Below are 56,897 nucleotides of genomic sequence, written 5' to 3' on the forward strand. Positions count from 1 at the left end.
GCCCAGTGCGAAGGTCGCGGTGCCCGCCGCCACGGCGACGGCCGACCCGCCACTGGAACCTCCGGCGATCCGCCCGCCGGCCCGCGCGTTCCCGGTCTGCGGGGTGACCAGGCCGTAGGCGAACTCGTGGGTGTGGGTCTTGCCGACCAGCACCGCCCCCGCGGCGGCCAGCCGGGCCGCGACCACGCTGTCGGCGTCCGCGCGGTGGTCCGCCCGGACGCGTGAGCTTGCCGTGGTCGGCAGGCCGGCGACGTCGATCACGTCCTTGAGGCCCACCGGGATTCCGTGCAGCGGCCCGCGAAGCTCGCCCGCGGCGATCTCGCGCTCGGCCCGTCGAGCTGCCGCGTGCGCCCGGTCCGCGGCCACGGTGACGTAGGCGTTGAGCCGGGGTTCGACCTCCGCCAGGCGCGTCAGCACGGAGTCGAGGAGTTCGACCGGGGACAGCTCGCGGGCGTGCAGTGCGCGCGAGGCGGCGGCGAGGCTCAGTTCATGCGGTCGCATCGGGATCCCTCCACGCGAACGGCGTCGTGTCCCCGAACTCGAGCTCCCGCAGGACGGAGACGACGGAGTGGATGTGGTCGGCGGTGGCGGCCACGACGTCGTGGCGCTCGGGGGGAAGGGTCAACCCGGCACGGGCGGCCCAGCGAGCCGCTTCCGCCGGGGTGAGGTCGGACATGATTACCTCCAAAAGCTAAGAGTTCGCGTTAGGCGAGATTAAGCGCTACAGTGGACTAACGCAAACAAGTTGCTTTTAGTGGGAGGAAGGCATGGCCGTTCCGACGTGGACGATCGGCGAGTTCACCGTGCGACGGGTGGACGAGGTGCTGTTGCCGCCCGCCACGGGCCCCTGGCTGCTGCCCGGCGCGACCCCGGACGTCGTCGACGGCCACGACTGGCTCCGGCCCGACTTCGCCGGGGACGACGGCGTGCTGCGCTTGGCCAGCCACAGCTTCGCCGTCTCGGCCGGCGGGAAGCGGATCCTCGTGGACACCGGAATCGGCAACGGCAAGCAGCGCGCGAACCCGGCCTGGCACGACCTGCGCACCGGCTACCTGGAGCGGCTCGCCGAAGCGGGGTTCGCCCCGGAGTCGGTCGACCTGGTCGTGCTCACCCACCTGCACACCGACCACGTCGGCTGGAACACCCGCACGGTCGGCGGCGGCTGGGTGCCCACCTTCCCGAACGCCCGCTACCTGGTTTCCCGGGCGGAGCGGGAGTTCTGGGCCGGCGTCGAGATGGACGAGCCCCGGCGCGGGATGTTCCGCGACTCCGTGCTGCCGATCGAGGAGGCGGGTTTGCTGGACCTCGTCGACGTCCCCGCGGACGGCGCCGAGGTGGCGCCCGGAGTGCGCCTGCTGCCCACTCCCGGCCACACCCCCGGACACGTTGCGGTGCAGCTGGACAGCGCCGGCCGGACGGCGCTCATCACCGGCGACTGCGTGCACCACCCGGTCCAGGTGCCCCGCCCGGACATCACCAGCTGCGCCGACATCGACCCCGTCCTCGCCGAGAGCACCCGCCGCCGCCTGCTCGCCTCGCTCGCCGGGACCGGGACCCTCGTGCTGGGCACCCACTTCCCGCCGCCGACCGCCGGGCAGATCGCCGGCGACGGGAAGGGCCGGCGCTGGGTACCGGTCGCGCCGCAGCGAACCGGTCGCGAAGAAGGCGGTTCCACCGCCAAGGGGTGACCGTCTCGCCGCATTCGATCAAGTCGTCGGCGCAGGGCCGGCCGGGCACTCCGAGCCGAGGCGCGTGCCGCGGCTAGCGAGCCGCAAGCAGTTCGAAGCCGGCGCGGCCGAAGCGGACGCCGTTGATCTGCAGCTCCAGCGCGTGCGCGCCGGGGTGGTAGCGGCGGGTGGTGATCACCCGGAAGGAGTGCTCGCGGTTCAGGTCGCAGCTCTCCCCTGGCCCGAGGACCCGGGTGGCGAGCTTGAACGTCTTGCCGGCGGTGGTGCCGTTCGCCTTGCGGTGGTGGACGATGTAGTCGATCGCCAGGCAGACGGGCTCGGCGGCCAGGTTGCGCACGGTGGCCGCGAAGGTCAGCGCTGCCCCGATCTCCACCTCGTCCGCCGAGAGCAGCGGCCCGGTCACGTCGACGCGTGCGGGTGCGAACCCCAGCAGGCCGAGGGCGCCGGGGTGGCCCTGCTTGACGAGCGTGCGCAGCGCGTGCCGCACGGTTTTCCCGATGGCCGCGGAGTCTTCGCCCGGTTCGGCCAGCCAGTCCGCCGCGGTCGCCACCGCCAGCTCCGGCTCGCGGCGGCTGATGTCGTTGAGGTGGTTGGCGACCGACCGCCGGACGTACTCGCTGCCGTCGCGGTACAACGCGTTCAGGATCGGCAGCGTCGCCTTCGGCTCGGCCAGGATCCCCGGCACGCGCGCGGCCCACGGCAGCATCGGCCGGGTTCCTTCGGACGCGAGCCGCCGGACGTCGGGGCTGTCCGAGCCGGTCCAGCCGGTGATGGTGGCGAGCGCGCGGCCGAGGTCGTGGTCGAGGAGCGTCCGCAGCGCGAACTCCGACGTCAGCCGGTGAGTGAGGTCGGCCAGCAGCGAGAGCGCGTCGTCGAACGCTTCGGTGCCGCCCTGTTCGATCGCCTTGACCGCGACGGCGCTGGTGACCGGCCAGATCAGCCAGCCGGTGAACGTCGGCGCCCGCTCGGCCGCGGACCGGATGACCGCGGCGAACGAAGCGTAGTCGCCCGGCAGGTCCTCGAGCAGCGCGTCACGCAGCAGATCACTGCGCTCCCGAAGCGACAGCGGTGCGATGGCCGTTTCCGCCGCGACGACAGCGGCCGGTTTCGACCGCGGCGCCACGACGCGCAAGGCCGCAGCGAGGTCGCGCACGGTGGCGACACCGATCAGTTCTTCAGCGAACGGCACGAAGACCTCCGGGACGGGCAGCGGATCGATCGCCGCGATCATGCCACGGAGGTCCGACAGTTTTCGCCAGGCCGCAACCGGCGCCCGCCCCCGGTTGTCGTTCGGGAAGAGAGCGATGATCAAAGGTGCAGATTGGAGCCCAACCCGCTCGACTGCTCGTGTCGTGGAACAGATCGTTCGGCGCCGGGGACTACCTCTGGCTGAAAATCGGCCAGCCGAACGCGTCCGCGCCCTGGACCCCGCGGTGCTTCGCCGAGGCGGGCACGAAGTGGGACATGGCCCAGACCAACGTGCGAGGACTGCACACCGGCAACAACGCCGGCATCATCGGCAGCGACGAAATCCTGTGGGCCTTTCCGAAGGAAGCTCTCCCCGCCGGATGCCGATCGCCATCGACCGCCGATGAACAAGCCCTTCTCCACCCGGTGAACGACATCGGGTCGAGACAGAGAGGCAACCACGGTTTCCACGCCCCTTCCTCGCTACTTGAGCGCGCCGATCATGGCCTCGGCCATGGGGGCGCTGGAGGCCGGGTTCTGGCCGGTGAAGAGGTTCCGGTCCCGCACGTTGTACGCCTGGTACGCCGGTCCCCCGGAGTGCTTCGCACCCTTCTGGCGCAGCGTGCCGGCCAGCAGCCACGGAGCACCTTCCGCAGTACCGAAGCTTTCCTCCTCCTCGTCGGTGAAGGCGGCCATCTCGCGGCCCGCGAACAGCCACTTGCCGTTCTCGTCCACAGCGGACAGCAGGCCGGCCGGGCCGTGGCACACGGCCCCGATGATCTTGCCCGCCGCGTCCGCCTCGGTGAGCAGGCGGCCGAGGTCACGGTCCTGGTGGAGGTCGACCACCGGACCGTGCCCGCCGGGGATGACCACGGCGACGTAGTCGTCGATGTTGATCTCGGCCAGCTTGAGCAGCGGGCCGAACTCACTCAGGGCCCGCGCGGCGTGCTCCACGTAGTGCGTACAGTCCGGGCCGGCGATCTCCGGGTCGGCACTGTGGGCATCGAGCGGCTGCAAAACACCGCCCGGGGAAGCGAAGTCGACGGTGAAGCCGGCCTGCACGAACTTCTCGTGGGGCGCAGCGACCTCTTCGGCCCAGTACCCGGTCGGGTATTCCGAGCCGTCGGTGCGCTCCCAGACGCTCGCGGCGGACATGACCATCAGGATCTTGCTCACGATTGTTCCTTTCCGGTGGCGGGTTGGCTCAGGCGTCGGCGAAGTCGGTGGCGCCGGCGATCTGCGCAGTGGCCTCGAGGTTCGCGCGCAGGGCGTCGACCTTCGCGGTGGCGTAGGCGTGGGCGTCCGAGCCGAGCAGCTGGCGCAGCGGGCCCTCGCCGCTGACAACGCGCTGGATGATCGCCTCCGCGCCCTTGACCGGGTCGCCCAGCTGGTTTCCTTGCAGCTTCAGGTGGTTCTCGGTCATCTCACGCAGATCCGGGTACGCGTCCGTCGTCGAGGCGGGCAGTGAGAGCGATTCGGGGGTGAGGAAATCGGTGCGGAAGTAGCCGGGCTCGACGATGGTGACCTCGACGCCGAAGCCGGCCATCTCCTGGGCCAGCGCTTCGGTGAGGCCCTCGAGCGCGAACTTGCCCGCGCAGTAGAGACCCCAGCCCGCAACCGCGGTCAGCCCGAGCACCGACGACACGTTGACCACATGGCCGCTCTTCTGCTCGCGAAGCACCGGCAGCGTGGCACGCAACACGTTCCACACCCCGGCGACCTGGACGTCGAGCATGTCGCGAACCTCGCGGGCGCTCGTCTCCTCCACGGCGGCCAGATAGCCGTAGCCGGCGTTGTTGACGACCACGTCGAGGCCGCCGAACCGCTCCGTGGCCTGGCGGACAGCCTGCCGGACCTGCTCGTCGTCCCGCAGGTCGACGGTCAGCGGGAGCAGCCGCGAAGTGTCGGCGCGGTCGCCGAGGGCGGCCAGCAGCCGCTCGGTGGAACGGGTTGTCGCGGCGACCTGGTCGCCACGCTGGAGCAGCTGCGTGACCAGCTCCAGGCCCAGACCGCGGGAAGTGCCGGTCACGAACCAGGTCGCGGGTCGATCAGTCGGGAAACTCATGGTCGTCCTTTGCTCACGATTTCGGCGATGCGCCTCCGGGGGTGTTCCCGTGGTGGCGTGCTTCAAGATTCGCCCACCGCAAGCCCGTTTTGGGGCCCATCTCGCGCCCTGCGGAGGCGCGGTCCGGGGAACCTAGGACTCGCCGGTCCACCCAGGACCGCGCCAGCTCGGGGATACTCGAACCCGTGCCCAAGACCAACCAGGAACTGGCCGATTTCCTGCGGCGCGCCCGCAGCCAGATCGACCCCGCCCGGGCCGGCCTGCCCCCCGACGGTCGCGTCCGCCGCGTACCCGGCCTCCGCCGCGAAGAAGTCGCCCGCCTCGCCGGCGTGTCCACCGACTACTACGCCCGCCTCGAACAAGGTCGCCGCATCGTTCCCTCCGCCGCCGTCGTCGAAGCCATCGGCCGCGCCCTCGGCCTCGACGCCGCCGGACGCGCCCACCTCAACGACCTCCTCGGGCTGACCTCCACACCCACTCCGCGCCGGACCCGTGAGGTCCAACGCGTCCGCCCGGGCCTCTACCAGCTCCTCGACGCCCTCGACGGCGAGCCCGCCCTCATCCTCGGCCGCCGCACCGACATCCTCGCCGCCAACCGCATGGCCAAAGCCCTCTTCGCCGACTTCGACCAGCTCCCCGCCGCCCACCGCAACTACGCCCGCTGGATGTTCCTCGACGACGGCGCCCGGGCCCTCTTCCTCGACTGGCCCGACCAAGCCCGTGCCGCCGTCGAAAGCCTCCGGTTCGAAGTCGGCCGCAACCCCGACGACCGCGCCACCACCGAGCTCGTCACCGAACTGCGCGAGCGCAGTTGCGAATTCGGCCAGTGGTGGGAACAACACCGCGTCCACCAGCGCACCCACGGCTCGAAACGTCTCCGCCACAACCTCGTCGGAGACCTCACCGTCGAGTACGAAACCCTCACCCTTCCCGGCGACCCCGAGACCACCCTGTTCGTCTACACCACCGAACCCGGATCACCCTCGCGCCGGGCCATCGACCTCCTCGCCAGCTGGACCGCGACCACTCCCGCCCTCGGACCGAACCCCAAGATCACCGAGCAGTGACGCCCATCGGAGCTCGCCGGCCGGAGTTTCCCTCAGACCCGCGCGAGCTGGCACGACGTCGCACCCCGGCCGGCGGCCGCAGGTTTCCGGGCCATCGCGCCGGACCTGCACGGGCTGGGCGACAGCACACCCGCCGTCCGCAGCTACCAGGCATCGCCACGGACCTGCCGGCCACGGCAAATGGAGCGGAAACCGGGCGCAGGACCAGCGACTGACGACGCCGACGCTCGCCATCGGCGGCGGCGTGCTCGGCGCGGCCACCCGCCCGCCGGCTCGAAGACTGCGGTCACATCACCCCGATCGACCGGCCGGACGCCTTCGCCGACCTGCTCATCGAGCACGCCCGGGCCGTCTGAGCGCCCACTTCAAGACCCGTCCGGAGCAGGGGCCGCAGCGTGCCCTACCACTCGATTCCCAGCAGCTGCGCGCTGAGGTTCCAGGCACCTCCGCGAAATCCTCGACCGCGCGATCGCGCGGGGCCAGACCGCCGCCGACGTCTCCCCCGACTCCGCGACACGGCTGTTCACCGGGCTGATCCTCGCGCGCGCCGCGGAAGGAGCGGTATCGGGAGAGGCGATGACGACAGCCGACGCGGACGCGACCCTGCTTCTCCGTGCCCTGAGCCGGTCCGGGCCGCCCGGCGACCGCGAACCGCCGGCACCGGCCGGAGCCTCGAGTGCTTCGAGTGAGCCGCGCGGGTGAGTGCGGCGTGCGGTGCCGTGGCCGGGCAGGCTAGGTTGCCCGGGTGAGCCTTCTCGATGACGTGGCCGAGCGCGACGGCTGGCGGTGCTGGGTGTGCGACGAGCCGGTCGACCCCGGCATGTCGGTGAACGACCCGCGGGGGCCCAGCGTCGACAGCCGGACCGCCGACCGGAAGGCCAAGGTCGCCGAGCGGCTCGCGCACCGCGGGCGCAACAGCCGCAAGGGCGCGGTCAAGGTGGTCATCGCCTGGCCGGAGCGCCTGCACGTGGTCGAGCCCGCGCCGCTGATCACCGTGGCCGGGCGGCTGGAGCGCAAGGGGGGCCGGGAGCTGGTGGCCCGGTGTCCGACCAGGACGGACGCCCAGGAAGCGGCGGACTGGCTCGTGGACCGGTTCTCCCGGCTGGTACCCGGGCTGCCGGTCACCGCCGGCATCGAGGCCGGCGGTGGCCAGTTCCTCGTCATCCTGGCCACCGGACGCCGCTGACCGCGATCCGAGCGCACCACCGACAGTCCACATAGGACTTACGCACCGCCCCGGGCCCGGCCGATCCGCGAACGCACGGCCGGGTGATCCGGGTTGGGCCGTTCGTGACCTCCGAAGCGGCCGAAACGGGCCGCGTGAACGGTACGTGAGAGCCGCGGTCAGCCAACGAGGTCTGACGCCGACCCGTCCGGGTTGTGCGTCGCCGGTGCTGTTCCCTTGCCTCCCGCCGACCTGCCACGATCCGAAGAGGTCGTCTTCTGCCGATCCGGATCGACGAGGACCGTGCCGGATGCCGAAACCGTTCGCCTTGTTCCTCGAAAGCCCCGGAGGTAACCATGAGCTTGCAGCGCGTGATCACCGATGACCGCGATCTGCAGATCGCTCCCCTGTTCGCGCAGCGGATCGACGAGGACGTCGTGCCCAAAGGGCGGCTCGCGGAGAACCCGATGCCCGCGGGCGTCGCGGCCGGCATCGTGCGGTCCCGGCTCCTGCTCGACGGGCGGGCGGCGCTCAACCTGGCCACGTTCTGCACCACCGCCGCCGAGCCGGAACTGGAGCGGATCTACGCCGAAACCGCGTCGATCAACCTCATGAACCGCGAGGAGTACCCGGCGAGCTCCCTCATCGAGCAGGAGTGCATCAACGCGCTCGCGAACCTGTGGCACGACGACGACGGCTCGTTCGTCGGCTGCTCCACCAGCGGGAGCTCCGAGGCGGCCATGCTCGCCGGCCTCGCGATGCTGCGCCGCTGGCGGGAACGGGGTGGCGCCGGGCGGCCCAACATGGTGTTCGGCACCCACGTCCACGTCTGCTGGCCGAAGTTCTGCAACTTCTGGGACGTGGAAGCGCGGATGGTGCCGCTCGCGCCGGGCCGCACCACCCTGGACCCGCTGCTGACCGCGGACGCGGTCGACGAGAACACGATCGGCGTGGTCGCGGTCCTGGGCAGCACGCAGGACGGGCGCTACGACCCCGTCGCCGACATCGCGGCCGCCCTCGACGGCGTGGCGGCCGGCCGGGGCATCGACGTGCCGCTGCACGTGGACGCCGCGAGCGGCGGCTTCGTCGCACCGTTCCTCGATGTCGACTTCGCCTGGGACTTCGCGCTGCCACGGGTGGTGTCGATCAACGCGTCCGGCCACAAGTTCGGCCTGGTCTACCCCGGCGCGGGCTGGTGCCTGTGGCGCGACCCGGAGTACCTGCCGGCGTCGCTGATCTTCGACTGCAACGTGCTCGGCGGCCACCACCCCACGTTCACGCTGAACTTCTCCCGCCCGGCTTCCGGGGTGATCGCCCAGTACTACCAGTTCCTGCGCAACGGGCTCGCCGGCTACCAGCTGATCGCGCAGCGGTGCCAGGAGGTCGCGCGGCAGGTCGCGGCGGGCATCCGGGCCATCGCACCGTACGACGTCCTCGCCGACGGGGAGGACCTGCCGGTGGTGGCGTTCCGCCTGCGCGACCCGGAAGAGGTGGGTTTCACCGTGTACCACCTGTCCGAAGCGCTCAAGGGCGACGGCTGGCACGTGCCCGCCTACAGCCTGCCGCCGGACCTGGAGCACGTGGACGTGATCCGCGTGGTGTGCCGGCAGGGGTTCACCCTCGACCTCGCGGAGAGGTTCCTCGAAAGCCTCCTCAAGCACACCGAACGGCTGACGAGCCACCCGTTCCCCCTGCCCGAGGTGGCGACCGCGCTGACGTTCCAGGACTGACGCCGTGGTCGCCGTCGCCGAACTCGAGGCCGACCCCTACCCGGTTTACGCACGGCTGCGCCGGAGTGAGCCGGTGAGCTGGATACCCGAGGTCCGCCAGTGGCTGGTGACCGGCTGGGACGACGTCCACCGGGTCTTGACCGACGTGGCGCGGTTCACCACCGATCAGCCGGGCTCACCGATGCTCGACGTGTGCGGCGGGACGCCGCTGCTGATGCGGGAGGGCGAGTCCCACCGGGACGTGCGGGAGGCGTTGCGGCCCGGCTTCGGCGCCCGGCGAGTCGGCGGTTTCGTCGACGCGGTCGCCCGGCCGGTCGCGCGCGGGGTCGCCGGCGAAGTGTGCCCCGCCGGCCGAGCCGACCTCGCCGCGGACTACTTCGAGCCGGTCGCGGCGATCGCCGTGGCCGAACTGCTCGGGCTCGGCCGGGGCAGTGGCGCGGAAACGCTGCGCCGCTGGGGAAATCTGCTGACCGGGGTGGCGAACGACTTCGGCCGTGACCCGGCGGCGCAGGCGGCCGCCACCGCGGACCTGGCCGCCGACACCGCCCTGACCGCGGTCGTCCGGCGGCTCCGGGCCGAGCCGGACGGGTCGGTGCTCTCCCGCCTGCTGCACGCCCACCGGCCGCGCGGCGACCCGCGGCCGGACGCCGACGTGGTGCCGGTGCTCAAGCACCTCGCCCTGAGCGTCGTCGAGCCGGGGTGGCTCGCGGGCTGGACGCTGGCGGCGCTGTGGTCGTCACCCGCCCAGCTCACCGCGGTCCGCGACGACCCCGCGCTGCTCGGCGCGGCGGTGTCCGAGGCGCTGCGGTGGAGCGGCCCGGTCGGTGTGCTGGGCAGGCGCACGAGGTGCACCACGACACTGGGGGGACGCGAGATCCCGGCGGACAGCACGATCGCGGCGGCCGTCGCCTCGGCCAACCGCGACGAGGCGGTGTTCACCGAGCCGGACCGGTTCGACCTGCGTCGCGAGGTCCGCAGTCACCTCGGATTCGGTACCGGACCACACCACTGCCCGGCGTCCGCGCTGGTCCCCGCTTTGGCCCGCACCGCGCTGGAGGTGCTGTTCGAGCACCTCCCCAGCGTGCAGCCGGCCCCCGGCTGGCAATTGGCACCCCACGGCTGGAAGCTGCGGCTGCCGGGCCCCCTCGACGCGGTGTGGGACGCGAGGCCGAGCTAGCTGCGGTGAAAGTCGACGCCGATTTCGGAGGCAGGCGTCCGAAATGTCAGGTGTCCTGCCTCTGGTGACACCGAGCGGCTGAAGCACCTGCCGGACAGGCAACGGTCGCGATGGCAGGGTGTACGCGATGCTCGACCTCTGGCCGACGGCACGTTGCTGAGCACCCGAGACTCGGACTTGCGCTCGGTCAGCCACGCAAAACTCGACAAATCCAGGACAGAAATCGACTTCTCGCGCGACCCCTTCGAGGCGAAGCTGCAACTGCGGGCACGGCCAGTGAAGATCCAATCGAGCAGCCGGTAGAATCACATCCTCTTCTCAGCGAAGCGGTATCGGCGTTCGAGTGATTCTGGGAGTTCGATGGCCGGCGGCACGTCCCCCGATGGAACCGACAACGGCGGGGATTCCTCGAACAACGTTCATTCGTCACAGGCCGACCAGGTCGTCCAGGTTCGCGATGTCTTCGGCAACCTGAGCATCGGCTCCGACCCGCCGCGACCACGGCCACAGTCGGCGTCTTGGTCACGGCCATGGCTCATCGTCGGGCTGGCAGTCCTCCTCGCGACGAACGGCGTCGTCTGGCTGTGGCCGACCGGTTCCACACCCGAAACCGAGTCGGACCAGGGGGCACCCTCGCTGTCGGTCATCGCGGATCTGTCGGCCAACGACAACGGGCCTTGGGGTTACGCGAGCGAAGACGCCCGTTTCCTCGGAAACAACCTGGTCGAAAAGCTTTCCCATCCGATGGCCGCGACGGATCACGCCCTCGCGCGCGAGGCCCGGCTGACCGGCGCAGCGAGCTTGAGGCACCAGGTCATCAGGCTCCACCTCGAAGGTCCGCAGATCGGGCAGGTCGTCGTCACCGATATCAGAGCGGCGATCCGCAACAAGACCTCCCCGTTGAGCGGCGGCCTCGTCTGGGCCCCTCCCCAAGGGCCGGAAGACTCGGCGGAGACGTTGCTTGAACTGGACGACCGCTTTCCGGTCCTGCAGGCAGCAGTTCGAGATGACGTCCACGACCGGAGCTTCCCCGCGGGCCCGTACTTTCCATCCCACACCATCAAGCTCGCTGCCGACGAGACCAGTGAGATAATTGTGACCGCCTCGGCAACCACGGCCGCCTACGACTATGAGCTCACCGTGATCTACCAGTCCGGCTCGGAACTCAAGGAGGCGGTCGTCAACAACAACGGGAAGCCGTTTCGGGTGACGGGATTCTCGTGCGGGGGAAAACATGTGGCGTCTTATCGGTCCGCCTACATCCTCCAAGGAGACTTCAGCGTCACTCCCGGACCGAATCCGCAGCACCTGGACGTCCTGCCCTATTGCTGACTTTCGAGCACCGAGGAAGGCCATGCGAAGAGAAATCCGGTGGTACGCAGCGGGCGGGGCGGTGCTCCTCTTGTTGCTGGCCACGGGCATCTGGCTCAAGTTCGGGCGAGAAACCGCCCCGGCGGGCGATGCGGCCCTTGCCCCAAGCCATGCCCCGGTATCGTCACGGGACAAGCCCGCGTGCGGTTCGGTCGCGACCACCGACGTGGCCGGCAACGCCGTGAACGACGCGCTCCTCACCCCCGTGCGTTCCGTGCACGACGCCGCCTGTCGCCGCGACTACAGCGGAGTTAGCCGCTTGATGGACCGTCCGTTCGGATCGCGCACTCCGGAAGCAGCCGTCGCGGAACTACAAGCAGACAACGGCGCCTCGCTGACGATCCTTACCCAAACCCTCGAAGTCGCCGCCATCGCCGACCAGGGCGGCCTCATCTACTGCCATCCGCATGGGGCTATCGCGATCTTCGCCCGGGAAACGTCGGAGCACCAGAGCAAACTGACGGATTTCGCCATAACCGGCGACAGCCCGGCCGAAGCAGCTTGCTTCGAACACGGCTCCAGATAGCCCTCTGCGACGTGTAGTCTCCGGATCGGCGAACCCGTCCACGGCGCAGTGAGCCGATGCTCGCACCGCGTCGCCCCGGTCGAGACAGAATGGGCTCAAGCCGCACCGGATGCCGCGGTCTTCGAACGAAGACGCGGCGGACGGCCGACCCGTCAGTGCTCTTCGGCGGACCGGCGGCGGGACCACGCGCCGGCGTCGGTGGTGTAGCGGACGAGGAGCCGCGCGAACTGGACGCGTTCCTCCGGCGACCAGCCGGCTGTGATTTCTTCGAACGCCGCGCGCTGGTCAGCGGCGAACCGGGCTCGCTCGGCCTCGCCGCGTTCGGTGAGCTCGAGCACCGTCCGGCGGCCGTCGGCCTGGGAGGCCGTCCGCCGCAGCAGGCCGTCGGCGATGCAAGCCGCGACCGTCCGGCTGGCCACCGGCTGCACGACGCCCATCTCCGCGGCGAGCCCCCCGACCGTCATCTCACCCGCAGCGTCGGCGACCACGTTCAGCACCAGGTTGCGGGACACGTCGCGGCTCGTGGCCGGGGTGCGGCGGCGCAGCCGGGACAGGGCCGGCCCGATCTGGTCCAGCAGGGCGTCTTCGGCGGAACTGCTCACCTCCCGATCGTAGTACCCCCGGCATTTGCATACCAGAGGAGAACTGCATAGCATTAGGTATGTAACTGCGAAGAGAGAGCGAGGCCACCATGGCCACCACTGCCATCACCGGCGCCCGGGTGTTCGACGGGGAGAAGACGCTGGGGGTCCAGACCGTCGTCCTCGACGGCCGGAAGATCCGCCAGGTCGGCGGCGAGGTACCCGACGGCGCCGAAGTCGTCGACGGCCGGGGCGCGACCCTGCTGCCCGGCCTGATCGACGCGCACGTCCACTCCGGCCCCGGCTCCCTCGCACTGGCCCTGCGGTTCGGCGTCACCACCGAACTGGAGATGCAGGGCATGCACACCCGCGAGAACCGCGCGCACATCACCGAGGACGACACGGTCGCCGACGTGCGCTCGGCCGGTTTCGGCATCACCCCACCCGGCGGCCACCCCAGCGAGCTCATGCCCGAAGGGTTCCGGCCGGCCGGCAACCTGCCGCCGGTGATGCCGCTGATGCCGTTCTCCACCACCCCGGAACAGGCGGCCGCGTACATACCGCAGCTACTGGCGCGTGGCTCCGACTACATCAAATTCATGGTCGACGACGGCAGCGTCGAAGGACACCCCGGACTGCCCATGCTCGACCAGGCCACGCTCAACGCAGGCGTCGCCGAGGCCAGGAAGTACGGCGCCCTCACCGTCGCGCACACCCTGACCCTCGACGCCACCCGCATGGCCGCCGAAGCCGGGGTCGACGGCGTCGTGCACGTGTTCATGGACCGCCCGCACACCACGGAAATCGTCGACCTGATCGCCGAATCGGGGATGTTCGTCGTACCGTGCGTCAGCCTCGACGCGTCGATGATGGGCATCACCGGCAGCGCACTGGCCGACGACCCCCGGGTCGCCCGCCGCCTCGACGACAAGTGGGAGAAGACCCTGCGGTCGAGCTACAACCGCTATCCCCAGGGCAAGCTCGACGACGTCCTGGAGACCGTACAGGCGCTGGCCGCAGCGGGCGTGGACCTGCTGGCCGGCACCGACGCCTCCATGCCCGAAACCTTCTTCGGCGGCCTGGCCCACGGAGCCAGCCTGCACCACGAACTGCAGTACCTCGTGACCGCAGGTCTGACGCCCGCCCAAGCACTGCGCGCCGCGACGGCAACCACCGCCCGCCGGTTCAGCCTCGGCGACCGAGGCCGGATCGCCGAAGGACTCCGCGCCGACCTGCTGCTCGTCGACGGCAACCCGACGGCGAACATCGCCGACACGCTCAACACCCGGGCCATCTGGCGCCGCGGCAGCCGGCTGGAGCATTCGTAACGGCTACCAAGCTCTCGATGGCCGGTGTCTCGATGACCCTCCGGTCCGAAATGCAGCTTGCTACCTCATCCGGGTGTACACCATCGGGTCATCAGGATGTCGCGCTGTAGTCATCCCCCGAATTTAGCGTGTGCGGGCCGTAACGGTCTTTTCGGAAGAGGTGACACATGGCTGGTCCATTCGACGCCGCCGCGGGTCCGGCGCCGTCCCGCCGGCAGGTTCTGCTGGCCGGGACCGCCGCACTCGGCGCCGCCGCGCTGTCCGGCATCCCGGCCGCGGCCGCCGAAGGTGCGGGGCACGCGCCGGTCCGGGCGCCCTTCATGCTGGGGGTCGCGTCGGGCGACCCGCTGCCCGGCGGCGTGGTGTTGTGGACGCGGCTGGCGCCCGAACCCCTGGCCGCCGACGGGGGCATGCCCGCCCGGCCGGTGCCGGTGACCTGGCAGGTCGCCGAGGACGAGCGGTTCCGCCGCGTGGTGGCGGCCGGCGCCGAACTGGCTCGTCCCGAGCAGGCGCACACCGTCCACGCCGAGGTGGCCGGGCTGCGGCCCGGAGCCGAATACTTCTACCGCTTCCGGGCCGGGCCCGAGCTGAGCCCGGTGGGCCGGACGAAGACCGCGCCGCGGCCGGGCGCGCGCACCGACCGGTTCGCGTTCGCCTTCGCCAGCTGCCAGAACTACCCCGAAGGCTTCTACACCGCCTACCGGCACTTGGCCGAGGAAGACCTCGACCTCGTCGCGTTCCTCGGCGACTACATCTACGAAGGCGGCGCGCAAGGCACAATCGGCCGCGGTCACGCGCCGGCCGGCGAAACCTGGACGCTCGCCGACTACCGCACCCGGCTCGCCCAGTACAAAACCGACCCGGACCTGCAGGCGGCCCACGCGGCCTTCCCGTGGGCGGTCGTGTTCGACGACCACGAAGTGGAGAACAACTGGGCGGGAGACCTCTCCCAACCGGACACCGAGCCCGACCAGGACCCGGCGGTGTTCCGGCAGCGCCGCGCGGCCGCGTTCCAGGCCTACTACGAGCACATGCCGCTGCGGCGCGCCCAGCGTCCGTCCGGCCCGGACATCCGGATCCACCGGCGGCTGACCTTCGGCGACCTGGCCGACGTGCACCTGCTCGACACCCGCCAGTTCCGCGACGACCAGGAAGTCACGCCCGAGGAGCGGCTCGACCCGGCCCGCACGATCCTCGGCTCCGCGCAGCGGGAGTGGCTGCTGCGGAACCTGGCCGGGCGGACCGCGCGTTGGAACATCCTGGCCCAGCAGGTGTTCTTCTCCGCCCGCGACTTCACCGCCGGCCCGGCGACGAGCTTCAGCGACGACGCGTGGGACAGCTACCCGGTCGAGCGCGATCTCGTCCGCGACCACCTGGCCAAGGCGAGCAACCCGGTGGTGATCACCGGCGACGTGCACGCGAGCTACGTCGCCGACATCAAAGCCGACTTCGCGAACCCGGCCTCGGCGACCGTGGGCACCGAACTGGTGGGCACGTCGATCACCTCGGGCGGCGACGGCGTCGACCAGAACGCGGGCGACGCCGTGCAGCTGCAGGAGAATCCGCACATCAAGTTCGTCAACCGCAAGCGCGGTTACGTCCGCAACGTCGTCACCCGTACCGAGTGGACGGCCGATTACCGCGTCGTCGACTACGTTTCGCGGCCCGGCGCGCCCGTGACGACCCGCGCGAGCTTCGTCATCACCGACGGCGAACCCGGGGCGATCCCCCGCTAAGGCTTTTCGGCTTGCCGTTTGAGAAGAACGCGTTCAGGCAGGCGCGCTGGGGTTCGACGCTGCGGCTCGGCTCGATCGGTCATCGCGGCCGGGTCGAGGCCGAGCCGCGGCCCCGCCCGGTCAGGTCCCCGCAGAGAAAATCGCGGCGGAACGATTGAACACCCCGCTCGGCTGGGTAGGTCTCCAGTACTCGGGACGGGGTCTCGGGGACGGACGGCGGCCTGCTGGGATGACCGCCTCGCACCGTCGGGGCGGTATTGGGCTACGACGGTCATCGCAGCAGGCCGCCGTCGACACCCTCACCTCTCCAGCGGCAGAAACTCTGCCAGCCCCGCGAGCACGATCTTCCTCCGGGCCACCGGGGAAGGAAGCACCCGCAACTGCACGCCGGCGAGCCGGCAAGCCCGGGCGAGGAGGGCCAACTGCTGGAGCGCCTCCATTGCCAGGTACGTGACCGCCGTCAGGTCGACGACCACGCAGCCGGTGTCATCGGCTGCGCGCTGCAGAGCGGCGTCGGTCGCGGTTGAGAGACCGGCGACGGCGGCCTCGTCGAGGGGCCCGTAGGCGGTCAGGGTCACGACCGCGGCGAGCGGGCCGGTGACGGTGAATTCCGCTGCCGGTTCCCCGGCGGCGCCACGCCCGGAGACCTCAGCGTGCGTCGTGCTCATTCGGTGCACCCCGTTCTCGCCGACGTCATCTGCTGACTACAGCGCCGCCGAGCTTCGTGTTGTTACCCAGTCCCCTGCCGCGCCGGGGACCAAGTTGGCATTCGGAGCCGACGGTCGAGGGGATGGCCAGGCGTGCCGGAGAGGTGGTATCCGCTGCGGCTGGATTCAGTCGCCACCGCCGGGTACCGGTGACGCCGCCGATCACCGGGTTGTCGTGTGGTCTCGAGTACCGGGATCGTCTCCGCCGGTGTCCTCGGCAGTGTCCTCAGGGGCGCCGCGCGGCGTGTTGCGCGCCGACCGGGATCCCACCACGGCGAGCAGGACGCCGACCGCGAGCAGGATGCCGCCACGCAGCCAGACGCCGGCCTCGATCTGGGTGCCCAGCAGCAGGCAAGACGCCAAACCGAGCACCGGGAGCGCAGTGGGCGCGCGGAAGTGCGGGAGCGCCTGCTGGTCCCGCCGCAGGACCAGGACCGCGGTGTTCACCGCGGCGAACACGATGAGCAGCAGCAACACCAGCGTCGAGGCGAGGACGTCGATCTCACCGGTCAACGCGAGGACGAGCGAGAGCCCGCTGGTCACCACGATCGCGACCCAGGGCGTGCGCCGGCGGGGCAGCACCTTCGCCAGCACGGACGGCAGCAGGCGATCACGGGCCATTCCGTACGCCAGCCGCGAAGACATGATCCCGGTGAGCAGAGCGCCGTTGGTCACCGCCACCAGTGCCACTACACCGAACACCCACTGCGGTACCCCGCCGGCCACCCGCACGACCTCCAGGAGCGGGCCGCTGGACGCAGCCAGCCGTTCGGCGGGCACCACCGCCCCGGCGACCACGCCGACCAACAGGTACAACACCCCCGCGGTGGCCATCGCCCCGAACAACGCACGGGGATAAGACCGGCGGGGATCCTTCGTTTCCTCCGCCACGTTGACCGAGGTCTCGAAACCCACAAAAGCGTAGTACGCCAGCACGACCCCGCCGAGCACCGCGGTGACCGGGCCGCGCTCCGCAGTGCCGATTTCGGTCAGCCGGTCGAGGTCGGCGTCCCCACGCAAGATCACCCAGGCGCCGAGCCCGACCACCAGTACCAGACCGCCCGCCTCGATCAAGGTGGCCAGCATATTGGCCCGCAGCGAGTCCTTGATACCGCGAGCGTTGAGCACGCCCAGCGCGAGCAGGAAGACGACGGCCACCAGCGCGGTCGGCAACTGGACGAACTGCCGCAGGTAGTCACCGGCGAAGCCGCGGGCCAACGCGGCCACCGACACGACCCCGGCCGCCAGCATGCAGAACCCGACCACAAACCCGGCGAACGGGCCGAACGCACGGTGGGCATAGTGTGATGCGCCGCCCGCTCGCGGATATTTGGTCGCCAACTCGGCGTAAGAAGCCGCGGTGAGCACGGCCAGCACCAGCGCAACAGTCAGTGGCAGCCACACCGCGCTACCGGAAACACCGGCGATCTGCCCGATCAGTACGTAAATCCCCGCGCCGAGCACATCACCCACGATGAACAGGTACAGCAGCGGAGTGGTCACCTCGCGCGCCAACGGTTCGCTCATCGCTCAAGTCTCCTGTGACTTCGGTTCCCGCGCTGGCTGGCGCCACGCAAGCGCTGCTGGGGTCCGCTCCACCTGGACTCCACCAACGCCCAGCTCAGTTTCCTCCGGCCGACGGGAACGTCGCCAGCCGGGCCCGCCCGCGGTGGCCACCTTGTGCCCGTCGGAGCTGAACGCGATTGCATCGACGCTGTCGGTGCTAGTCCCCCCGGTCGGCTTGGCGGTGCCAATCCCACAATCCTTCGACAAGAACCGCGCGGTCAGACCTCAGACCTGCACAAGACCGGTTTGGTAAGCGATGACGACCAGCTGGGCCCGGTCGTGGGCGTGGAGCTTCATCATCGCCCGGTTCACGTGGGTCTTCACGGTGAGCGGCGACACGAACCACCGCGTCGCGATGGCGTCGTTCGTCAGGCCCTGCGCGACCAAGACCACCACCTCGCGCTCGCGCTGGGTCAGCACGCTCAGCCTTTCGACGTCGGCTTCGGAGACCGGAGCGCCGGATCGCAGCTTGCCGATGAGCAACCTGGTGGCGGTCTGCGTCAGGGGCGCGTCCCCGGCGACGACCGCGCGGATGGCGGTCAGGAGCTCGTCCGGTTCCAGGCCCTTGCCGAGGAACCCGCTGGCGCCGGCCCGGATGGCGCGCACGACGTGGTCGTCCACCTCGAACGTGGTGAGGATGAGTACCTTGACCCCGGCGAGGTCTTCGTCGGCGACGATCTGCCGCGTTGCCTCCAGCCCGTCCATTTCCGGCATCCGGATGTCCATCAGCACGACATCGGCGCGGGTACTGCGCAGCAGGCTCAGCGCCTCCCGGCCGTCTCCGGCTTCACCGACGACCTCGAGGTCGGGTGCCGCGTCGATGAGCACCCGGAAGCCGGCGCGGATGAGCGCCTGGTCGTCGGCCAGCAGCACGCGAATGCTCATGCCTCGTCTCCTTCGTGGTAGGGCAAGCTGACGTGGACGCGGAAGAGCCCTCCTCCGCCGGCGCCCGCCCGGACCGTGCCGCCCACCGCGCCGGTGCGCTCGGACATGCCCACCAGCCCGAGCCCGGTGCCGGGAACGCGTCCCCCGGTCCGGACGGCGTTGACGACCTCGAGCACCAGCGCGGACGTCGTGTAAGTCACCGACAGGTGCGCCGTTCCGGTGCCGTGCCGGTGCGCGTTCGTCAAGGCCTCTTGCACCACGCGGTACGCGACCAGATCGACCGTCTCGGGGAGCGGCCGGGACTCCCCCGCGGACGTCCACTTCAGATCCAGGCCCGAAGCGCGGAACAACTCGACCAGCGACGAGAACTGGGCCACTCCCGGCGCAGGCTCGGTCGGTGACACCGGATCGTCCGGCCGGCGCAGCACCCCCAGCAGGCCACGCAGTTCGTCCAGCACCGCGCGACCCGAGCGGCGGACGTGGGTGAGCGCCGCACGCGCGGCTTCGGGCCGGTCTCCGACGAGTTGCTCGGCCGCCGCGGCCTGCACGGTGATCACCGCGATGTGGTGCGCGACGATGTCGTGCAGCTCGCGCGCGATGTGGAGCCGTTCCTCCGCCACTCGACGACGTGCCTCTTCCTCGCGGGTGCGTTCGGCGCGGATGGCGCGGTCCTCCACCGCCTTGATGTAGGCGCGGCGGCTGCGCACGGCTTCACCGACCGCGCCCGCCATCCCGACCAGAGCGAACTTCGCGACGCCCTCCTGGGTGGCGTCGGACGTCGGGGGCAGCACGAGGACGATCCCGACGACCAGCAGCAGGACGACCGGTACCGCGGACCGGAGCGTCGTCCACCGGTCGGTCCGGGCGGCGACCGTGTACGTCGCCACCATCACCGGTACCAGGAACGGCTCCAAATCCGCGCCCGACTTCACCGCCGGCAGGAGACCCGCCCCCGTGACCACCAATGTCCACAAAGGCCACTTACGGCGCACGGCCAGCACCGCGGTGACGACGGTCAGCAGGACGAACACAGCCGGCGTCTGCAGCTCGGCGCCGGCGTCGGGCCGGTTGACCGTGCTGACCACGAACAACGCGGACGCGCCGAAGGCGTCCACGAGGGTCGGATTCCGTCGGGCGAACGAACGGATCCGGCCGAGCGTGGACGCCTCCGGCCCCGGGGACGCGGTCATACGTCGCGGCGGCGCAGCAGCAAAGCGGCGGCCAGCAGGGGAACGACCACCCAAGCCGCGAAGACGGCGGCGCCGGCTCCCGCACCCAGGAGGTTCGGGGCCGGGGTGATGGCGGCGAACGCGTCACTGGCGTTCGACGGGAGGAACTTCAGCACGTCGTCCCGCCAGGACGCCGGCAGCACCAGGCTGCCCAGTCCCGGCACGATGAAGACCAGGCCGACCAGCGCCGAGATCGCGCCCGCCGTGTTCCGCATGAGCGCACCCAGCGCCAGCCCCAGGAGGGCCACACCGGTCATCGTCACCGCGGACCCGAGCAACGCACCGGGAACACCGGTGTCGCCGATCGCCGCCGCGGGGTGACCGTTGCCCTTCATGAACGACTGCCCCGAGAAGAAGACCACGAGCGCGGCCGCCAGCATGGCGGGGAACACCGTGCCCGCGACGACCACGACCTTGCCGGCGAGGACCGGAACCCGCGACGGCACACCGGTCACCGTTGACCTGATCATTCCGGTCGAGTACTCGCTGGAGATGTTCAGCACCCCCAGCACACCGACGACCAGCTGGGCGAACATCCCACCCGACAGCGTGATGCCGGTCGGATCGGTCACGCCGTTGACGCCGTCGCTGTCGCTGCCGAACGTCGCGGCGAAGATCAGCCCGATGGCGATCATGATGACCGCCGCCGATGCGAGCGTCAGCGCGCTCGAACGCAGCGAGCGCAGCTTCACCCATTCACTGCGAAGGACCCCCGCGAACGTCAGGCGGGTAGCCACTTCGTGCGGGACCGGCACGGCCGGGGTCTCGATCGTCGTCGTGCTCATCAGGCGGCCCTTCCGATCGAGGTGGTGGTCCTACCCTGATATTCGACGGCGTCGCGGGTGAGTTCCGTATAGGCCTCTTCCAACGACGCGCTCTGCGGCGTGAGCTCGCACAACGGCACACCCGCTTGCAACGCCTGCAGTCCGATCGCCTCGGCGGAAATCCCCGTCACGTGGAGCAAACCGCCTTCGACCGAGGTGATCGTCGCTCCCCGCCGCCGCAGCACGTCGGTCAGCGCGTCCGGGCGCGGCGTGCTGACGCGAACGCCGTGATCGGCCGAAGCGATGAGGTCAGCCACCGACACGTCGGCGACGAGCCGGCCGCGCCCGAGGATGATCAGGTGTTCGGCCGTCAGTGCCATTTCGCTCATCAGGTGCGAGGAGACGAATACCGTGCGGCCCTCCGCGGCCAGTCCCTTCAGCAGGTGCCGGATCCACTTGATGCCGTCCGGGTCCAGGCCGTTGACCGGCTCGTCGAGCATCACCGTCTGCGGATTCCCGAGAAGGGCCACCGCGATGCCCAGCCGCTGTCCCATGCCCAGGGAGAAGTTGCCGGCCCGCTTGCGCCCCACCTCCGCCAACCCGACGGTTTCCAGTACCTCATCGACCCTTTTCGCCTTGATACCGTGGGTGGCTCCGAGAGCGAGCAAGTGGTCCCGCGCCGAGCGACCGGGGTGGATGGCCTTGGCCTCCAGCAGCGCACCGATCTCCCGCAGGGGCGCCCGATGGCGGACGTAGGCTTTGCCGTTGATCCTCGTCGTCCCCGAAGTCGGCGCGTCCAGCCCCATCAGAACGCGCATCGTCGTCGACTTGCCGGCGCCGTTCGGCCCCAGGAATCCGGTCACCACGCCGGGTTTCACCTCGAACGTCAGTCCGTCGACAGCTTTCTTGGACCCATAATGTTTTTTGAGGCTTTCGACTTCGATCATCGGTTCTCCTAGTCTTGTCTCCGTCCGCTGAAGAATCACAGCTCGAACAGAAAAGCTCATCCTCCGGACGCAGGCAAAGCGCGTACCGCACCCGCAGTATCCATGGGCGCCGTACGCCCCCGCGGTCCGCGATCTGGTCCAGCAAGCCTGAAGCACCCGACCACCCGGCCTTGGCCGGCGACACGCCGCTTTACCACGGTAAAGCCGAATCTCCCGCACCGTCAAATGCAATGCGGTAACTCGTCAGTTTACCGAGACGCATTCGGTGCTGCACCCGGAACGCGTGCGAATGCAGCGAAGCACGCGTGCTTACCCGCAATGCCCACAAGTTCCCAAAGAAAGTTGCTCACCTATTCGAAGACTGCAGAACATCGTGACGATCCAGGTGGCCGCGTCGTGAGCGGCCACCCGGTCACTTCCCGCCCGACCCGGCCAGTTCGCGAGCGTGTTCCCGGGTCTCGTCGTCCATCGGGAAAAAACACTCGATGCGCAACTCCTGCAGCGTCACGTCCTGCGGTGTGCCCAGTGTGGTCACCGTGGAGAAGTAGTCGAACCGCCGGCGGTCACGCTCGTACCGGATCGGCACGATCGGGAGAACGGGAGCCGTCGCGTCCACGACCCGCAAGTGCGACGGTACTCCCGGGTAGCCCAGGACTTCACCGAGGATCCTCTGCGCCCGCTCGTCGAGAACACCCCCGATCGCCTCTCGCCTGGCCCGCCGGACCAGGGCTTCGGCGACCTCCGGCCAGTTCGTCACGTGGCGCCGCACGCCGTCCGGGTGGAACATCCGGCGGAGCACGTTCGCCGGTCCTGGCGGCTGCTCCGCCTGTCCGTCCCGGAGGAAGGCGAAGAACCGCCGGGCCGCGGTGTTGGTGTGCCGGATGTCCCAGCTGCGGTCCATCACCAGGGCCGGGAACGGTTCCTGCTGGGTGAGGATGGCCTCCAGCGCTTCTCGCACCGCGGCCAGAGATGGTGCGTCCAAGGCGGACTCCGGGTATTCCGGCGAGAATCCGGCACTGAGCAGGAGCGTGTTGCGCTCCCGCAACGGAACGTCGAGTACCTCCGCGAGCTTCAGCACCATGGCGCGGCTCGGGTTCGCCCGGCCCGTTTCCACAAAACTCAGGTGACGGACCGACACGGCGGCTTCGGCGGCCAGCGCCAGCTGGCTCAGCCGCCGGGCGCCGCGCCAGTGTTTCAGCAAGGGACCTACGTCAGGCACCTGCCGAGTATCCCGTCTTCCAGGCGTGGGGCACCACGGCGTCCTCCAGCGGCGGCCAGGCGAGGTTGGCCGTGTAGTTCGTCATCGCCGAGATCGCCACCGCGGTGATGACCTCGAAGACCTGCTCCTCGGCGAAACCCGCCGCCTTGAACGCCTGCACCTCGGCATCGTCGACGTGACCCCGCTTCTCGATCAGCGACCGGGTGAACGCCGACAGCGCCGCCATCCGCTCGTTCGCGGGGACCTTGCCCTGGCGGATCGCCTCGACCACGGCCGGCTCGACGCCGTCCTGGAGCGACTCCAGCGTGTGGAACGCCACCGCCCACTCGCTGCGGTTGGCGACCGCGTTCGACAGCAGCAGGACTTGCCGCTCGTCCGGACCGAACGTGCCGCAGCGCCGGAAGTGACCGAAGGCCGAGAAGAAGGTGTTGATCAGCGCCGGCGAGTTCGCCATGAGCCCTGCACCGGCGGGAACGAAGCCGAAGGCGCTTTCGAGAACCTCGAGCGGCTCCTTGGCGGCTTCGGCGGCGGTCTCGGCAGTGTGGATCTGGTAACCGGTCATGGCTTGGAGTCTGCAGCACCCGGCGCACCGAACCAATTCCCTCCGAGGTAAACATCGCCGAGCGGCACATCACCTACGAGCGAGCGGGTCCGTCCGATGGGGTTCCGGTCATCCTGCTCCGCGGTTTTCCCTACGACGTGCGTGCGTTCGACGAAGTCGCGCCGCGCTTGGCGGCACGGAACGCGCTGGTGCTCGCCCCTTCCTCCGGGGGTTCGGCGCGACGTCGTCGACGGCTGCAACGTCCAAGACATCGCCGGCGCCGGCGAACCCACCAGACCGGAGTGGGAGCAGACCTCCTGGTACCAGTTCTACTTCCATTCGGAGCGTGGACGTCGTGGACTCGAGCGCTACCGCGAAGAACTCTGCGCACTGCTGTGGCGCACCTGGTCGCCGACGTGGCAAGGGGCCGTCGAGGCGTTTCCGGCGAGCGCCCCGAGTTTTCACAATGCCGACTTCGTCGACGTAGTCATCCACTCCTACCGGCACCGCTACGGTCTCGTCGAGGGCGATCCGCGCTATCAGCGGACCGAAGACCTTCTCGCCGATCACCGTTCCCACCATCATGCTGGAAACGGGCGCCGACGGACTGCTCGGACCGAGTTCGTCCGGCGACCGCGCCCACTTCACCGGGCCGTACGAACACCGGCTCATGGAAGGTGCCGGACACAACCCTGCCCAGGAAGCGCCGGAGGAATTCGCTGGCGCGGTAGCGGCACTCCTCCGGCGCGGGATCAGATGACCTCCGATCGCACCTCAAGGAAACATCGAGGTCCGGCGCCGGTCAGGTCCGGCCATTCGCCCCACAAGACGGTTTCCGCGTTCAACGCAGAGCGCGAAAGAAGGCTCGCATGTCCTCCGCGACGAGCCGGGGCTCCTCCCACTCGAGGAAGTGCCCGCCGCGGCCGACCGCGGTCCAGCGGTCGATCCTCGAGAACCGTTCGATCCATTCCCTTGGTGTCGGGAACATGTCCTTCGAGGACATGAGGTGGGCCGTCGGAACGTCCCACTCGGCGTCCTGCCGGTAGTCGGACTCGCCGTAGAGCCGCATCGACGGCCCGATCGTCTGCGTGAACCAGTAGACGCTGATGTTCGTCAGCAGCTGGTCCTTGGTGAACCGGCGTTCGACATCCCCGTCGCAGTCGCTCCACCGGCGGAACTTTTCCACGATCCACGACGCCAGCCCGGCCGGGGAGTCGTTGAGCGACGTGGCCAGGGTCTGCGGCTTGGTCGCCTGGATCGCGACCGTCCTCGGGTGCAGCATGGCCAGCGCTTCGGCGACGCTCGCGCCGAAATCGCTGCCCCGGACCGCGTACCGCTCATACCCGAGCACCCGCGTCATCAGCTCGTGGAAGAGGTGTGCCATCCGCATTTCGGTCGTGCCGGGCGTCGCGGGCGCCTCGGAAAACCCGAATCCGGGGAGTGATCCGACGACGACGTCGAACGCGTCGGCCGAAGCTCCTCCGTGCCCGGCGGACGCGGCGAGCAACGGCAGCCCGCCGGCGTCGGCCTTCTGGTGGACGTAGTGGAGGCGCAGCCCGTCGACCACGCTCCGGAAGTGCGGGAACGCGTTCAACCGGCGCTCCTCGCCTCGCCAGTCGAACGTTTCCGCCCAGTATCCGACCAACTCACGCAGGTACTCGGGATCCGCACCTTCGAGGTGACCGGACCATCGGGTGTGGCGCAGATCGGGACCCGCGCTTCCGCAAACTCGTTGCAGGGGGAAGCAAGAGCCGGCCGGACCGAGCCGTCAGCCCGCCGCGCTGAGGATCGTTTCGGCGACCACATCCGGGCGCACCAGCGGAACGGCGTGCGTGGAGTCGACTTCCACGACGGTGGAGCCGGCCCGCTCGGCCATCCACCGCTGCGCCTCGGCGGGAATGGAACTGTCGCGAGTGGACACGACCGCCCACGACGGCAGGCCGTGCCAGCTGGCGGCGTTCGCGAAGCTGCCTTCCAGCGTAACGGGGCTGAAGGGCTTCTGGGCGGCGGCGAGGATCTTCACGTCACGCGGGCCGGCGTCACCGGCGTAGACCTCACCGAACTTGTCCGGCCGGAGGTAGATCTCCGAGCCGCCCGGGGATTCGCGCACGACGAGGTTGTCCGGAATGAGCAGACTGCCGGGGAACTTCCCGTTGAGCGCGCCGGCCGTCTCCCCCGCGTCCTGCTGGAACGCGGTGACGAACACGAGCGACCGGACGTTTTCGGTCAGGGCACCGGGAGCGGAGATGACGGACCCGGCGTAGGAGTGGGCGGCGACCACGAGCGGTCCGGTGAGCGTGGCCAGGAACTGCTTGAGGTAGGCGACGTCGCCGTCGAAGTCGCGCATGGGCAGGGACGGCGCGATGACGGTGTGTCCGGCGTCCTGCAAGCGCGCCGAGACCCGGCGCCAGACCGAAGCATCGGTCAGGGCGCCGTGGACGAGGACGAAGGTCTGCTGGTTCATGCCCTTGATTCCACCTTGGGCACCCCTCGGCGGACAGTGGCAGTTCTGCCACCGATCGAAACCTTCCCGCCAACGGCGTCGACCGCCGTCAGACGCGGCCGAAGGTGAAGGACTTCCGGTGCTCGCGAGGTGAAAGGTTGGTCGCCCGCCGGAACTGCACCCGCAGGTTGGTCGCCGTGCCGAAGCCGACGCGACGCGCGATGTCCTCGATGGACAGTTCCGAGGTCTCCAGCAGCTCCTTGGCGCGCGCGATGCGCTGGTCGCGAAGCCAGGCCAACGGCGGCACACCGATCTTCTCGCGGAAACGGCGGTGGAACGTCCGCTCCGACATGGCGAACCGGGTGGCCACCTCCTTCACCGAGAGGGTCTGCTGCAGGGAAACGAGCATCCACTGCTGTGCCCACGCGATGACGTCGTCGCCGGGAGGGACGACCGCCTTTTCCACGAACTGCTGCTGACCGTCCGTCGGGCGCGGCGCCATGACGATGCGCCGCGCGACGTGCCGCGCGGCCGCGGGCCCCAGGTCCGCGTTGAGCAGGTGCAGGCAAAGATCCACACCGGCGGTGACGCCACCCGAAGTGAGGACCGACGCGGTGCCGGCCACGAGCACCGACTGGTCGACGGTGAGCGCGGGAAACCGCTCGGCGAGGTCGGCACACAGCGACCAGTGCGTGGTCACGGTCAGTCCGTCGAGGACGCCGGCCCGCGCCAAGGCGAACGCACCGGAGCAGATCGACACCATCCGGACGCCCCGCCGGTGCGCGCCGGCCAGCGCCCGCCTCAACGAACCGGGCAATTCACGCGCCACGGCGTCGGCGTAGCCGGGCACGACGATCGTGTCCGCCCCGGGCAGCAACTCCAACCCACCGTCCGGAACGACCGTGGTTCCGCCCGCCACCGGAACCGCACCGCCGCCGACGGACACGGTCACGAGGTCGTACGCCTCCGACGCCTCCCGGCCGAACACGTGGACCGGGATGGCGTAGTCGAGGGGCAGGACGTCCTCGAGCAGGACGACCACCATCCGGTGCCGGGTCATGGCGGTATTCTATCGATACGGCGTGATGCTGCCAGTGCTATCGAAGCGCGACGGCGGTGCGGTTCCCGCTCGGCGCTAAGCCCGACACGACCAGCGAGCAGATCGCATGAAAAAGCGGCGCCCGGGCGTCCGACCTGCGGCAAACTGTTACATTGCCCACGGGGGCTGTCACTCGGACGGCGGAGAGGGGTTCCGGTGGGTTTCGAGGTCGACGTCGCGGACATCAAGGCCGCGGCGGCCAAGCTCAGTGCGGGGACGTCGCCGACGCTGTCCATCGGCGGATCGCCGAACGTCGGGAGCACAGCGCGCGCCGCCGGCTTCGCCGGGGACTACGACGTCTGGCTGGCGACGCGCAAGGACGATCTGGACGCCGCGCAGCAACAGGTCGACAACCTGGTCGAAAGCATCCAGACGGCCGCGAAGAGCTATCACAGCACCGATTCCGGGGCCCGCGACGCCTTCCTGAAAGCGCTGGACAGCAGCTTCGAGAGGATCGACCGGTGACGGCGGTGTTCGACAAGATCTACGCGCTCGCCGACCAGGTGGAGAAGGGCAGCACCACCGAACTCGACGACCGCGCCCGGGCCTGCCGGGCCACCAAGGAAACCATCGCCGACACCAAAGCCCTCCTGGAGAGCGTGCGCGTCCAGCTGAGCGAGGCCTGGCAAGGCGGGGCCGGCGAAGCGGCGCTCACATCGCTGGAAGCGTTCAAGAAGAACCGCGACGACCAGGCCCAGGATCTCGAGGACTCGGCCAAGTCGTTCGAGACGATCCGTGACGCGCTGGCGAAGGCCCAGCAAGAAGCCCGCAACACGCGCGCCGACGCCCAGAGCCTCCAGAAGAAGCTCGACCACGGCTGGCACGGCTTCGGGATCCGCCAAGTCGACCTCGCCGTCGCCTGGGCGCAGGACAAGGCCGTCAAGGCCCAGGCCCTCGTCCTGCTGGCCGACCTGGAACGGGTGACCACCACCTACGACGCGATCCTGCTCATCGAGGGCAAGAAGCTGCGGTTCAAGACCGGTCAGGTGTGGGAGCTCGCGGGCTCCGAGAAGCGGAACCTCGCCGAGATCGGCGCGATTCTGCTCCGCGAAATACCCGGGCTCCTCGCGCTGCTGAAGAAGTACCCGGAACTGCGGGAGGCGCTGCTTCACCAGGACTGGAACAAGATCATGCAGAATCCCGAGGTCGCGCAGAAGATCTACGACTACCTCGGCTTCCGGTACAACGAGGAAGGCGGCTTCTTCACCACCGGCGAGCATTCGGTGCAGAGCTACCTGGGCTGGAAAGACCTCTACGACAAGCTCGGGGAGGCTTTCGGGATGGAACTCGACGAAACCGGCGAAGACGGCGACAACATGGAGTTCACCGACCCCGAGACCGGGAAGACGTACCGGCTGGAGTTGTGGAAGGGCAAGTACGCGAACCACGCGTTCGGTGGGGAAGTCGGCTTCTACACCAGCGACTCGCCGAACAACAACGGGCACTTCAACGCCGCCCAGGGTGACGATCAGATCAAGGTGACCCAGACGATCTACAACAAGGACACCAACCAGGTCTACTTCACCAACGACGGCCAGGGCGCCGACGGCACCGACAAGAAGCACTTCTGGAACCTGGCGATCCGCAACGACCCGAACGTGCAAGCCGGCGAGCTCCACCTCGCCCAGCGCGCCACGATCGAGGTGCGGGACGTCGGGATGCGCGACCGCATGTACGACGAGATGGTCCGGTACGCCGCCGCGCACCCCAAAGACAACCTCATCGTCACGAAGGGCTCCGACCAGCCGCCCACGCTGAGCTACGACTGGCGGAAGTGACCCCTACCGCGAGCCCACCGGCTTGAACTCGTACGGCTCGTCGTCCTCCGGCTGCGGCCGCCCCCGGCGAGCCGTGACCGGGTCGTTCAGGCCGGCGAACACACCGTCTACGTCGACCAAGGCGGCGACCTCGTCGGCGACGTGCTGGCCGTGCCGGTCTTCGATGTCTTCCAGGCCCGTGCGCAACGCCAGGGTGGCGGCGCTCCTGGCCCTGGTCCCGCAGCACGTTCGCCAGCTCCTCCGGCGTTTCGCCGGCACCCCGCCTCGAGTCGGTCATGCCCCCAGCCTAGACACCGGCTGCCACCCCTGACCGACTCGCGGCGTCGGCCGGCGGCGGGCGCCCGGGTGCGGGCCCGGGCGCCCGTGGTGAGCCCGGTCAGCTCTCGGCGGGTTCGAGCAGGATCAGCGGCACCTCGCGGTTGCCGGCCTCGACGGCCTGGGCGCGAAGGCCGGCGAAAAACGGGTAAAGCTCGTCGGTGTAGGCCAGCCAGTCCTCACGCTCCGCACCCTCGGCCACCCGGGCGATCATCAACCGGCGCTCCGGACCGTCCTGCAGCTGCACCGTCGGGTGCGCCACGAGGTTGTGGAACCAGGCCGGATGGCGAGCCTGGCCGCCGGCCGCTGCGCCGATGGCGTAGACGCCGTCGCGCTCGATGCGCATCAGGGCGACCTTGCGCAACTTGCCCGAACGGGCGCCACGCATGGTCACCACGACCACCGGGCCGGCCTCCATCGTCGCGCCTTCGCGGCCGTCGGTGCGCTCGTAGAGCTCGACCTGAGCGCGGGTCATCGCGTCGGCACTGGGGACGTACTCACCTTCGAGCAAATCTGTTGTCATTTCGGGCAATTCCTTTCGTTGAGGGCGGCTTTCACGCGCCGCCGTGGTTCACCGGCTCTAGCCGGTTACCTGGATCACGGTCTTTCCGATGGTCCGGCCGCTCTCGGCGAGGGCGTGCGCCGTCTTCATGGTCTCGGCGGTCAGGCCCTCGAGAACGGTGGTGACGATCGGGCGCAGCCGGCCCGCTGCGACGTCGTCCGCCGCCCGGGCGAGGATCCGGCCCTGGCTGCCGACGTCACCGCCGGCGACGATCTTGCTGAACACCATCTCGCTGTGCAGCGACAGCGACTTGCCCGCGAAGGCTCCGGGGTCGAAGGGGCCGGCGAGGTCGGTGGCGGCCAGGTGACCGAAGGGGCGCAGCACCTCGGCGATCGCTCCCAGGTGGCCACTGGTGCCCGAGGTCGAGAGCACCAGGTCGACGTGGTCGATCCCCGCCGCGCGGAGCTGTCCGGCCAGGTCACCGCGGTGGTCCACGACCAGGTCGGCGCCCATCGCCGCCGCCCACTTCCGCGACTCGGGCCGCGACGCGGTGCTGATCACGAAGGCCGGCGTCGTGGCCTTGAGCAGTTGCGTGGCCATCGACCCGACGCCGCCGGCTCCGCCGACGACGAGCACGCGGCCGACACCGGGCGGCAGCGCGTCCTGGTCGCGGAACAGCGATTCCCAGGCCGTGAGGACACCGATGGGCAGCGATGCGGCGTCGGTGAACGCGAGCCGGTCCGGGATCTTGGCCACCACCCGGTGGTCGACCGCGACGCGCTCGGCCCAGCTGCCGTCGCGGGTGAAGTCGCCGGTGCCCATCACCCGGTCCCCGACCGCGAACCCGGTGGCCGCCGGCCCGGCCGCGGCGACGACCCCGGCGAACTCCCAGCCGAGAACGACCCGGCCGCCGGGCTCGGCGCTGCGCGTCCGCCGGATCGCGGCTTCGCCCGGGTTGATGCCGATCGCCCGGACCTCGACCAGCAGGTCACCGTCCCGTGGCCGAGGTTCGGCGACTTCGGTCAGCGTGATGGCGAACGCGTCGAGCGCGTGTGCCTTCTCATAGGCCAAGGCTTTCATCGCTTCAGTCCTGCCTCAGGGCGTGCAGCGCCGAGAGCGGGCCGCCGATCTGCATCAGGCGGCCGCCGTCGCGCAGCGTCCCGGCGTCGACCGGCGCGAATCCGACGGCGTCGGCGACGGTGTGGAAATCCGCCTTGGCGGCCTCGTCGTCACCGGCGTAGAACAGCAGCTGCCGCCCTCCCGCCTGCCGGGGATCGGCGGCGATGTACTGGGCGTAGAGGGTGTTGAAGGCCTTGACCACACGCGCGCCCGGCGCACGATCGGCGACGAACTCACTCGCCGTCTCCACCCCGAGATCGGCGAGGGTCGGCCGCATCGACTCCAGGTTGTTGGTGGTGTCGACCAGGATGCGGCCACCCCACTCGGGCAGTCCGGTCAGCGCGGCACCGACCTGCGGCCACCTCACGGTGAGGAAGACCATGTCGGCGGCGGCCGCTTCCGCAGGTGTGCCGGCGCTCGCGAGCGGCCCCAGCCGGGTCACGACGTCGAGCAGCGTGTCCGGGCCGCGGCTGTTGCTGAGTGTCACCTGGTGGCCGGCCGCCACCAGGTGGCTCGCGATCGCCTGCGCAACCGTCCCGGCGCCGATGGTTCCGAAGTTCATGCCCGTCCCCTCAGTCTTCGATGACGTCCGACATCATTAATTATGATGGTACGCGTCATCATAAACTGTCAAGCGGGGCTCCTCCGTGGACACCCGGTTTGATGATGCGTATCATCGGAAGCGGTAGCTCGCCTGGAAGGTGGTCGACGTGCCCCGCATCACGCAAGAGCAGAAGCGGCTCAACCACGAGAAGATCGTCAACGCGGCCGGCGCGGGATTCCGGCTGCGCGGCATCGACGGCATCGGCATCGAGGAGCTGATGAAGTCGGCCGGCATGACGCACGGCGGGTTCTACAACCACTTCGCCTCGAAGGACGACCTCGCACTCGAAGTGCTCAACCAGGGCTTCACCGACTCGCTCGAGGCGCTCGACGCGATCCGCGAAGCGCATCCCCGCTCGGCGCGCGCGGCCCTGCACGACATGGTCGACGTGTACCTCAACGCCGAGCACCGCGACCACCCCGAGATCGGCTGCGCCTCGGCCGCCCTCGCCTCCGACGCCGGCCGCCACGGAGCCGCCGCCCAGGCCGAGTACCGACGTGGGCTTGACGGCTACTTCGCCACCATCACCGACATGCTCCTCGAACGCGCACGCCAGTCCGGCACCGAGCTCACTTCCGTCGAAGCCCGCGAGCGCGCCGTGGCGCTGTTCAGCCAGATGGTCGGCGCGCTGATCCTCGCCCGGGCAATCGCCGACGCCGCCCCGGACCTGTCGGACGAGGTTTTGGCGGTCAACCGCAGACGGCTCAAGAAGCTATAGCGACCGTTGCAGCCGCCGCCGTGCGCACGGGTGAACAGGGTTCGATTCGGGGCACCACCGGTTCGCCCGCCAATTCGGAATCGCGTCCACCGTGAGGTGCAGCGCCAAGTCGGCCCCGAACGCACAAATCCTCTGCCACCGGGCCCACGACGAGTGCGCACCGCTCCCGAACTGAACCACCATCACCCACCCGAACCACCGAGAACACGCTAGGCTCCGGCACGACTGAGAGGTGATCACGTGACTGTCGCTGACGATTTGGCGTGGGCGGACGCTTTTCCCGGTCAGGGCCCGACTCTGGGTGAGATCTTCTGTCTCACCTTCATCCGGGGCGTTGACGGCCCCGAGGCGTTGCGGCGGCTGGGCGGCCTGCCCGACACCACCGCGACCCGGACATGGTCGGACATCGGGGACCTGCACAACTTCGACGACGGCTATCCCGAGGTGGCGTCGGTACTGCCGCTGGGCACGTGGACCGTCGTGTTCGAACCGAATGGGTTCAACGGCTCGCACCTGACCCCCGTCGTGTCACGCGGAACCGAGGCGGTGTCCGTGCTGCGACACGACTACGCCTCTCCCACGTTCGCCTACGCGGTGGACGGCGAGCTGATCACCCACTTCGACCCCACCTTCCCCGCCTACCGGCACGGCGCCGATCCCGACCGCCTGCTCTCCCGCATGCACGACGTCGGTTTCACCACAACAGAAGACGACGAGGATGCGGACAACTTCACCGGCGACACTGGACGTTCCCTCCGGCTGATCGAACAGCTCACCGGCGTTCTTCCCACCTTCGAGGCCCTCACCGGCCCACTGACCAGCGCACATATCGAGCCCTGGTTCACCGAAGCACCCAAGCAACCGGCCGGCCGGCCCGGCCACGACGGACCCGTCGACGCCGCCACCGAAGTGCGGCGGCTCACCAACCTGCACGGCCTCACCGACACCCCAGGTCTCGCCGACGCACTCGCCGCGGTCGAACGGGGCGAACCCGTCACGGTCACCCCCGACAGCCCACTCGGCCGGCACGTCCGCATCTGGCTCACCGAGTCCCGGCGCGCCAGCTGGTCACTCAACGACCACGGAGGCCGGCACCGGATGACCGAACCCGAACGCCGCCGCGCGTTCGACCTCGGCTGGCTCGTCCGCGCGCTTGGCGCTGCTCTGCAACCCGAGCCCACACCAGCAGGCTGATCAACAAGCGCCCGGAGCTGAACACCAGCGAGCTGAGGAAGGGAGCAGAGTGCGTTCGATGCAGTGCAGCGTCGGTGGACACGTACCCGTGCTCCAGGAGCGCCGCCGCGGTGCGCCGCGTAGCGGGCCGGACGGTGCTGAAAGGTCACCGCCCGCCAGCTACGCAGCGACTGAATCCTCGACGAGGCACATCACAGCGCGGCCCCGTGCAGCTCATCCGGATCTTCGGATTGTGCGTGACCACCGCAGTCCGCTCCATGCAGGCCGCGCGCCCGGACCGCTTCCGGCTCGATCCCGCCCAGCCGTGAGCGCGACGAAGTGCCGACATCCGGGGGCGTGGTGAGAGGACGCCGGTGACCCGAACCGGTCAGATGTTGAGGTACCAACGCTGGTTGACGCGGTCCCAGTCGCAGGTGTGCAGGGTCAACTGGTCTTCGTGGCCCTCATAGGTCGCGCAGTTGCCCGTTTCTTCGTTCTTCAGCTGTTTCTGGTTGTGGTCGCCGCGGATGGTCCACCGCTGTCCCGGGTCGTCGCCGTTGCAATCCGCCCCGATGACCCGGCCGTGGTCGGCGGTGGCGCACAGGTCGGTTCCCGCGTTCTGGATGGTGCGGTTCCCCCAGAAGATCCAGTGCTGGTTGTCGCTGCCGTGGAAGTCCGCGGTGATGGTGGGCTCGCCGTCCCACCACGTCTGCTGCCACACCCGCTCCGTGCCGTTCGCGGACTCGATCACGTAATCGGCCGGGTCGACCTCGGCAGCGGCAGCAGCCGGCACGATCAGCGCCCCGGCAGCAGTGGCGGCGAACAGGGCGGTCAACGCGGTACGCATCAGCATGGTGTTCTCCTCGTCCTCTGGTTTCGGCACATCCAGTACAGCCCGGCCGGCCACGCGTGCGTAGACGTTGCACACCATCGAGACGACGGACCACCCACCCTCCGGGCGAATACCGGCAGCCACCACTCCCCGTGACCGATCTTGGCCGTCCACTACGGTCTCCTCGGCACAACGACCGTTCCGAAAGCGGGGCCCGCGCCCAAGGGGCTACCCTGACAAGTCCTCGATGCCCAGATCCAGCCGCAGGCGGTACACCCACGGCCGCACCCGAGCAGCCCAGCTGGGCACTCTGCATGAGCACACGAGGCTCGCACCCGTCGCGATCCTTGCCGAGACGCTCGGCGATCACCCGACGACCATCGAACGCCGCTCCATCGTGTCGGGCGCCACCTACGCCCAATACATCGGCGCGGATAGCGCGCCGTGATGCGTGTCCGTGAGCCCGCTGTCTATACCTTGCTCGCCACCACCATGTAGTTCTCGGCCTCAGGGTTGAACGTGCTCATTTCCGTCCGAAGTCCGACCCGGTGCAACTCGGCTTCGAGTTCGTCGTATCGGTAGGGCCAGCACGACAGCAGTTCCGAGCGGGCAAGAACCGACCCAGCCGCATCAACTTGCGCGACCGCAATCTCGATGTGGTGCTCCTCCTCCCAAAGCGGTGCAATGTCCCAGCGGTAGACCACGACGGCATCACGACCGTTCCGGCGGACGAGTCGGTCACCGATGTCCAGTCGGGAGCCTCTGGCCCTCACGAGTTCCCACGTGCGGGAAGTGAGCACCAAGCGCCCGCCACGGCGCAGAAGCCGTGACATCGACTCCAGAGCAGCAACCCTGCCTGTCGCGCCCACGGCATGGTGCAGCGAGTTGCCAACGCAGAACACCACGTCGAAGGTGGCGTCATCGAAATGGCCGGGCAACTCTTCCCAGTCCGCCCGCACCGTCCGGACAGATGCTCCGAACTCCACAGACAGCTCCGCAGTCCGACGAACCATCGCTTCGCTGGCGTCAGTTGCGACAACCTGCATCCCAAGACCGGCGAGGCCGACCGCCAACTGCCCGGTTCCGCACGAGCAATCGATGACGTGAGCGTTGGACGGCAGGAGACTGAGGACGTCATCGAACGACGCAGCGAACTCGGCCGGAGCCAGCTTCACATCGGAGATGAGCCACTCGTACACCTCGGCAAGCGCGTCATAACCCGTCACAACTACCTCCGTCACGCGGCAGACTCACGGTGGCACCTCAGTACATCAGGCGAGCAGGTCGGTTCACCAATGGTTTTGCAGGGGCAACCCGTCCGCTCATGCCGCGCCTCGATCAGCTCAGGTAGCAGTTGCAGGCCCACTCAGACATCACCCAAGCTGTCCATGATGGCCTGCATGCGGCGCATCTGCTTGGTGTTGTCCCGTTCGGCCACGGTGAGCGGAGCGGTGGAGCCGGTGGCGAGGCTGTACACGCGGATCTCGTAGTTACCGGTACCGGCGCGATCGGAGGAGAACATGGGTTCCCTGTCAAGCTGCCGCCCCGAGGGCGCCCAGTGCGGCTGGGTGACATTTGCAGGTCGCCGGTGAGTGGGAGCGCAACCCCGCCCGCCAGCGGCACCACCCGGATCGCGGCCACCACATCCATGGCCACCCACTCCCGATCAAGGAGCCCGGCTCACGGGAAGTCATCCGACACCCCAGGTTCCGTTCGCCGGAAGGCAAGCTCGCTGCCCCCAGCTGACCGGTACGCCGGGCACAACGCCCGGGTCACTTCTCGCCGGTACGGCAAGCCGGCGTGGCGGCATCGCCCGAAGCCACCGCCCCGCTCGTCGAAGGTCATGCGCCGGAGGGACCGGTATCGGCGTTTTGCCGTTCTGAAGCCGCCGTTCTGGCATTCTTGACGTCTTCGGGACAAAAGAACCGAAGCAGGCACCCGAGGGACGATGAGCGGACACCACCACGCACAGTCATCCGTGGACTCCCCCCTGCGCTTCCGGCTGCTCGGCCGTCTCGAAGTCCTCGATGACAGCGGCAGTCCGCTGACCATCACGCGGCGCAAAGTCCGGTCCCTGCTCGCGATCTTGCTCTTGAAAGCCAACTCGGCCGTGCCCACCGCCTCGCTCGTGGACCAGCTCTGGAACCACCGGCCACCCAAGTCCGCGCTGGCCAACCTGCAGTCCTACGTGTCCGAGCTGCGTCGCGTGCTGGGTGCCGCGGATGGGGGCGGGACGGATCGGCTGCGTACCCGCCAGGGTGGTTACCAGCTCGACGTCGGGGACGGAGAGCTCGATGCCACCCGGTTCACCCGGCTCGCCGAGCTGGGGGCCCGCCGGCTCGGCGAAGGCACGCCGGCCACGGCGGTCGAGCACCTCAGTGCCGCACTCGAACTCTGGCGCGGGCCGGTCCTCGACGGCCTGGAACCGCCCGCGCTGCTGCAGCCGGATCTCGAACAGCTCGACGAACTCCGCCTGAAGGCCGCCGAGGGACGCGCGCAGGCCTGGCTCGATTTGGGCTGCAACGACATCGCCGCCGCCGAACTGCGCTCGCTGACCGCCAAGACGCCGCTGCGGGAACGGCTGTGGGAGCTGCTGATGCTGGCGAACTACCGCGGCGGACGGACCGGCGAGGCGCTGGCCGTCTACCAGCGGGCCCGCACAGTGCTCGTCGAACAGCTCGGTGTCGAACCCGGGCCGGCGCTGCGCCGGGTCCAGCGCGCGGTCCTCGACGGCGACCCCTCGCTGGACCTGGTACCGGCGCTGCAGGGCCACGGCTGGATCCGCCCCCGGCAGCTGCCGCCGGACTCGGCGACCGTCATCGGCCGTGGCTCACAGCTGTCCGCACTGGACGAACTGCTGCTCCGGCACGACGGCCCCGGTGTGTTGCCGGTCGCCTTGGTCGTCGGGCCGGCCGGTGCGGGCAAGACCACGCTGGCCGTGCACTGGGCTCACCGCGTCACCGCTGCGTTTCCCGACGGCCAGCTGTTCGTCGACCTCCAGGGGCATTCGTCCACGCCGGCACTCGGTCGCCTCGAGGTCCTCACCCGGTTCCTGCACGCCCTCGGTGTCCCGCCCACCCGGGTGCCGTCCGATCCGGACGACGCCGCGGCGCTGTACCGGTCGCTGCTGTCGGCTCGGCGGCTCCTCGTCGTGCTCGACAACGCCGCCTCCGCCGACCAGGTCCGGGGGCTGCTGCCCGGGGGCCCGGGCTGTGCGGTCCTGATCACCAGCAGGCACCGGCTGGCCGGGGTGGAGACCACGCTCGGCGCCACCTCGGTGCGGGTGGGCGAGTTGTCGGCGGACGACTCCCTCACGTTGCTCACCGCCGTCGTCGGCCCGGACCGGATCGCGGCCGACGTCTCCGCGGCCCGGGAGCTGACCGAGTTGTGCGCCGGCCTTCCGCTGGCCCTGCGGATCGTCGCCGCCAACCTGGTGCTGTGGCCCGAACAGACCCTTGCCGACTACCGGGCGGAGCTGGTGGGTACCGGGCTGGTGGCGCGGCTCACCGTGCCGGGAGACGAGCGGCTGGGCCTCGGCAGCGCTTTCGACCTCTCCTACGACGCCGTCTCGCCGCCGGCCGCGAGGATGTTCTGCCTGCTCGGACTGGTGCCGGGAGCCGACATCAGCCTCCCCACCGCGGCGGCGGTCGCGGGATTCGACGCCGGAACGGCCCGGCAGGTGCTCCGGGAACTCGTCGCCGGTCACCTCGTGCAGTCCCGCGCCCCCGACCGCTTCGGAATGCACGACCTCCTGCGCGACTACGCGGCAGCACGCGCCCGGGAGCAGCTCAGCGGATCGGCCCGGGACGAGGCACTGCGCAGGCTGTTCACCCACTTCCTGCGGATCGCGGACCGCGCGGCCGCCGCCCTCTACCCCGACCTGCTGCGGCTCCCGGTCGACGAACCGCCGGCGCCGCCGCTCGATCCGGCCGAAGCACGGCAGTGGCTGCTCGCCGAGCACGCGAACATGCTGGCCGCGATCCGCTGGGCTGCCGAACACGGTCCCCTCCCCTACTCCTGGCGGCTCGCGGACGTCCTGCGGGGCTTCTTCCATTCGCACCGCCTGGACGCCGCCTGGGAGGCCGCGGCGAGCGCCGGGCTCGCGGCCGCGGAACGGGCGGGTGACCGGCACGCGATCGGTGCCATGCGGCACAGCCTGGGCGCGCTGGAGTGGAGCCGGGGCGCCTATCGCCGGGCGTTGACGGAACTCGAAGCCGCCAAGGAGTCCTACGAGGGCGGTGGGGCGCGCGAGGGCGTGGACTCGGTGCAGCACGCCCTCGGCGTCGTCCACCTCGATCTGGGGCGGCTCGACCGGGCCACCGAGCACTTCACGACCGCGCTCGCCGCGACCGAGGAGCGGGGTGCCGCCCTCCGCGTGGCCAACGGCCTGATCAACCTCGGTGCGGTTCTCATCGAACGCGGCCGCCTCGCCGAGGGCATCCGCCACAACCGGCGGGCGCTCGGCATCTGCCGCCGGCTCGGTTCTCCGCACGCCGCGGCCATCGCCTTGTGCAACCTGGGTTACGGCTACCGGGCCACCGGCGAACTGGATCGCGCGCTCGAAGTCCTCACCGAGGCCCGCAAGACGCTGGCCGGACTGGGTTCGCGCGACGACGAAGCGGACGTCCTGGTCCGGCTGGCGGCGGTGCACCACGCCTTCGGGAGCTTCGCCACCGCGCGTTCCTGCGCCCACGAGGCCCTGCGCGCCGCACGGGAGACCGGCAACCGCAGGTTCGAAGCCGACTCCCTGTGCACGCTCGGCGACGTCCACTCCGGCCTGGGTGGCGAGGACTCCGGCCACGGCCACTACCTCGAAGCGCTCCGCCTGGCGAACCGGATCGGTTATCGCCGGGGCGAGATCGTGGCGGCGCTGGGCCTGTCCGCCGCCGATCCCCAAGCCGCGACCGACTACGCGGCCGCCGCGCTGCGAACCGCCGAACGGGGCGGCTTCGGGCTGCTCGCCGGGCAGGCCCGGACACGTCTGGCGGAAGCGCTGCTCGCCGCCGGCGACCCGGCCGCGGCCGACGGCCACGCCTCGCGGGCGTTCGAGGAGCTGAGGGCGAGCGGGCACGTGCTCGGCCAGGCGCGCGCCCTCATCGTCCGCGGCACGATCCGGTCGGGCCGCGCCGACCCCGTGGGCGCCCGGGAGTACTGGCTCGCCGCCGGAGCCCTGCTCGGCCTCGAGCGCTCGACGCCGATCGCCGCCGAGCTGCGAGCGCTTTTGGCGACCGGGATCGGTGTCCAGCCTGGCTGCGGGTGACACGCCCTAGGAAGCGCTCACCGTGAGCAACGCGGAGCCGAACGTGGTCGGCCGGTGCCGGGCAGCGCCGCCGACGCGATCGGTGACGATCAACCCCGAATCGCGCAGCACGGTGGCGTGCTGGCTCGCCCCGGCGGGTGAGATCCCCAGCTCGACCGCGACCTCGGTCGTGGAGACCAGCGGTCTGGCGCAGATGGCTTCCAGCACTGCGGCCCGGGTCCGGCCCAGCAGTGCCGTCGCGCCCCGGACCGGGGCGATCCCGGTGAACCAGCCGGGGCGCCGGTCGATCGGGTAGACGAGCACCGGCTGGCGGCCGGCGTCGAGCAGCGTGACCGGTGACTGCCAGCAGAACAGCGACGGGACGAGCAGCAGACCACGGCCGCCCAGGTGCAGGTGCTGGTCCACCGGGTACTCCACCTCGAGCACCGGGGACTGCCACCGCACCTGCGGGTGCAGCGTGGACAGCATGGCCTCGATCCCGCCGTCGAGCACGATCTCGCCGCGCTGCAACCGGTCCGCGCGTGCCTGGCCGACGATGGCGGGCCAGTACGGCTGGACCGCGACCGAGAAGTACCGCCGGACCGCGGCACCGAGTTCGTGCAGGGCCGCCGGTTCACCCGCCGCGAGCGACGACGCCCAGGACGGCAGGGGCCGGGCCGCGGCCAGCTCGGTGAGATCGGCGGCCAGGAGCGGACGAGGGGTGCTGAGGACGTCCTCGAGTGCGGTCTCGAGGTCGGTCGCGCCCGCCCCCGGGGTCAGGAAGTCGACCGAATAGCCTCGGGGCGGGGCCAGGGTGAGCAGCAGCCCCGCCGAACGGTCCAGCCGCTGCCGGACCCAGGACCGCCACTCGCCGAACACCGGCTGCCCGGTGCCGCCCTGCAGCAGGTGCAGGCTGAGCAAGGTCTCCCACAGCGGATCCGGTGAGTGCTGGACGCGGGTGCGGGCCAGATCGTCGGTCTCGAAGTGAATGTGCAGAGTTTTCCGGTGTTCCCCCATGGCCGGAGATGATCACGAAGTGAGCCATGCCGGCGCCACACACGGGTGTATGGCGCGCCGGGAGGGGTGACCGCGCGATCCGTGCGCGACATCTGCGGCGATCATGTCACATGACGGGCCGGGCTCGGCGATGCGGGGGAACCGGCGTCGCCGGCCAGCCGCATGGCCTCCTCGATCAGGGTCTCCACGATCCGGTGCTCGGGCACGGTCTTGACCACCTCGCCCTTCACGAAGATCTGGCCCTTGCCGTTGCCCGATGCGACGCCCAGGTCGGCCTCGCGGGCCTCGCCGGGACCGTTCACGACGCAGCCCATCACCGCGACCCGCAGCGGCACCTCCATGCCCTCCAGGCCTGCGGTGACCTCGTCGGCCAGCTTGTACACGTCGACCTGCGCCCGCCCGCACGACGGGCACGACACGATCTCCAGCTTCCGCGGCCGCAGGTTCAGCGACTGCAGGATCCGGGTGCCGACCTTGACCTCTTCCACCGGCGGCGCGGACAGCGACACCCGGATCGTGTCACCGATCCCCTGGCGCAGCAGCGCGCCGAACGCCACCGCGGACTTGATCGTGCCCTGGAACGCCGGACCGGCTTCGGTCACACCCAGGTGCAGCGGGTAGTCACAGGACTCGGCCAGCAGCTCGTAGGCGCGGACCATCACGACCGGGTCATGGTGCTTGACCGAGATCTTGATGTCGTGGAAATCGTGCTCGGCGAACAGCGACGCCTCCCACAGCGCCGACTCGACCAGCGCCTCGGGCGTGGCCCTGCCGTGCTTCGCCAGCAGACGCGGGTCCAGCGAGCCGGCGTTCACGCCGATCCGGATCGGCGTGCCGTGGTCCTTCGCCGCCTGCGCGATCTCCTTGACCTTGTCGTCGAACTTCTTGATGTTGCCCGGGTTCACCCGCACCGCGGCACAGCCCGCCTCGATCGCCGCGAACACGTACTTCGGCTGGAAGTGGATGTCCGCGATCACCGGGATCTGCGACTTCCGCGCGATCGCCGGCAACGCCTCCGCGTCGTCCTGCGACGGGCAGGCCACCCGGACGATGTCACAGCCGGACGCGGTCAGTTCCGCGATCTGCTGCAGCGTGGCGTCGACGTCCGCGGTCACCGTCGTGGTCATCGACTGCACCGACACCGGGAAGTCACTGCCCACGCCGACCGAGCCGGCCATCAGCTGCCGGGTCCGGCGACGCTCCGACAGCACGGGCGGCGGCAGCTCCGGCACACCCAGGTCCACGACGTCCGGACTCATCCCCTGGCCTCCCCGTTCCGGCGAACGGGCACCACCAGCGCGGTCACCGCCCGGGCTTCCTGGCGACGACCAGGACGTAGTCGGCTTGGGCCATGGGCTGCCCGGCCACCCGCTGACCGACCTCGTCGAGCAGGTACTTGCGGTACGTCGGGTAGATCATCCGGCTGATGCGGGCCTTGAACACGGGGTCGTCGATCCGGCTGACCATGTAGCGCCGCCACGGTTCCCACACGTCGTCCCGGATCGACCGGATCGTCACGTCGGTGAAACCGAGCGCGGTCAGCCGGCGGCTGTACTCCTCCGCGGGGTACCAGTTCTCCTTCGACGTCCCGTTGAAGAAGCCGTCCTGTTCCCACTTGCGTTTGGCGACCGTCGAGGCCTGACCTTCCTGCGCGGCCAGCGGGATGATGTCGGACACCGCGAAGATGCCACCGGGCCGCAGCACCCGGAAGGCGTGTTCGAGGAACTTCTGGCGTGGCGCGAACTGGACCAGCGCTTCGATCGACACCACCTTGTCGAAGGTCTCGGGCCCGAACGTCAGCTCGGTCGCCGAACCCTCCAGGAACTTCACCCGGTCCCCGACCCCCTTGGCCTGAGCCAGCCGTCGTGCCTCGCGAACGTGCACCGGGGTGATGTTCACGCCGACGATCTCGGCCACTCCGGTGGTCTCCAACCAGCGCAGGTCCTGTTCGCCGTAGCCGAAACCGGCGTCGAGGACCCGGTCACCGGGCTTGAGCTCGGCGGCCCGGCCGACCAGGTCGACCATCGCCTCACACGCGTCGTCGACGACCTCGCAACCGTCCACCCAGTACCCGAAGTTCAGGTAGCGGGTTCGCTCGGTGAGCAACAGGAAATCCCAGACCTCGCAGATCCGCCGGGCCCTGGCCGTCCCCGTCGCGAACTCGGCCTGCAGCAACTTGCCCAGCAGCTGGATTTCCTTCAACAGCGGGTACTTCGTCGTCGGCATGTCACATCCCGGGTTGCGCTGAAAATGGTTTCCCCATGGCTCGTCGACGCGTTCATCGCCGAGAAAGTGTGTCGCGACCCGAAGCTAGCAGGAACGTGATTTGTTCGAGTGCGAACGCGGCTGCCCGAAAACCACGTGGTGCGCCCTGTTCGAGCATCCAGCCGGCGCACTCGAACGCTCGCACCCGCGGCGACAGGCACCCGGTACCAGCCCGAAAGTACCGACCCGGCGCATTCCGCGGCCGGAGAACCGACCGGTAACCCCATTCGGCGCAACCGCCGGCCCACCACCGCCCGAGCTGCGGATTCAGCTGTGGCTGAACAGTCTTGCCGGACGATCCGCGCTGTGCCAACCTGGCCGAGAGGGCCGATACCTGGACAGCACCGGCCGCGTTGTCCGGGCCGGACCGGACGGGGGGGATATTCGTGCACCGGCCGCAGCCGGTGACATATCCCCCCAGGACGATTGCGGCGAAGCTGTTGCACAGGTCAGACGGCCGCTGTCACGATTCGTAATCGACCCGTGAACGCCGACAGGCGGGGTCTCAGTACAATCCGGGGGGCCGGCATGATTGTTTCTTCTTCGTCGCTTCGGGGGCACGACCGACCGGGTATCGCGCCCGGTTGACGACAACAGCGAGTCTCGATGCACTGCGCTGCGTCGCTTCTGTCGACCGGCACAGCACGTTCCGGACGCGTCCAGCAGGACGCCACATCCGGCGATCAATGGTGCTCAGCTACACACGTACGTCGGAGATCGTCACATGGATCCATCTTTCGGGGGCGCCGGAAATCGGCGTGATGGAGAGTTCGCCGGCCTGATCCGCACCCTTCGTGTGCAGGCCGGTCTCACACAGGAGGAACTGGCCGATCGCGCGGGACTGGGTGTCCGCACCATCAGCGATCTCGAACGAGGCAAAACCGGGAAACCACAACGCAATTCCGTGGCACTGCTCGCCGAAGCCCTCGGCCTGCGAGGCGACGGCGTCGAGCGCTTCCACCGGCTCGCCCGCAACACGGCGGCCGCCCCGTCGCCCACCGACGCCGATCCACCGCTCGGCGAGGCGCCGGACACCGCACGGCGCCGTCCGGTCTCGGCGGCGCCGATCGGCAGAGCCGGCCTGATCGACCACGTGTCGGCGGCGCTGCTCGACGTCCCGGCGATCACCGGCGGGCCACGCCTCGTCGTGCTCGCCGGCGGCCCCGGTTCCGGCAAGACCGCTGTCGCCACGCACGTGGCGGCACACCTGCGCGACCACTTCCCGGACGGGCAGTACTACGTCGACGCCGCCGACGCGGACCCGGAGCTCCTGGTCGACCGGGTGTCGCGTTCGTTCGGCATCGAGCCGGCGTGCGGCCCGGCCACGTTCGAGGACCGGGCGATGCGGCTTCGCGCCGTGCTTCGTGACCGGCGGGCACTTCTGGTGCTGGACAACGTCTTCGACGAGGCGCAACTGCGTCCGCTGCTGGCCGCCGACGACGACGCCGCCTGCGCGATCATCGCCGTGTCGTGGCGACGGCTCAGCGCCATCGTGGGCGTCCGGACCATCCCGGTCCCGCCGCTCGACCCCGGGTCCGCGGCCGATCTGTTCATCGCCGCCGGCCGCCGGCCGGTGAACGCCGGCGACCGGGACACCATCGCCTGGCTGACGTTGCAGTGCGATCACCTGCCGCTCGCGGTGTGGATCGCCGGCACCAAGGCCGCCGACAGACCGCACATATCGTTGCAGCGCCAGGCCGAACGGCTGCGGCAACCGGCGAGCCGGCTGAACCGACTGGTCGTCGGCGACCGCAGCGTCCGGGCCTCGTTCGGCAACTACTACCGCAGGCTCGATCCCCCGCAACAGCGGGCGTTCCGGCTGATGGGCACGGTCGACGTCCCGTCGTTCCCGGCGTGGGCCGCGGCCGCCACCCTCGACGTGCCGCTGGACGAGGCCGAAGAACTCCTGGACCGCCTGGTCGAGACGAACCTGTTCGAGGTGGCGGGCACGGACGAAACCGGCACCGTCCGCTACCGGCTGCCGAGCCTGCTGCGGGCCTTCGCCCAGGAGGTCTCCCAGCACGACGACTCCGCGAAAGCCCGGCGCAGCGCGCTCCGCCGCGCCGTGACCGCGTGGTACGTGCTGTCCGAAATCGCCGAGCGCGCACTGTCCGGGTCCGTTCCCCGGCCGGCGATACCCATCCGGCTCGGCGGGCACTGGGCCGTGACCGATCTGGTGCAAGGCGACCCCACGGCCTGGTTGCGCTCGGAACGCCAGGCCTTGTCGATGGTGCTCCGCCAAGCCGGCCGTGCCGGGATCGCGATGCGGGACAGCGACACCCCACCGGCCGGCCGGCACGTGCGCACCGGTCAGCACGACGACCACGTCAACGGCCACACGAACGGCCACGCGAACGGCCGCGTCAACGGTCACCGCCGGGCACACGGCTGACCGCTCGGTCTCGCCACCGGGAACGCTGAAGGCAACCCCGCACACCACGAATTGCCGACTTTGCCGCACGACACCACCGGCACAGCCGGACAACACCACGTCAACCCCGGTTTTCCGGTGACCGCAGCCACCGCATGATTCGTGCGGCCGCTGTCCAGTCCACCGCCGGGCCGCAACCGTAGGGTCGGTCGCGATGGTCACCTGATACCGCCTCGGCACCGAGGATCGTGAGATTCGGAGTCTTCGTGAACAAGCCGGTCATCGCTGCACAAGCAACCGATCCGGGAGCGGCCGACGCCGCCACCAAAGCCATCGAGTACCTGTACGCGCGTCAGCGCGCGGACGGTGCCTGGACGGACCGCCTCTCGTCGTCGACGGTCTCGACCGCACTGGGATTGCTGTCGCTCGACCGCGCCGACCGCCAAGCTCACCGCGACCGGATCGCCCGCGGGATCGACTGGCTCAAACGCAACCAGCGCGCAGACGGCGGCTGGAGCATGGCCGACGACAACCCGCCGAGCAGCCCGGGGATGACCTCCTTCGCCATCGCGGCGCTGTACGGTCTCGACCGGGAAGGCTCGGCCGGCCTGATCGAGCGGGGAAAGCAGTTCATCGACGGCAACGGCGGCTACACGGTCATCCCCGGCATGCGCGACAAGGGCCCGAAGACGTGGCCGGCCGCGGCGCCGATCGCTTGGTCGCTCGTCGGCCTCAAGGACGTCAGCGAGCAGCCGCCGCAGGCGGTCGAGGCCATCCTGCTGCCGGCTTGGCTGCGCAACAAGGTGTCCATCGCGCTGCCCGCCATCCTGGCGCTGGGCATCATGCAGGCCCGGGCCCGCACGTCCAGCCTGCCGCGCCGGCTGCTGCAGCGGGTGGCCGAACCGAAAGCGCTGGCCTGGCTGCGATCCGCACTCGGCCCCAACGGCGGTGTCGAGGAATGCGCGATGCTGTCCGCACTGATCTTCCTCGGCTTGCACTCCGCCGGTGTCGGCGAGGACATCCAGCAGGCGTCGCTGAAGTACCTGCTGGACAACCAGCGTGAGGACGGCTCCTGGCCGATCGACCGCGACCTGGAGATCGCGGTCACCTGCTACACGGTGCTGGCCCTGGCGGAGTTCGGCGACACCGCCGACGAGCCGAGGCTGCGGCCGACCCGCGACTTCCTGTTGTCCACGCAGTGGACCGAGCCGTTCACGCCGCTCGGCATCCCGGCCGGCGGCTGGTCGTGGAACGTCCCGTCGGGCTGGCCCGAGTCCGAGGACACCGCGGTCGTGCTGAGCACGTTGAAACTGCTCGGCCTGGACAACACCCATCCGGCCGTCGCACAGGGGCTGCGCTGGCTCCACTCACGACAGAACCGCGACGGATCGTGGTCGGAGTGGGTGCGCAACTCTTCCCTGCTGAACGACAAACCCTGCGTCGGCGTGACCGCGCACGTGATCATGGCGCTCGACCAGCACGGCGACCCGCGCGGCCCGCGCACGCCGATCGGCAAGGCCCTGCGGTACTTCCGGCGCGTCCAGCACCCCGACGGCGCCAGTCCGTCGCTGTGGTTCCGGGATTCCGTCCACGGCACCGCGAAGCTGCTCGAGACCTACGCCGAACTCGGCGCCGCATCCGATCCGGCGGCGGTGCGGGCACGCGAATGGCTGCTGGCCAACCAGCGCCCGGACGGAGCGTGGCCCCTCACGGTCGAAGTCGGCGTCGAAGGCGGCACGGCCGAAGAGACCGGGTGGGCGGTCTACTCGTTGCTCCGAGCCGGCGTGCCGGCGACCGATGACGCCATCGTCCGTGGGGTGAAGTGGCTGGTGGACAACCAGAACGCGGACGGGACGTGGACGCCGAGCCCGGTCGGGCTGTACTTCGAGGACCTCTGCTACAACGACGACCTGATCGCGCACGCATACGCGCTGCGCGCGCTGGGGCGTTGGCTGAAGTGCGTCGGCCACCCGGACACCCCGGCATGAGGACGGCCACCGGCCTGCCGCCGGGGCCCGCCTTGCCGGCGATGGCGCAGACCATCCTGTCCGTCACCAAGCCTCTGGCGTACGCCGAGACGTGCCGCCGGAAGTACGGCGACATCTTCACGATGCGCGTCTTCCCGGTCGGGAAAGTCGTGTGCGTGTCGGACGTCGGCGTCATCCGGGACATCGTCACGTCGGACGGCACCGTGTTCCGGGCCGGCGAAGCGAACAGCGTGATCGAGTTCGTGGTCGGCCGCCACTCACTGCTCTTGCTGGACGGCGGCGAGCACATCCGGCGCCGCCGGGTGCTGCTGCCGCCGTTCCGCGGGGCCAGTGTCCGGCGGCACGAGCAGAGCATCGGCGAGATCGTCGCCGACTGCGTGCGGCGCTGGCCGGGCGGCCGGCCGATCCCCCTGCTGCCGCGGATGCAGGAGATCACGCTCGAGATCATGATGCGGTCGGTGTTCGGCATCTCCGACCTCGACCGGCTGGCCGGTTTGCGCGCGCTGGTGCCCCGGCTGCTGCACATGAACCCGGCGATCATGCTGTTCCCGTCGTTGCGCCGCGACCTCGGTCCCCGCAGCCCGGGTGGCCGCTTCGCCAGGATCAAGCGGGGCGTCGACGAGATCATCCACCAGGAGATCGCCCGGCGGCGGCACACCCCGTCGTCCGGTCGCGACGACGTGCTCTCCGGGCTGATGAACATCAGGGACGAGGACGGCGCCCCGCTGAGCGACGGGGAACTGCGCGACCACCTGGTGACGTTGCTGGCCGTCGGCCACGAGACCACGGCGACCTCCCTGTCCTGGATCTTCGAACGGCTGGTCCGGCACCCGCGGGTGCTCGACCGGCTGCGCGCCGAGACCGGCGGGGCCGCCTCCGGCGGATCGGGGTACGTGGACGCCGTGATCAACGAGACCCTGCGCCTGCGGCCGGTGGTCACCGACATCGCGAGGGTCACCAGCGCCGACGCCCGCGTGGGCGGCTACGACGTACCCCGCGGAACGATGGTCGCCCTTTCCCTCTCCGCGATCCACCGGTCGCCGGACCAGTTCTCCGCACCGGAGGTGTTCCGGCCGGAGCGGTTCACCGACGGCGAGGCGGCGCACGACGTCTTCCTGCCGTTCGGCGGTGGTCCGCACCGGTGCCTCGGCGCGAGCTTCGCCATGACGGTGATGCGCCGGGTCGTTCCCGGCATCATCGCCGAGCTCGACGTCCGTGCCGCACGTCCCGAGCCGGAAAGCGCACGCCTCACCGGCCCGGTGCTCACGCCCGCGCGCGGTGCGGAAGTCGTCGTGAGCCGAAGGTGACCTCATCCGAAAGAAGGACGCGAATGCACAGTGTTGACGCGCACGGCGCGGCGATGGCGCAACCGGACGACGCCTCGTTCCGGCAGCGGATCAGGCTCGGCCTTGCCGAACGGTGGCACCCGGACGGTGACCTCCTCGACGGCGTCTGCCACTACGCGCTGGTGCCGGCCGGCAAGCTGTTCCGCTCGACCCTGCTGATCGAGTCCGCGCTCGCGGTGGGCGGCGATCCCGCGGTCGTCTACCCGGCCGCGATGGGCGCCGAATGCGGGCACGTGGCCAGCCTGATCCACGACGACATCATCGACGGCGACCAGATCCGGCGGGGCCGGGCCTCGGTCCAGCACAAGTACGGTGTCGACAACGCGATCATCGCGGGCGACGCGCTGATCTTCGACCTGTTCGCCAGCCTGGGCGAGTGCCAGGGCACCGGCGCGCCGGACAGCCGCGTAGTCTGGGCGCTGCGGGTGGTGGCGCAGTGCGGCATCGACCTGTGCCGCGGCCAGAGCATGGAGGCGGAGATCTGCGACCGGCTCGACTTCGCGCTCGATTCCTACCTGACCATGGCCCGGCTCAAGACCGCCGCGCTGTTCCGGGCCGCGTGCGGCTGCGGCGCCATCCTCGCCGGCGGCGAGCCGGCCGCGGTGGAGTCGCTGAACACCTACGCCCTGGACTTCGGCACCGCGTTCCAGATCCACGACGACGTGCTGTCCTACATCGCCGACACCGAGCGCATGGGCAAGCCCGACACCAGCGACGTGCGCAACGGCCGGATCACCTTCCCGGTCGCGCTCGCGTACCAGTCGGCCGCCGCCGGGCAGCGGCGCGCCATCCGGTCGGTGCTGTCCGACGACGGCGACCCGATCGAGAAGAGGGCCGCCATGGCGGACATCCTCACCACGACCGGAGCTCTCGACCAGGCCACCACCGCGGCCCGCGAGTACGCCGACTCCGCGATCAAGGCGTTGCACGAACTGCCGCACACCCCGAGCCGCGACCGGCTCACGGAGTTCGCCGAGCTCGCGATCAGCCGCGACCACTGACCCGGATCACCGCCGACAGGAGCAGCAGATGCCGTCGTTGAAGGTTCTGCGCCTCAACACCCGGATACACGCCCAGCGGGCGGTCATCCGGGCCCTCGCCCGGACCGGCGACCTCTACAGCCAGCTGCTCGCCGGGCAGCACCTGGCCGACCCGTACCCGGTCTACGAGCGGATCCGGGCCCGCGGCCCGCTGCACCGGAGCCGGCTGGGGTTCCACCTGATCACCTCGCACGCGCTGTGCAACCAGGTGGTGCGGGACCCCCGGTTCGGCATGCGCACCCGCAAGGGCACTTCGCTGGGCTTCGAGAAGTCGCAGTACGAGGCGGCCGGGCCGCTGCTCAACTCGTTCTCCGAGACCGATCCGCCCGACCACACCCGGTTGCGTCAGGTCGTCGCGCCGGCGTTCCGGCCGAAGCAGGTCCGGGAGTACCGGGTCGGCGTCGAGAAACTGGCGCACGAGTTGCTGGACAAGGTGGCCGGCCGCGCCGAGTTCGACCTCATCGCCGACTTCGCCGCGCCGCTGCCGATCGCGGTGATCGCCGACCTGCTCGGGCTGTCCGGCCAGGACGTCGACACCGAACGGTTCGCGCGGTTCGGCGCGTTGTTCGGGCAGCTGTTCGACGGGTTGCGCAGCAGCGAACAGGCCGACGAGCTCAAGGCCGCGACGCGGGAGCTGAGCGAGCTGTTCGAGCGGCTCATGCGGGAACGCCGTGTCTCGTCGGGAACGGATCTGATCAGCGTGCTGTCCCGGGCGGAGTCGGCCGGCACGGTCACGGCCGACGAGCTGATCTCCGCGTGCCAGGTGCTGCTGCTCGCGGGGTTCGAGACAGCGGTGAACCTGATCGGCAACGGCGTGCTGGCCCTGTTCGACCACCCGGACCAGCGGGCGATCGTCCGTGACGACCTCGGCCTGATGCCACGCGTGGTCGAGGAGGTTCTCCGCTTCGACCCACCCGTCCAGTCCAACATGCGGATCAGCCACGACAACCTCGAGCTGGCCGGCGTGCCGTTCAAACCGGACACGCCGGTGCTCATGCTCCTCGGCGCCGCCAACCGTGACCCCGAGGCCTACGCCGCACCGCACCGCTTCGACGTGACCCGTACCGGCGAACCGGAACACCTGGCCTTCTCCGGCGGGATGCACTACTGCATCGGCGCGTCTCTCGCCCGGATGGAAGGCGAGGTGGCTCTTCGAGCACTGCTGGAGCGCATGCCGGACCTGCGGCCCGCCGGACCCGCGCAACGGCGCCACAGCGCGGCCATGCGCGGGCTGTGGCGCTTTCCGGTACGGCCCTAGGGCGTGTCCTCAAAGCCAGAGGAGCAGGGTGGCCAGGTCGATCCAGCCTCGGTAGGAGGTAGCGGTCTTGTCGAAGCGGGTGGCAATGGCCCGGAACTGCTTGAGTCGGTTGAAGCAGCGCTCGACAACGTTTCGGCGTTTGTAGGCGACACGGTCGAAGGCCGGTGGGCGCCCCCCGACCCGGCCCCGGCGTAGCCGGTTGGCTTGCTGGTCACGGCGTTCGGGAATCGTCGCCGGGATGTGCCGTCGGCGCAGGTAGGAACGGATGGCCCGGCTGGAGTAGCCCTTGTCGGCCAGCCCCCGGCTCGGCCGGGTCGCCGGCCGGCCCGGACCCGGCCGACGGAACTCGACACCCGCCATGACCGTGGTGAACTGGGTGCAGTCGTTGACGTTGCCGCCGGTCAACACGATCGACAGCGGCCGTCCGTGGCCGGCACAGGCTAGGTGGATCTTGGTGGTGAGTCCGCCGCGGGAGCGGCCGATGGCATGATCACCTGGCTCGCTCTGCCCGCCGCAGGATCCGCTGGCCCCCTGTGTGAGACACCGGGACGCGACGAGCGCCGGCGGCATGCTGATGCGCCCGCACGATGCTGGAATCGACCGAGACTTCCCGGTCGAGTTCGTCGATCGCCTCGGCGATCACCCGGACCTGTGCCACCAGCGCGGACAGGGTGCCGGTGCGTGACCAGCGCCAGAACCGGTTGTAGACCGTCTTCCACGGCCCATACCTTCGGGCAGGTCCCGCCACGCGACACCGGTCTTGGCCTTGAACAGCATCCCGTTGATCACCCGCCGGTCATCCACCCGCGGACGCCCCTTCGCACCTGAAACGGGTAGCAACGGCCGGATGACCTGCCACTGCTCGTCGGTCAGCTCATGCCTTCGCACCACGACCGAAGATCAAAGCAGATCGCCCGCACCAGCTTTGAGGACAGCCCCTAGGTGTGCTGCTGCTTCTGGTCGGGGTCTGGCCGGCCAGGCCGCCGTGGGGGCGGTGGTAGTTGTAGTAGTCCTCCCATTCCCGGAGCTTGTCGGACCGGAACTCCGTGCCGTTGTCGGTCTGGGGAGGCGGGTAGCCGGCTTCTCGACCACCTGGTCGGGCGGTGCAGCGGGGCGCTCGAGCGGTCCTTCAGCCCGTCGAGGCCGTCGTCCTCATAGCGGCGTTTCCACCGGTAGAACACGGTACGGCTGATGCCGTAGCAGCGGCAGGTCGAGCCAGGCCTCGACCTGCCGCGCGGCCCGCTCGGGTCCGCCGGCGGCCTGCAGGGCGCGGTGCATGCGGCCGATCCGGGCGCTGGTGCCGGGGTCGGCACAGGCCGACTGCACGGCACGGGCCAGCTCGTCGGCTGTGCAGTCGGTGGCCAGCCGGACACCCAAGCCCAGCTCGGCCACCCGGTCGGCGTTCGCGCACTGCTCCGGCCGCTGCGGGACGACGACCAGGGGAACTCGCTGGTCGAGCGCCTCCATCACGCTGTTCATCCCGCCGTGCACGACGAAGGCCTTGGCGCCGGCCAGCACGGCGCGCTGCGATGGAACGCGGTCGCGCAGCTCGACGTTGGGCGGGATCTCGCCCAGCTCGCGGTGGTCGATCCCGTCGCCGGTGATGATGAGCACCGGGTGCTGCAGGTTCGCCGCGGCCGACACGCACTTGCGGAAGAACTCCGCGTCGCGGGTGTGGGTCGTGCCCATCGACACGACCACCGGCGCCCGGGTGTCCGCGGGTGTGGTCGCGTCGGGCCCCTCGAGGAAGCACGGGCCGACGAAGACGTGGCGATCGTCGAAAGTGTCACCGCTGTATTGGAATTCGCGGGGCAGGAACACGATGTTGCGCGCGACGCCGTCGAACATCCCGGTCACGACACCGGGGATCTCCTGGTCGGAGACGAACGCCATCAGCTCGCCGTGGAACGCCTCCAGCGCGGTCGGATCGCCCGCAGCCCGGCCGTACCGGCTCTCCAGAGAGAAGGACTCGTTCGACGCGAAGATCGGGGACGTCTGGATCTCGGTGATCCCGTGTTTGGCCGCGAACATCAGGCCGCCCCACGCCAGCACGTCGAACAGCACGCAGTCCGGCCGCGAGCGGAGGCCGGCGTTCAACGCGGCGAACACGGCCTTCGCTTCGCTGAGCAGGCACGGCATCATGATCGACAGGTCGTCGTGGTGGATGAGGGGCATCTCCGCCAACGGCGAGCTGTACTCGAGCGGCTCGGCTCCGGCCCGCCGGATCGATTCGCCGAACCGTGCGGGCGCCGAGAACGTCACCTCGTGCCCCCGCCGCACCAGTTGCGTGGCGAGGCTGAGCGACGGGTTGAGGTGCCCCGGGTACGGGGCCGATACCACCACGATGTGCGCCATAGTCCTACCTCCCTGGTTACCTGACCGGCCGGAGGGCCGGGGTGTCATCCGCAGCCACCCGCGTGGCCGTCGTCGACTGAACCGTCGCGGCGCAGCCCCAGCCGTTCCGCACCGGCCGGCACCGGGTCCGGGCTCTCGCGGCGGCGCTCCAGCGCGCCGGCGAACGCCGCAAGTCGATCGACGCCCCAGAACTTCTCGTGCCGCACGGTGAAGAACGGCACGCCGAACACGCCTTCCCGCTGGATCTGCAGCAGTGCCTGCACTCCCTGCGCGCGCGTCACCGGATCGTCGACCGCACCGGCGAGTTCTGCGCCGTCGATGCCGAGCTCGTCCGCCCACGACGCCACCACCGCCGGGTCGCAGATGTCGAGACCCTGCTGCCAGCGTGCGCGGGCCGCCGCGACGATGAAGTCCTGGCCACGTCCCTGCCGCGCGGCGACGAGGTAGGCGAGGTGCGGCACCTCCCACACCGGGTTCCGGTCGACCGGCCACCGGAAGCTCAACCCGCGGTCGGCGGCGAGCCGCTTGACGTCCTGGAGGATGTACAGGCTCTTCGCTTTGGACATCGGCGTGTACGGGAAGGTGCCGCCCGCCTCGGCCAGCAGCGCCGAGCTGCAGCTGTCCGGCTCGAAGAACGGCCGCCAGTCCAGCCGATCGACCAGCTCGCCGTGATGACGCACCAAGTCGTGCCACGCCAGCCAGGAATAGGGACTGCGCAGCGAAAAGTAGAAGCTCGGGCGGTTCTGGTTCACACTGTTCACAACACGATCCCACCGTCCACTCGGAACACTTGTCCCGTCACGTACGACGCCTGTTCGCTCACCAGGACCGACACCATGGCGGCGACCTCGTCGGCCTGGCCGAACCGGCCGAGCGGGATCCGGCCGCGCATCGCCGTCGTGACGGTGTCCGGCAACGTGGCGGTCATGTCGGTCTCGATGAAACCGGGGGCGATCGCGTTGACCCGGATTCCGTACCGGCCGACCTCCTTGGCCAGCGACCTGGTCATCGCGATGACACCGGCCTTGGCCGCCGCGTAGTTCGCCTGCGCGGCGTTCCCGGTGATCCCGGCCACCGAGGACACGGTGACCAGCGCCCCGGCCCGGCGCTTCATCATCCGAAACACCACCGACCGCGCCAGGTGGAACACACCGTCCAAGTTGGCGCGGAGCACGGCGTCCCAGTCCTCGTCGGACATGAGCACCAACGGATTGTCCCGGGTGATCCCCGCCGAGCTCACCGCCGCCGAGATGACGCCGAGTTCGGCCTCCACGCGCTCGACGAACGCCTTCACCCGGCGGCCGTCCCCCACATCCACCCGGACAGCGAGGCAGGCCCGGCCGAGCGCGCGCACCTCCTTCTCGACCGCAGCCGCGGATCGCTCGTCGGCGCGGTAGCAGAACCCCACGTCGTAGCCGTCCGCCGCGAGACGGGTCACGACCGCGCGGCCGATCCCCCGCGATCCGCCGGTGACGATGGCGACCTTTCCCGGTTCCCCCGGCATGCGCTCTCCTACCGGCATTCGCTGATCTCGCGCAGCGCGAGGACGAACGACTCGATGTGGAGGACCGGCCTGGAGTCGACCAGGGTGCGCCCGGCGACGATGGCGGTGTCGTCGATGGCGCGGACCATCGAAACTTCGTGCACGAGCACATCGCCCGGCAGAACCGGGCGGGTGAACCGCACACCACCGAGCGCACCGGCGAGTTCCACCTTTCCGGCCAGCACGTCCGGATTGGGTCTTTCCCACACGGCGAGCAGGGCTGCCGCCTGCGCACACGACTCCAGGACCAGCGCGCGCGGGTACTGGACCGTGCCGATGCTTTCGGCGATGCCGCCGCGCTGGAAACACGGTTCCGCGGCCGAGATCACTTTGCGCGCCACCAGCGACTCACCCGGCCGAACCTCGTCCACCCGGTCGAGCAGCAGGCTCGAGCCGCGGTGCGGAATCGTCCGCATGATCCGGTCCAGCCGGTGCCCTTCCGGTGACTCCACGGGCGGATCACCGAACGTCATGCGGAACTCGGCCACCCGGCCAGCGTCCGTCCGCGCGGTCGCCTTGACCGACAACCCCCCGGTTCCGGCAACCGCCGCGACGTCCGTGAACACCCGCTCGCCCGGGCGGACCGGCCGGAGGAACCGGGCACGGTCGAGCGCGACGAGCTCACACCGCGGGTCGTGGCCCCACGCGCGAACCGTGCGGACGACCGCTTCGACGAGCATCACCCCGGGGAGCACCGGAAACCCCGGGTAGTGCCCGGCGAACACCTCGTCCCGCGGGTCGACCAGGAACGCCGAGGACACGCCGTCCGCCGATCGCCCCAGCACCTCGACGTCGGCCGGCAGTGCGAAGGCCATCGTCATCGCGGCCCGCCGAGCTTGCGGGCGAGCAGGTCGTGGGTGGCCCGCACGGTCGCGAGCAACGTCCGCTCCCCCTCGGTGAACCGCACCTCGTACTGCTTCTCCAGGCGTGCAGTGATCTCCATCGCCATCAGCGAGTCCGCGTCGAGATCGGTGAAGAAGTTGTCCTCGGCGCCGATCTCGGCGGCGTCGAGGTCCAGGACGTCCGCGACGAGCCGCCGCACTTCCTGCTCGTCGGGCCCGGCCGGTTCGCTCGTCGTCACCGCCTTTCCCGACAGCCCGTCGAGCAGCCGCGCGCCGAACGGGACCAGCCGCCAGTCACGGCGGTTCTCGATCACCGCGTAGCCGTGGGTGATCCGGCCGGTCGAGGTGTGCACGAGTGCGCCGTCGCGGACCACGAAGGTGTCCATCCGGGCCGTGTAGGTGAGGTTCTTGAAGATCTCCTCGACGGTGAAAACCGTGTAGAGCTCCTCCTCCATCCGCGCCTCGTCCAGCACCGTGATGGCGGACCGCGGCACGACCGGAATCAGGTTCTGCTCGTCGAGCAGCTGTTTGATGGAGATGCCGCGGTCGGCGAGGAACAGGTCGACGACCTCCTCCATCAGCCGCAGGCAGCCCGACATCTGCAGGTACTCGGTGAAGTGGCAGTAGAAGTAGGGAATCCGCCACCGCCACACGAAGGCGTTGCGCCCGGCGGCGAGCAACGCGGGCGGATCGGTGACGCCGAGATCGACGTCGGGCTGACGGACACCGGGCCCGTTCGCCGAGGTCAACCGGGCGACGGTGAACGGCGCGAGCTCGGCGGGCACCGGCTCGTCGCCGGCCCTCAGCTTGACCTCCACCTTCGATGTCGCTGCCTTGAGCACGGTGTCGCGTGGCACGCGCAGGGTGACCGTGAACCGGAGTTCGTCGTCGGCGGCGCCGGTCGTGCGCACCACCTCGGCCTCGACTTCATCGTCGATGTGGAAGGCGTGCAGGACCCTCGTGTCGATGTCCACGATGTCGGTGCACAGGCCGTACCGCTCGTACAGCTCGCCGGGTGGCAGGCCGGCCTGCCGAAGGTGGTCGTACACCGCCTCTTCGACGAGGTAACCGACGTGCTTGAAACCGATCCACGTGCAGATGTTGGCGCCCTCGTAGCGAGGCCGCATCCGCCGCGTGCTCGGCTCGATCAGCGCACGAACCGTTCCGGCGCTCAGAGTGGTCATGTCAGCTCCATCAGGTCACTGTCCGACAGGGAAGCGGCCGCCTCGGCGACCACCAGAGCGGCGGTGGTCCGGTCGTCGCCGCACACCGCCAACGCGGGGCCGGTCCGCGAGCCGCCCCGCAGCCAGGCCGTCGCGGCAGCCACCTGCAGCACACCCAGCGCACCACTCGCGGGAGGCAGCGCCGAAGCGAGATCGCACACCTCGGCGTCCACTGCGGACTCACCGGGCCCGAGCCGCAGTCCGATCCGCCCGGTCCGCGGAGACACCGCATCGATCGCGTCGACGGCTCGGCGGCACTTCGCGTACCGGCCGATTCCGGCGCGGATCCCCGTGCCGGTGGTGGCGGGCAGATCGTCCCTCTCCAGCACGATCGCGGCCGCGCCGTC

The 56,897-nt window shown here is 70.0% G+C and carries 56 protein-coding genes and 1 pseudogene (2 of these 57 running past the window's edge); 21 read left to right on the forward strand and 36 right to left on the reverse strand.

Going from position 1 to position 56,897, the window contains the following annotated elements; genetic code table 11:
* Both Q5425_RS27840 and Q5425_RS27845 read right to left on the reverse strand, forming a co-directional pair.
* On the reverse strand, positions 1-501 hold the beginning of the coding sequence (locus tag Q5425_RS27840; protein WP_308675275.1) for an amidase. The gene continues 837 nt to the left of window position 1, outside the view; the window shows 501 of its 1,338 coding nt (coding positions 1-501); its start codon is at positions 499-501; its stop codon lies beyond the left edge, outside the window.
* Positions 488-676: a hypothetical protein gene (locus Q5425_RS27845; RefSeq protein WP_308675276.1), complete on the reverse strand. Its 189-nt coding sequence runs from the start codon at positions 674-676 to the stop codon at positions 488-490. The genes Q5425_RS27840 and Q5425_RS27845 overlap by 14 nt, the downstream gene beginning before the upstream one ends.
* A 91-nt stretch (positions 677-767) precedes the next feature.
* Here Q5425_RS27845 and Q5425_RS27850 point away from each other — a divergent pair, with 91 nt between their 5' ends.
* Positions 768-1,688, forward strand: a complete 921-nt coding sequence (locus tag Q5425_RS27850; RefSeq protein ID WP_308675277.1) for an MBL fold metallo-hydrolase — start codon at positions 768-770, stop codon at positions 1,686-1,688.
* Positions 1,689-1,761: 73 nt separating this feature from the next.
* Here the strand turns inward: Q5425_RS27850 and Q5425_RS27855 are convergent, their stop codons facing one another.
* From Q5425_RS27855 to Q5425_RS27865, 3 genes are all read right to left on the reverse strand, one after another.
* Positions 1,762-3,000, reverse strand: coding sequence for a DNA alkylation repair protein (locus Q5425_RS27855; protein WP_308675278.1), 1,239 nt, complete (start codon positions 2,998-3,000; stop codon positions 1,762-1,764).
* 359 nt (positions 3,001-3,359) lie between these two features.
* Positions 3,360-4,052, reverse strand: a complete 693-nt coding sequence (locus tag Q5425_RS27860) for a type 1 glutamine amidotransferase domain-containing protein (RefSeq protein WP_308675279.1) — start codon at positions 4,050-4,052, stop codon at positions 3,360-3,362.
* A 28-nt stretch (positions 4,053-4,080) separates the two neighbouring features.
* Positions 4,081-4,941, reverse strand: a complete 861-nt coding sequence (locus Q5425_RS27865; RefSeq protein ID WP_308675280.1) for an SDR family NAD(P)-dependent oxidoreductase — start codon at positions 4,939-4,941, stop codon at positions 4,081-4,083.
* A 185-nt stretch (positions 4,942-5,126) separates the two neighbouring features.
* Here Q5425_RS27865 and Q5425_RS27870 point away from each other — a divergent pair, with 185 nt between their 5' ends.
* The 6 genes from Q5425_RS27870 to Q5425_RS27895 all read left to right on the forward strand — a co-directional run bounded on the left by Q5425_RS27870 (position 5,127) and on the right by Q5425_RS27895 (position 11,977).
* A complete protein-coding gene (locus Q5425_RS27870; protein WP_308675281.1) occupies positions 5,127-6,008 on the forward strand; it encodes a helix-turn-helix transcriptional regulator in 882 nt (293 codons plus the stop codon).
* Positions 6,009-6,753: 745 nt separating this feature from the next.
* Entirely contained in the window at positions 6,754-7,194 is a 441-nt protein-coding gene (locus Q5425_RS27875) for a hypothetical protein (protein ID WP_308675282.1), read from the forward strand.
* 335 nt (positions 7,195-7,529) lie between these two features.
* On the forward strand, positions 7,530-8,903 hold the full coding sequence (locus Q5425_RS27880; RefSeq protein WP_308675283.1) for a glutamate decarboxylase: 1,374 nt from the start codon (positions 7,530-7,532) through the stop codon (positions 8,901-8,903).
* Between the two features lie 4 nt (positions 8,904-8,907).
* On the forward strand, positions 8,908-10,080 hold the full coding sequence (locus Q5425_RS27885; RefSeq protein ID WP_308675284.1) for a cytochrome P450: 1,173 nt from the start codon (positions 8,908-8,910) through the stop codon (positions 10,078-10,080).
* 360 nt (positions 10,081-10,440) lie between these two features.
* Positions 10,441-11,412, forward strand: coding sequence for a hypothetical protein (locus Q5425_RS27890; protein ID WP_308675285.1), 972 nt, complete (start codon positions 10,441-10,443; stop codon positions 11,410-11,412).
* Between the two features lie 22 nt (positions 11,413-11,434).
* Positions 11,435-11,977 carry a hypothetical protein gene (locus Q5425_RS27895; RefSeq protein ID WP_308675286.1) on the forward strand — a complete coding sequence of 181 codons (543 nt, stop codon included), beginning with the start codon at positions 11,435-11,437 and terminating at the stop codon, positions 11,975-11,977.
* Positions 11,978-12,129: 152 nt separating this feature from the next.
* Here Q5425_RS27895 and Q5425_RS27900 read toward each other — a convergent pair whose 3' ends face one another.
* Complete coding sequence (locus Q5425_RS27900; protein WP_308675287.1) at positions 12,130-12,579, reverse strand: MarR family winged helix-turn-helix transcriptional regulator; 450 nt, start codon at positions 12,577-12,579, stop codon at positions 12,130-12,132.
* Between the two features lie 89 nt (positions 12,580-12,668).
* On the opposite strand from Q5425_RS27900, the gene Q5425_RS27905 reads away from it, so the two are divergent.
* Positions 12,669-13,886, forward strand: a complete 1,218-nt coding sequence (locus Q5425_RS27905) for an amidohydrolase family protein (RefSeq protein WP_308675288.1) — start codon at positions 12,669-12,671, stop codon at positions 13,884-13,886.
* A 167-nt stretch (positions 13,887-14,053) separates the two neighbouring features.
* Positions 14,054-15,622 (forward strand): alkaline phosphatase D family protein, encoded by a 1,569-nt coding sequence (locus tag Q5425_RS27910; RefSeq protein WP_308675289.1) that lies wholly within the window; start codon positions 14,054-14,056, stop codon positions 15,620-15,622.
* A 299-nt stretch (positions 15,623-15,921) separates the two neighbouring features.
* Here the strand turns inward: Q5425_RS27910 and Q5425_RS27915 are convergent, their stop codons facing one another.
* The 11 genes from Q5425_RS27915 to Q5425_RS27965 form a co-directional block, all read right to left on the reverse strand.
* Positions 15,922-16,290, reverse strand: a complete 369-nt coding sequence (locus Q5425_RS27915; RefSeq protein ID WP_308675290.1) for an STAS domain-containing protein — start codon at positions 16,288-16,290, stop codon at positions 15,922-15,924.
* 201 nt (positions 16,291-16,491) lie between these two features.
* Entirely contained in the window at positions 16,492-17,856 is a 1,365-nt protein-coding gene (locus tag Q5425_RS27920; protein ID WP_308675291.1) for an APC family permease, read from the reverse strand.
* A gap of 264 nt (positions 17,857-18,120) precedes the next feature.
* On the reverse strand, positions 18,121-18,780 hold the full coding sequence (locus tag Q5425_RS27925) for a response regulator transcription factor (protein WP_308675292.1): 660 nt from the start codon (positions 18,778-18,780) through the stop codon (positions 18,121-18,123).
* Positions 18,777-19,895: a histidine kinase gene (locus Q5425_RS27930; RefSeq protein WP_308675293.1), complete on the reverse strand. Its 1,119-nt coding sequence runs from the start codon at positions 19,893-19,895 to the stop codon at positions 18,777-18,779. The genes Q5425_RS27925 and Q5425_RS27930 overlap by 4 nt, the downstream gene beginning before the upstream one ends.
* A 71-nt stretch (positions 19,896-19,966) precedes the next feature.
* Positions 19,967-20,794 (reverse strand): ABC transporter permease, encoded by an 828-nt coding sequence (locus Q5425_RS27935; RefSeq protein ID WP_308675294.1) that lies wholly within the window; start codon positions 20,792-20,794, stop codon positions 19,967-19,969.
* Positions 20,794-21,720, reverse strand: coding sequence for an ABC transporter ATP-binding protein (locus Q5425_RS27940; RefSeq protein WP_308675295.1), 927 nt, complete (start codon positions 21,718-21,720; stop codon positions 20,794-20,796). Before Q5425_RS27940 ends, Q5425_RS27935 begins: the two co-directional genes overlap by 1 nt.
* A gap of 412 nt (positions 21,721-22,132) precedes the next feature.
* Positions 22,133-22,939: a helix-turn-helix transcriptional regulator gene (locus tag Q5425_RS27945; protein WP_308675296.1), complete on the reverse strand. Its 807-nt coding sequence runs from the start codon at positions 22,937-22,939 to the stop codon at positions 22,133-22,135.
* Positions 22,932-23,501, reverse strand: a complete 570-nt coding sequence (locus tag Q5425_RS27950) for a carboxymuconolactone decarboxylase family protein (RefSeq protein WP_308675297.1) — start codon at positions 23,499-23,501, stop codon at positions 22,932-22,934. Before Q5425_RS27950 ends, Q5425_RS27945 begins: the two co-directional genes overlap by 8 nt.
* Before the next feature lie 820 nt (positions 23,502-24,321).
* Positions 24,322-25,218, reverse strand: a complete 897-nt coding sequence (locus Q5425_RS27955; RefSeq protein ID WP_308675356.1) for an epoxide hydrolase — start codon at positions 25,216-25,218, stop codon at positions 24,322-24,324.
* Between the two features lie 30 nt (positions 25,219-25,248).
* Positions 25,249-25,944: an alpha/beta hydrolase gene (locus Q5425_RS27960; RefSeq protein ID WP_308675298.1), complete on the reverse strand. Its 696-nt coding sequence runs from the start codon at positions 25,942-25,944 to the stop codon at positions 25,249-25,251.
* A gap of 88 nt (positions 25,945-26,032) precedes the next feature.
* The gene (locus Q5425_RS27965; protein WP_308675299.1) at positions 26,033-26,983 is read right to left on the reverse strand and encodes a helix-turn-helix domain-containing protein; all 951 of its coding nucleotides are present in this window, start codon (positions 26,981-26,983) and stop codon (positions 26,033-26,035) included.
* Between the two features lie 195 nt (positions 26,984-27,178).
* Here Q5425_RS27965 and Q5425_RS27970 point away from each other — a divergent pair, with 195 nt between their 5' ends.
* Entirely contained in the window at positions 27,179-27,487 is a 309-nt protein-coding gene (locus Q5425_RS27970; protein ID WP_308675300.1) for a hypothetical protein, read from the forward strand.
* Entirely contained in the window at positions 27,484-28,800 is a 1,317-nt protein-coding gene (locus Q5425_RS27975; RefSeq protein WP_308675301.1) for a DUF4474 domain-containing protein, read from the forward strand. The genes Q5425_RS27970 and Q5425_RS27975 overlap by 4 nt, the downstream gene beginning before the upstream one ends.
* Positions 28,801-28,803: 3 nt before the next feature.
* Here the strand turns inward: Q5425_RS27975 and Q5425_RS27980 are convergent, their stop codons facing one another.
* The 4 genes from Q5425_RS27980 to Q5425_RS27995 all read right to left on the reverse strand — a co-directional run bounded on the left by Q5425_RS27980 (position 28,804) and on the right by Q5425_RS27995 (position 31,298).
* Positions 28,804-28,986 (reverse strand): hypothetical protein, encoded by a 183-nt coding sequence (locus tag Q5425_RS27980; RefSeq protein ID WP_308675302.1) that lies wholly within the window; start codon positions 28,984-28,986, stop codon positions 28,804-28,806.
* A 190-nt stretch (positions 28,987-29,176) separates the two neighbouring features.
* Positions 29,177-29,638 carry a nitroreductase/quinone reductase family protein gene (locus Q5425_RS27985; RefSeq protein WP_308675303.1) on the reverse strand — a complete coding sequence of 154 codons (462 nt, stop codon included), beginning with the start codon at positions 29,636-29,638 and terminating at the stop codon, positions 29,177-29,179.
* Between the two features lie 57 nt (positions 29,639-29,695).
* Positions 29,696-30,697 (reverse strand): zinc-binding alcohol dehydrogenase family protein, encoded by a 1,002-nt coding sequence (locus Q5425_RS27990; RefSeq protein WP_308675304.1) that lies wholly within the window; start codon positions 30,695-30,697, stop codon positions 29,696-29,698.
* Positions 30,698-30,701: 4 nt separating this feature from the next.
* On the reverse strand, positions 30,702-31,298 hold the full coding sequence (locus tag Q5425_RS27995) for an NAD(P)-binding domain-containing protein (protein ID WP_308675305.1): 597 nt from the start codon (positions 31,296-31,298) through the stop codon (positions 30,702-30,704).
* Between the two features lie 148 nt (positions 31,299-31,446).
* Here Q5425_RS27995 and Q5425_RS28000 point away from each other — a divergent pair, with 148 nt between their 5' ends.
* Both Q5425_RS28000 and Q5425_RS28005 read left to right on the forward strand, forming a co-directional pair.
* Positions 31,447-32,058 carry a TetR/AcrR family transcriptional regulator gene (locus Q5425_RS28000; protein ID WP_308675306.1) on the forward strand — a complete coding sequence of 204 codons (612 nt, stop codon included), beginning with the start codon at positions 31,447-31,449 and terminating at the stop codon, positions 32,056-32,058.
* Positions 32,059-32,298: 240 nt separating this feature from the next.
* Positions 32,299-33,252, forward strand: a complete 954-nt coding sequence (locus tag Q5425_RS28005) for a DUF6461 domain-containing protein (protein WP_308675307.1) — start codon at positions 32,299-32,301, stop codon at positions 33,250-33,252.
* A 367-nt stretch (positions 33,253-33,619) separates the two neighbouring features.
* Here the strand turns inward: Q5425_RS28005 and Q5425_RS28010 are convergent, their stop codons facing one another.
* Positions 33,620-34,237, reverse strand: coding sequence for an RICIN domain-containing protein (locus Q5425_RS28010; RefSeq protein WP_308675308.1), 618 nt, complete (start codon positions 34,235-34,237; stop codon positions 33,620-33,622).
* Between the two features lie 73 nt (positions 34,238-34,310).
* On the opposite strand from Q5425_RS28010, the gene Q5425_RS28015 reads away from it, so the two are divergent.
* A complete protein-coding gene (locus tag Q5425_RS28015) occupies positions 34,311-34,511 on the forward strand; it encodes a hypothetical protein (RefSeq protein ID WP_308675309.1) in 201 nt (66 codons plus the stop codon).
* A 22-nt stretch (positions 34,512-34,533) separates the two neighbouring features.
* Here Q5425_RS28015 and Q5425_RS28020 read toward each other — a convergent pair whose 3' ends face one another.
* Together Q5425_RS28020 and Q5425_RS28025 are read right to left on the reverse strand one after the other, a co-directional pair.
* A complete protein-coding gene (locus Q5425_RS28020; RefSeq protein ID WP_308675310.1) occupies positions 34,534-35,304 on the reverse strand; it encodes a class I SAM-dependent methyltransferase in 771 nt (256 codons plus the stop codon).
* A 125-nt stretch (positions 35,305-35,429) separates the two neighbouring features.
* A complete protein-coding gene (locus Q5425_RS28025; RefSeq protein ID WP_308675311.1) occupies positions 35,430-35,585 on the reverse strand; it encodes a hypothetical protein in 156 nt (51 codons plus the stop codon).
* Between the two features lie 456 nt (positions 35,586-36,041).
* Between Q5425_RS28025 and Q5425_RS28030 the strand changes: the two genes are divergently transcribed.
* Positions 36,042-39,323 carry a BTAD domain-containing putative transcriptional regulator gene (locus Q5425_RS28030; RefSeq protein WP_308675312.1) on the forward strand — a complete coding sequence of 1,094 codons (3,282 nt, stop codon included), beginning with the start codon at positions 36,042-36,044 and terminating at the stop codon, positions 39,321-39,323.
* A gap of 6 nt (positions 39,324-39,329) precedes the next feature.
* On the opposite strand, the gene Q5425_RS28035 is transcribed toward Q5425_RS28030, so the two are convergent.
* The 3 genes from Q5425_RS28035 to Q5425_RS28045 form a co-directional block, all read right to left on the reverse strand.
* The gene (locus Q5425_RS28035) at positions 39,330-40,319 is read right to left on the reverse strand and encodes a winged helix-turn-helix domain-containing protein (protein WP_308675313.1); all 990 of its coding nucleotides are present in this window, start codon (positions 40,317-40,319) and stop codon (positions 39,330-39,332) included.
* 101 nt (positions 40,320-40,420) lie between these two features.
* Positions 40,421-41,578, reverse strand: a complete 1,158-nt coding sequence (gene ispG / locus Q5425_RS28040; protein ID WP_308675314.1) for a flavodoxin-dependent (E)-4-hydroxy-3-methylbut-2-enyl-diphosphate synthase — start codon at positions 41,576-41,578, stop codon at positions 40,421-40,423.
* A gap of 43 nt (positions 41,579-41,621) precedes the next feature.
* Positions 41,622-42,545, reverse strand: a complete 924-nt coding sequence (locus Q5425_RS28045; protein WP_308675315.1) for a methyltransferase domain-containing protein — start codon at positions 42,543-42,545, stop codon at positions 41,622-41,624.
* 763 nt (positions 42,546-43,308) lie between these two features.
* Here Q5425_RS28045 and Q5425_RS45825 point away from each other — a divergent pair.
* From Q5425_RS45825 to Q5425_RS28075, 6 genes and pseudogenes are all read left to right on the forward strand, one after another.
* Positions 43,309-43,479: pseudogene (locus Q5425_RS45825) on the forward strand (helix-turn-helix domain-containing protein); the annotation flags it as partial.
* Between the two features lie 9 nt (positions 43,480-43,488).
* Complete coding sequence (locus tag Q5425_RS28055) at positions 43,489-44,976, forward strand: ATP-binding protein (protein WP_308675317.1); 1,488 nt, start codon at positions 43,489-43,491, stop codon at positions 44,974-44,976.
* Positions 44,977-45,221: 245 nt separating this feature from the next.
* Positions 45,222-46,943 (forward strand): prenyltransferase/squalene oxidase repeat-containing protein, encoded by a 1,722-nt coding sequence (locus Q5425_RS28060; protein ID WP_308675318.1) that lies wholly within the window; start codon positions 45,222-45,224, stop codon positions 46,941-46,943.
* Positions 46,940-48,250 carry a cytochrome P450 gene (locus tag Q5425_RS28065; protein ID WP_308675319.1) on the forward strand — a complete coding sequence of 437 codons (1,311 nt, stop codon included), beginning with the start codon at positions 46,940-46,942 and terminating at the stop codon, positions 48,248-48,250. The genes Q5425_RS28060 and Q5425_RS28065 overlap by 4 nt, the downstream gene beginning before the upstream one ends.
* A 23-nt stretch (positions 48,251-48,273) precedes the next feature.
* Positions 48,274-49,290 carry a polyprenyl synthetase family protein gene (locus tag Q5425_RS28070; RefSeq protein WP_308675320.1) on the forward strand — a complete coding sequence of 339 codons (1,017 nt, stop codon included), beginning with the start codon at positions 48,274-48,276 and terminating at the stop codon, positions 49,288-49,290.
* Between the two features lie 28 nt (positions 49,291-49,318).
* Positions 49,319-50,587 carry a cytochrome P450 gene (locus Q5425_RS28075; RefSeq protein WP_308675321.1) on the forward strand — a complete coding sequence of 423 codons (1,269 nt, stop codon included), beginning with the start codon at positions 49,319-49,321 and terminating at the stop codon, positions 50,585-50,587.
* 9 nt (positions 50,588-50,596) lie between these two features.
* Here Q5425_RS28075 and Q5425_RS45830 read toward each other — a convergent pair whose 3' ends face one another.
* The 9 genes from Q5425_RS45830 to Q5425_RS28110 form a co-directional block, all read right to left on the reverse strand.
* The gene (locus tag Q5425_RS45830; protein WP_396135257.1) at positions 50,597-51,157 is read right to left on the reverse strand and encodes an IS5 family transposase; all 561 of its coding nucleotides are present in this window, start codon (positions 51,155-51,157) and stop codon (positions 50,597-50,599) included.
* Between the two features lie 69 nt (positions 51,158-51,226).
* Positions 51,227-51,478, reverse strand: coding sequence for a transposase (locus Q5425_RS45835; RefSeq protein ID WP_396135258.1), 252 nt, complete (start codon positions 51,476-51,478; stop codon positions 51,227-51,229).
* 47 nt (positions 51,479-51,525) lie between these two features.
* Entirely contained in the window at positions 51,526-51,768 is a 243-nt protein-coding gene (locus Q5425_RS45840) for a hypothetical protein (protein WP_396135259.1), read from the reverse strand.
* Positions 51,740-52,942, reverse strand: coding sequence for a macrolide family glycosyltransferase (locus Q5425_RS28085; RefSeq protein ID WP_308675322.1), 1,203 nt, complete (start codon positions 52,940-52,942; stop codon positions 51,740-51,742). The genes Q5425_RS45840 and Q5425_RS28085 overlap by 29 nt, the downstream gene beginning before the upstream one ends.
* A gap of 44 nt (positions 52,943-52,986) precedes the next feature.
* Entirely contained in the window at positions 52,987-53,703 is a 717-nt protein-coding gene (locus tag Q5425_RS28090; protein WP_308675323.1) for a 2-hydroxychromene-2-carboxylate isomerase, read from the reverse strand.
* The gene (gene fabG, locus Q5425_RS28095; protein WP_308675324.1) at positions 53,700-54,446 is read right to left on the reverse strand and encodes a 3-oxoacyl-[acyl-carrier-protein] reductase; all 747 of its coding nucleotides are present in this window, start codon (positions 54,444-54,446) and stop codon (positions 53,700-53,702) included. The genes Q5425_RS28090 and fabG overlap by 4 nt, the downstream gene beginning before the upstream one ends.
* An 8-nt stretch (positions 54,447-54,454) precedes the next feature.
* Positions 54,455-55,306 (reverse strand): hypothetical protein, encoded by an 852-nt coding sequence (locus Q5425_RS28100; protein ID WP_308675325.1) that lies wholly within the window; start codon positions 55,304-55,306, stop codon positions 54,455-54,457.
* Positions 55,303-56,511, reverse strand: coding sequence for an acyl carrier protein (locus Q5425_RS28105; protein ID WP_308675326.1), 1,209 nt, complete (start codon positions 56,509-56,511; stop codon positions 55,303-55,305). Before Q5425_RS28105 ends, Q5425_RS28100 begins: the two co-directional genes overlap by 4 nt.
* A protein-coding gene (locus Q5425_RS28110; RefSeq protein WP_308675327.1) for a beta-ketoacyl synthase N-terminal-like domain-containing protein crosses the window boundary here: on the reverse strand, positions 56,508-56,897 show its end. 579 nt of this gene lie beyond the right edge of the window; only the last 390 of its 969 coding nucleotides appear in the window; its start codon lies beyond the right edge, outside the window — the gene reads right to left on this strand; its stop codon occupies positions 56,508-56,510. Before Q5425_RS28110 ends, Q5425_RS28105 begins: the two co-directional genes overlap by 4 nt.

It is taken from the genome of Amycolatopsis sp. A133, from assembly GCF_031082405.1.
GTDB lineage: Bacteria > Actinomycetota > Actinomycetes > Mycobacteriales > Pseudonocardiaceae > Amycolatopsis.

Excerpts from the sequence above, each read along its gene's own strand:
- Q5425_RS27925 (WP_308675292.1), bottom strand. The coding sequence starts at position 18,780 with ATGAGCATTCGCGTGCTGCTGGCCGACGACCAGGCGCTCATCCGCGCC.
- Q5425_RS27845 (WP_308675276.1), bottom strand. The coding sequence starts at position 676 with ATGTCCGACCTCACCCCGGCGGAAGCGGCTCGCTGGGCCGCCCGTGCC.
- Q5425_RS27940 (WP_308675295.1), bottom strand. The coding sequence starts at position 21,720 with ATGATCGAAGTCGAAAGCCTCAAAAAACATTATGGGTCCAAGAAAGCT.
- Q5425_RS45830 (WP_396135257.1), bottom strand. The coding sequence starts at position 51,157 with ATGCCGCCGGCGCTCGTCGCGTCCCGGTGTCTCACACAGGGGGCCAGC.
- Q5425_RS28075 (WP_308675321.1), top strand. The coding sequence starts at position 49,319 with ATGCCGTCGTTGAAGGTTCTGCGCCTCAACACCCGGATACACGCCCAG.
- Q5425_RS27880 (WP_308675283.1), top strand. The coding sequence starts at position 7,530 with ATGAGCTTGCAGCGCGTGATCACCGATGACCGCGATCTGCAGATCGCT.
- Q5425_RS28085 (WP_308675322.1), bottom strand. The coding sequence starts at position 52,942 with ATGGCGCACATCGTGGTGGTATCGGCCCCGTACCCGGGGCACCTCAAC.
- Q5425_RS28065 (WP_308675319.1), top strand. The coding sequence starts at position 46,940 with ATGAGGACGGCCACCGGCCTGCCGCCGGGGCCCGCCTTGCCGGCGATG.
- Q5425_RS27965 (WP_308675299.1), bottom strand. The coding sequence starts at position 26,983 with ATGACCCGGCACCGGATGGTGGTCGTCCTGCTCGAGGACGTCCTGCCC.
- Q5425_RS27950 (WP_308675297.1), bottom strand. The coding sequence starts at position 23,501 with ATGACCGGTTACCAGATCCACACTGCCGAGACCGCCGCCGAAGCCGCC.
- Q5425_RS28035 (WP_308675313.1), bottom strand. The coding sequence starts at position 40,319 with ATGGGGGAACACCGGAAAACTCTGCACATTCACTTCGAGACCGACGAT.
- Q5425_RS28025 (WP_308675311.1), bottom strand. The coding sequence starts at position 35,585 with ATGTTCTCCTCCGATCGCGCCGGTACCGGTAACTACGAGATCCGCGTG.
- Q5425_RS28105 (WP_308675326.1), bottom strand. The coding sequence starts at position 56,511 with ATGACCACTCTGAGCGCCGGAACGGTTCGTGCGCTGATCGAGCCGAGC.
- Q5425_RS27915 (WP_308675290.1), bottom strand. The coding sequence starts at position 16,290 with ATGAGCACGACGCACGCTGAGGTCTCCGGGCGTGGCGCCGCCGGGGAA.
- Q5425_RS27985 (WP_308675303.1), bottom strand. The coding sequence starts at position 29,638 with ATGACAACAGATTTGCTCGAAGGTGAGTACGTCCCCAGTGCCGACGCG.
- Q5425_RS28045 (WP_308675315.1), bottom strand. The coding sequence starts at position 42,545 with ATGCCGACGACGAAGTACCCGCTGTTGAAGGAAATCCAGCTGCTGGGC.
- Q5425_RS27850 (WP_308675277.1), top strand. The coding sequence starts at position 768 with ATGGCCGTTCCGACGTGGACGATCGGCGAGTTCACCGTGCGACGGGTG.
- Q5425_RS27995 (WP_308675305.1), bottom strand. The coding sequence starts at position 31,298 with ATGAACTTCGGAACCATCGGCGCCGGGACGGTTGCGCAGGCGATCGCG.
- Q5425_RS27910 (WP_308675289.1), top strand. The coding sequence starts at position 14,054 with ATGGCTGGTCCATTCGACGCCGCCGCGGGTCCGGCGCCGTCCCGCCGG.
- Q5425_RS28015 (WP_308675309.1), top strand. The coding sequence starts at position 34,311 with ATGCCCAGATCCAGCCGCAGGCGGTACACCCACGGCCGCACCCGAGCA.
- Q5425_RS27935 (WP_308675294.1), bottom strand. The coding sequence starts at position 20,794 with ATGAGCACGACGACGATCGAGACCCCGGCCGTGCCGGTCCCGCACGAA.
- Q5425_RS28100 (WP_308675325.1), bottom strand. The coding sequence starts at position 55,306 with ATGACGATGGCCTTCGCACTGCCGGCCGACGTCGAGGTGCTGGGGCGA.
- Q5425_RS27960 (WP_308675298.1), bottom strand. The coding sequence starts at position 25,944 with ATGAACCAGCAGACCTTCGTCCTCGTCCACGGCGCCCTGACCGATGCT.
- Q5425_RS27895 (WP_308675286.1), top strand. The coding sequence starts at position 11,435 with ATGCGAAGAGAAATCCGGTGGTACGCAGCGGGCGGGGCGGTGCTCCTC.
- ispG (WP_308675314.1), bottom strand. The coding sequence starts at position 41,578 with ATGAGTCCGGACGTCGTGGACCTGGGTGTGCCGGAGCTGCCGCCGCCC.
- Q5425_RS27990 (WP_308675304.1), bottom strand. The coding sequence starts at position 30,697 with ATGAAAGCCTTGGCCTATGAGAAGGCACACGCGCTCGACGCGTTCGCC.
- fabG (WP_308675324.1), bottom strand. The coding sequence starts at position 54,446 with ATGCCGGGGGAACCGGGAAAGGTCGCCATCGTCACCGGCGGATCGCGG.
- Q5425_RS27890 (WP_308675285.1), top strand. The coding sequence starts at position 10,441 with ATGGCCGGCGGCACGTCCCCCGATGGAACCGACAACGGCGGGGATTCC.
- Q5425_RS27920 (WP_308675291.1), bottom strand. The coding sequence starts at position 17,856 with ATGAGCGAACCGTTGGCGCGCGAGGTGACCACTCCGCTGCTGTACCTG.
- Q5425_RS27905 (WP_308675288.1), top strand. The coding sequence starts at position 12,669 with ATGGCCACCACTGCCATCACCGGCGCCCGGGTGTTCGACGGGGAGAAG.
- Q5425_RS27865 (WP_308675280.1), bottom strand. The coding sequence starts at position 4,941 with ATGAGTTTCCCGACTGATCGACCCGCGACCTGGTTCGTGACCGGCACT.
- Q5425_RS28070 (WP_308675320.1), top strand. The coding sequence starts at position 48,274 with ATGCACAGTGTTGACGCGCACGGCGCGGCGATGGCGCAACCGGACGAC.